Origin of the sequence: Zavarzinella formosa DSM 19928 (genome assembly GCF_000255705.1) — a bacterium.
In the GTDB taxonomy this organism is placed as follows: Bacteria; Planctomycetota; Planctomycetia; order Gemmatales; family Gemmataceae; genus Zavarzinella; species Zavarzinella formosa.
Map to the genome: position 1 here is coordinate 534,440 of NZ_JH636439.1, position 57,671 is coordinate 592,110.

The following is a 57,671-nucleotide window of genomic DNA, read 5'->3' on the forward strand; positions in this document are numbered from 1 at the left end:
GTCATTGCGTCATTGCGTCATTCCAGCAGGTGTGGCTCACATCGCCATCGTGACTGTTTTCACTTCGGTGTACATTTGCAGGGCATATTCGCCGAGTTCGCGGCCGATGCCGGACATCTTGAACCCGCCGAACGGGGCGCGGGCGTCGAACACATCATAGCAGTTCACCCATACCGTGCCGGCGCGAAGGGCATGGGCCATGCGGTGGGCTTTCTGCACATCTTGTGTCCACACGGCGGCTGCCAAGCCGTAACAGGTCTTGTTGCCGCGGGCCAGCACTTCGTCCAAGTCCTTGAATTTCAGGATGCTCATCACCGGCCCGAAGATTTCCTCTTGGGCAATCTTCATGTGGTCATGCACATCCGCGAAAACGGTTGGTTCCACAAAGTAACCCTTGTCGCCAAGCCGTTTGCCGCCGGTGAGCATCTTGGCCCCGTCGCTGTTGCCGGCTTCGATGTAGCCGAGGACTCGTTCCATCTGCTCCTGCGAAACCTGCGGGCCTTGTTCTGTGGTCATCTCGAACGGGTCGCCCAACCGGCGTTTTTTGGCCTTCTCAGTGATCTTGGCCACAAACTCATCGTACACCTTCTCTTCGACGAACAACCGGCTCCCGGCCACACAGCATTGGCCTTGGTTGAAGAACAGGCCGAAGTAGGCACCTTCAACGGCCGCATCCAGGTTCGCGTCGGCGAACACAATGTTCGGCGACTTGCCGCCGAGTTCCAGGCTCACCCGCTTCAGGTTGCTTTGGGCAGCGGCCGTCATCACCAGTTTGCCGGTGGATGTTTCGCCGGTGAAGGCGATCTTGTCCACGTCCATGTGACCGGACAGCGCGGCCCCGGCCGTGGGGCCGTAGCCGGGAACCACATTGATGACGCCGGGAGGAAAGCCAACCTCGGCCGCCAACTCGGCTACCCGCAGAGCGGTCAGCGGCGTTTGCTCGGCCGGTTTCAGCACCAGCGTGTTGCCGCAGGCGAGGGCCGGACCCCATTTCCAAGCCTGCATCAACAGGGGGAAGTTCCACGGGATGATCTGGCCGACGACCCCAATCGGCTCATGTCGGGTGTACGCAAAGTACGGCCCGTCCACCGGAAGTGTCTTCCCCTGATTCTTGTCGGCCCAACCGGCATAATAACGGTAACATTTGACGGTCAGCGGGATGTCCGCATTCAGCGAATCGACGATTGGCTTGCCGTTGTCCAGCGATTCCAGCATCGCCAGTTCGGTTTTGTTGGCTTCGATGGCGTCGGCCAGTTTGTTGAGTAACCGACCCCGTTCGCTGGGATTCATGCGGGACCACGGCCCGCTCTCGAACGCCTGCCGGGCGGCTTTCACGGCCAGATCGATGTCGGCCTTGTCCCCCTCGGCCACCTGACAGATCACATCGCCCGTCGTCGGGTTGATCGTGGAAAAGGTTTTGCCGCTGACCGACCGGACTGATTTGCCGCCGATCCAGAGTTGTTGATTCGACACCTTGGGATGTTTCACCGGCTTGCTCGCGGCCGGTTTGCCGTTCTTTGCCGGTTTGGCGGTTTTGGATGAGGACTTCGTTGATGCCATGAGAAAGGCGCTCCGATCAGGAGAGAAGGATGATGGAAAGCACGGATTGGCGTTGTCGCGCTCATTGTCCCCGCCCGACGGGCGTTTGTCAACTTCGTGAAAATTCCCCCAAACGGGCGTTGCTTGCAAGCGGGCCGTGAATGATTTGAAGCGTTACAAAACTGATCTCAAAATCGGCTCTTGGGCCATCATTGATCGTGTTTTTGAAAACGGGCCAACAATCAGCGGATTGTGTCAAACGTTCCCTGATTATGCCAAAATCATTTGGGCGCCCGGGTGTAATCACCGGGGAATTTGCATGGGTGGTGTTCAGTTTGGACCCCGAAAATGACCAGTTTTGATTGGAAATCAGTGCAGAAAGTGGCTTTTGAAGGCATTTTTGACTTGGTTTTGGTCAAATTGAACACCTGTTTTTGGGTTTTTGAGGCAAAAAAAGGTCAAAATTCGTGTGGGAAAACGCTGAGAAATCGACCCCAATTTGCGATGGGGTGAGAGGCCGGTTTGCCTGTTGTTGAGGTGTTTTTTACCGCAGAGGGCACGGGAGGGCACGAGAGAAAAGTGAGAGGCGGGTTTACTTGTCGTTCGAGTCGTCTTCGTCGTGTTCCGGGTCTGGATCGAATGCCTCAAGACGTGGGGCCTGCCAGACCAGCGGCCGGTTCATCGGCTCGATGTGCATCACCTCTTCGCCATTCTGATAGACGCGAACCGTCCCGGATGACTGGCTGACGCAGACGGCGATGGCCGAGGTCTTCCGGCTGATGGCGGCCGCCGCGAGGTGACGGGTGCCAAAGCCCTTGCTCATGGCCGTCCCCTTCTTCTCGGCATTCAAAGACATGCAGGCGGCGATGGCCACCGCGTCGCTGTCGATGATGATGGCCCCATCCAGTTGGGCGATATCTTTGATCGCCTCGCGCACCTTGCGGTCCTTGAGATCCCGCTCCTCCACTTTGTACCCTTTGAACGGGTTGAAGTTCAGCGAGGAGGACATGCTCAACACCTTCCGGTGATCCCCGACGACGAGGATGGTTCCCACGGCCTTGCCTTCGCGGCCCTCGCGGCCGATCTCCGTGGCCAGGTGAATCACGGTCCGCAGGGTGTCCACCGGGATGTTGGTGTTGAGCTGACGAAGATCCTGAAGGGTGAGTTGTTCCAGATGCTCGCTCAGGTGAATCAGACTGATGGAGTCGATTGGTTCCGGCAAATCCTCCGGAGCGGCGATCCCGTTGTACAGCACGACCACATGGGCGCCGGGCTTGAGATGGTTGGTGTTCACGGCCTTCAACAAGGCAAGGCTCAATCGTTCGCGGGCGGGGACCGGTTCCGGGTCGAGGTCGATCACATCAAGGTCGACGTTTTGATGCAGTTTCTCCGTGAGCTCCCGGCTCTCGGCGGCGATCAGCACCCGACAGCCTTTGAGGTGGGCATAAACGTCGTCCCAGTCCATGTCCGTTTCGGTGAGCAACAGCACGGCATCAGCCGGCAGACTGCGCACGATATCGCGGGCGGCGTCCAACAGGGCGGCGGTTTGCTTGGCAATCGGCATGAAATATCCGCGAACATTCGGTGAGACAGGACTGGAAGACGGTTGATTCTCGAAGTGTAGCCAATGTTTCGCGGAGAGCAACCGAAGACATGCCGGAGAATCAAGAAATCATCACCAATTTATTTGGAGTAGGTTTTTGCTGGCTCTCAAGTCATCATCAAAGCTGAAATTCGGCGAAGGCATGTTGGATGCCGAACATCGGGAGCGCATGTTCGGCCAACCCCAAGGAGGATTCACGGAATGTGGTTCGACAGATCGTTCGCTTATTTCTTGTCGGTCTGCCGCAACGCCAGGGCCGTCAGCACTCCGGTAACGTTTGCCGAGGGAAGGAAATGAGCGGAACACCGGCGAAAGTATTCGCTGGCCAGTTCCGTTTGACCGCGATTTTGCAGGAAGCGCCCGATAAAATAATCCGCTTCTGGCCTTGCCGAAACCGGCAGCGATTTCAGGCTCGCTTCGATCTCCTCGCGAGTGGGTGGTTTGCCTTGGCTGTTTGCCAGTCGATCTCGCACAAATGGAATGATGGAATAATAAGTGGAGTTGGTGGGAGCCTTTTTGAATGCCAGTTCCCGTTTTTCGGATTCGGCGGCGGCATCGTATTCCGCCGCCGCAATCATCAGGAAAATGTCGAGGTGGTTGCGATCAAATGCCATCGTGAAATATTCCGCCGCCCGTGCCGGCCGGCCGGCCGCCGATTGACGAACTCCGGCCAGCAGCATGTCTCCCTCGAATTTCGGAGCGCCCAGCGCTCGAAGATAAGCATCGGCTTGGCCTTCGGCTCCCTTCAAATCACCTTTGCCGGTTCGCAGGCACCAAAAGTACCAATGGTTCCGGAAGTTGGTGTAATTTGCGGTGCTCGAACGGATCAGGCGTTCGGCAAGTTCCCAGTCGCCGCGTCCTTCCGCGCAACGGCCTTCGCATTCCAATCCCCAAGCCGCTCCGGAGGCGCCTGCCGCCTCGGCATGAGGACGGGCTTCCTCAAATTTTTTGCGGGCCATATAGTGGTTGGCAATCTCCGACTGCGCCAACGCCCAAGACAATCCTTGGTCGGGAACTTTCAAAAACTCTTTCATGGTGGAAACGAATCGCTCGTCGTCACCACCCGCCCGTCGGGCTCTGGCCAATAGCCGATATGATTCCAAATTAGGGGACAATCGGACGGCTTCGGCCGCCTGGCGCTCGGCATCGGCGTGACGTTCGGAGTCCAGTGATTGCCGGGCAAGGGCTTGGAACACCTCGGGATCACGCGCCTCTGATTCCCACAACGCCGCGCGTGATTGGGCAAATTTCCAATCGTCCCGGATCAACGCCGCCCGAGCCATTGGGGAATACGGACTGACTTGCAACAGCCGATGAGCAAAAACGGAGAAGCTTCCCGGCCCCTTCAGCATGCCCATCAAAAGGTAAATATCGTAATAGGTGTTATCACCGTGAGTGATTGCCATGTTGTGATAAAGAATGCCGAAATTCTGGTTCATTTGATGCAATTTTTCCACAACACCACCATGTCGGCGGGTCAATTCCGGAATGGCGATTTTCACGACCCTCTGTTCGTATTGATTCCAGTCGTCAACAAGGTGGTTGTCGTGATGTTCCAAGAAAGGGAGCAACGGATGGTCCGCCAGCAACGGACGCAACTTATTCAGCGTGTTCGCCCCACTCATGCCTCGTTGCGTGACAAAATTCAGTTGGCGAAGCGATTGGTTTGCACGGGTTTCTCTGGCGAACCGGCCGAGGGTGGCCCACGTGGGTTCACCCTGCTCATTTCGTGAGCGGCCTGCCTCGGCCAGCGCCTTGAGAATCTCCGGTTCGGGGGTTCCGGGCGGTAATTTGTCAGCGATGGCGGCTGGCAAACCGGGCATTTCTCTGACCCGGTCCGGGAAGGTGAGGCTGAATTCCTCGAAGCCCCCGCGAGGGGCCGGATTTGGAACTCCGACGCCGAGGAGTTCTTCCACCGCATCATGAACTCGATAGCATTCGGGATTCTTCGCCAGCGTTTTTCCTCCGACAGCGAGCGTCCTGGCCGATGAAATCAGGTTTTCGACGGTCAAAAATTGGAAAACGCTTGCAGTCTCGGCCAGCGGCCCGTCGGCCATCAATGCCTCAAGACGTGAACTGTCGAAACGGCACAAGGCGTCCGCCAGAGTCACCCATGCGGGAATCGTCAAATTCCCTCGCAATTTTTCGGCGGCGGCCATGTCATCCAAGGCGATTTTATGCAGGCCGGTCATCGCGCACGCATAGCCTCTCGCCCAATGTCCCCATGGTGATTCTGGTTCACGTTGTCGAAGGCGCTCGGCATGCAGCAAAGCTCTTGCCTTGAATACCCAAGTCATCGCATCCCATTGACGCTCCGTGAGCATCGCCAGATTGGCGTAGACTCTGCTGAGGGCGACGAGGATGGCCGGGGACTCCCCTTTTTCACGCATGAGGGCATGCAATTCCCTCATGGCGGCGTATTGGGAGGTAAACGACATCTGGCCGAGTCGCTTTTCCGTCTGCGCCGGAACCTGCGCGTTCGGATCAATTCGCAAACTATCGCCTCGCATCCCTGAACGCTTGAGAGCGGTGACGTATTCTCCCCGTGACAAGGTCTCGGCGGCCGTCAGGGCAATGAGATGTGTTTCTTCCGGTTCGCCCAGATGATGGCCGGTCGCATGCCAGACGACGCGACTGGCGGCGACCGGACCACACTCGACCTTCACGTCAGCCACTTGGGTGAGAAAGAACTTTGGGTTTACCCGAAAGCGGTTTCCTTGGGGAAGGTCGTCTGGAGGTTCCTCACCAAGCAAGGCATCCCTGGGCATCAGGCCGAGTTCGTTCCGTGCCGCGAGCAAAAAAGCCTGGCGATATAATTCCCGTCGCAGCAGGCCTGTCACTTGAGCGAAAACATCAATGCGGTAAACATCCGGTGGTTCGACAAAGATCACCGGATCAACGGGTTTGGCCGGATCGGCCAAGTCCAAATCGATGGTTTTCTTGATTAATCTTGTGCCGGGCATGTATGCCGGGGGGGATTCGGTTTTTTGAGCGGGTCGATTTTCTGGGGTTTTGACGTCGGGTTTTGAGGGGTGCTGGAAGTCATCGATGATGACCACGCCCAAAACCGCAAGGGCCAGGCAAACAACAATAAGTAACGGCCATCGGAATCGGGCCAGGCGAGGCATGCGAGTGCTCCGGAGAAAAGAGCTGACCGCCGCATTAGAACAGGCCTTGTGTTGCCGGTCAAGAAACTTGGGCGGCTCGATTTTTGATTGTCATTCTGGAGATGAGGCGGTTGAGACGAGTTTGCGGGAAGAAAAGTGTGAATTGGCCTTTCAATAATCGCCGATTTTGTTGCGATTCGCTTTGAGATATTTCAAATCGGCCAACTCAAGCAAACAAACAATGTTGTTCAAGTGAAGTCAGTTTCAATCAACTCCTTGCAGATACTTTCTCGCGGCTGCGAACGAAGAAATGGTTTTGCGAAGCTCGCGATCCAGTTCGTTGAGTTCTTCCGTGGCCTGACGCACCTGTTCGCCGGCCCCGCCAAGAAGGTGTTGCCAGCGGGAGAGATTTCCCTCCAGTTGGTCGAGGCTTTCCTGCCAGATTCTCGCGACACTCGGTTCGGGCAATTGGGCGAAGAGGCGTTCTTGCCGTTCGACTTCCGAAAGGGCAAACGCCACGGCCGTTCCGGCTTCGTCCAGCAATTCCACAGATGTGCTCATCGTCCCCGTTCCGCTTGGGAAGTTCGCGTGTCGTGGCAATAGCCGAAAGCAGGCGAGGGAACAAGCGGGAGTTTTCAACGCAAAATGGCGAAGCAGGGCGATCAGGAGAAGAGACGGGCCACGGGCAGGGAAAACCCCGGCAATACCTCGGGGATGGTTAGGTCGCCTGTTTGCGGAATAGTCTCTTGAGAGCCATCCGGCCGGCAGACGGAGATGGTCCGGCTGTCCTCGTCGATGATAACGACCGCCAACACTCCCGCGTTCAGATACTCAACCACTTTGGCAAACACATCTGTCCAGAGATCCGAAGGCGAACGCACTTCGACGACCAGTTCGGGCGGCACATCCGAGATTCCGTCGGGAACCTGGCCTTTTGGCAATCGTTGATAACTGTAATAGGCGACATCTGGTCCGAGGACGGTGTCCGGGTTGCGACTGGTCCGCACGAACGAATCATTGGTCATGATTTCGCCGAGGGCGTGTTCGTCGGTGAAGTTGCCCAAGAGGCGGGAAATGCGACCGCAGATCATCCCGTGTTTCGTGCCAGGCATTGGCAACTCCCGCACAATCCCCCGAACGAGTTCCACGCGATGATCGGGGTATTGCTCCGCATATTCCTCCCCCGTCAACAAGGAAGGCGACGGAGTTGGAGCGGGAAACGGGACGGCAATGGCGCTCATGAGCGCATCCTCGGCTAGCCTTGGCTTCATCAATGGTAACCGAATGGAGATACGCTGACGAGGCCGGTTCCGCCGGGCTATTAGTCGGCGATCCATTTTCGGAAGGCGTCGTCGTCCACGTTGCGGCCGCTGAGCACTAGCACAATATCCCCGTCTCCGCTCAAGTCGGCCTGTCGGCTCAACAGGGCGGCGATGCCGATGGCTCCGGTTGGCTCGGCTCGCACGCCGTGCTTTTCGTAGAGGAAGCGCATCGCTTGTTGCGTGTCTTTGTCGGGCATGGTGATGACCTGCTTCACCAACCGTTGCAGAATCGGCCAGTTGTGTTCCCCGACGCTGTAGGACAACAAGCCGTCGCAAATGCTTGACGGCTTGGGAATCCGGGTTCGCACGCCGGAGGCGAGGGATTGGCTGAAATCATCCGCGCCCGCCGGTTCCACGCCGATGATTTTGGCTTGGGGAAATCCATCCGCGATGGCCAGTGCCTGGCCGGACATCAAGCCGCCGCCGCTGATTGGGCAGAAGAAATGCGAAATCACCCGGCCTTCGCGCTTTAAATCGCGGACGACTTCCAAGGCCCCGACACCGTTGCCGGCGATCACATGGGGGTCGTCGTATGGCGAAGCCTGGACGGCATTCTCCTCTTCGGCGATTCGCCGGGCCAGTCCTTCTCGTTCGCCGGTCTCGTGATCGCGGGCGGCGTTGTAGGTTTGAATTTCAGCGCCAAACGACCGGGTCCGCTCAAACTTGATCTTCGGGGCGGTGTCCGGCATCACCACAATCACCCGTTTCTTGAACCGCATCCCCGCATAGGCGATGCCCGAGGCAAAGTTTCCGGAGGAATGGGCGGCAATCGGCCGGTTTCCGATCAGTTCGAGATTGTTCGCCATCCAGTTCAAGGCGCCGAACAGCTTGAAGGAACCGGAGGCGGTCCAGCCGTAATCCTTGATCCAGACTCGCCGGCTTTCCGGAAGATTGAGTTCCCGTTCCAGCGCGTAAGAACGAATCAATGGCGGTGGGAAAACGTGTTCCCGAATCTTCGGTTCGGCGGCAAGGACATCGTCGATGGTGACATTGCGAACGGTCATGAAGAATTCCTCAGTCGCGGGGAAGGGTAATCTACCGTGAAGAGAGGGACAAGGCGAGCGGGGCGTTTGACCGGATGGCGGATGTTTATTTGATGCCAAGAATCGACAACGCTTCCCGAACTTGTTCATGGCCGCGTTTCAAGAGGAAGTTCGGATCGCGGCCGTGGCTCTTTTGGCCCAACACGAAATAGCCCGGCTCAGGGTGACGGATCATTCCACCGGTAAATTCGCCGACATGGAGTTCCCGAGTCAGCAGATGATCCGGGAGATGGCCGACGTTGCCGATTACCCGATCCACTTCCCACACCATCGGCTTGCCGTTGCATTTGGCCGTCACGCGGAAGCCTTTGTCGGGGCCGTGTGAAATCACTTCCTCCACCAAGGCCAAGGCTTGGTGTTCGAGGTTGCCGTCGCCGCGCGTGGCGAGGTTGTTGGCCCGTGCGGCAAGCCGTTCCCTCTCGCGGTAAGCGTCGGCCGCGTTGCGGGGCATCGGGGTCGATTTGGCGCTTCGCGTCAGCCAGATCACCCATGTCGCGGAATTCTGTTCCGCCAACTGGGCGAGATTGCAAACAGTTGTCGCCGCCGAATAACCCCCGCCGATGACGAGGACGCTTTTGCCTGAGTAATGAGCCTTCTTGCTGCCCAAGATATCGTCGAGGCCATACGCAATTTGCTTTTCGGCCGCGATCTCGCCGAGGGCCGGGATGCCGCCGTTGCCGATCCAGGCATGCCGGGAATAGGTGCCGGTGCAATCGAGAATGACATCCGCTTCTTCAATTCGCTCCGCGTTTTTGTCGTCGCGCAGCAACAGTCGAAACGGGGAGGCCGCCCGTTTCGGATCGGTCACGGAGTCGATTCTCCATTGCCCCGAACGGCCGATGCCGACCACATGTGTCTTTGTTTTGAGGCATTCGCCAAGAAGCGATGTCATGGCCAAAGGAAGCAGATATGCTTCGCGGAAATCGTTCCCGGTCAACAGATCGGCCGGCGCCGGGAGTTTGTGTTGGGGATGCTCCCGCTTGATTGTTTCCAATCCCAACGGGGTGACATTGTTGCCGAACGGGGAGAAGAGTCGAACGTGTCCCCAAGAGTGAATATGTTCGGCAATGTCCCCTTTTTCGTAGATCGCGGCGGGGTGTCCGGCTTGCCGGACGGCCAGAGCGGCCTCCAACCCGATGGGACCGGCCCCGAGAATGGCAATCCGTGCTTTTTCGGAGGATTTCGCCATCACCAAACCTGATCCCGAACAACGGAAATGACACCGCAACGCACGAAACAATCCATTTTCAGGCGTTCATGTGGCCGAGGGAATGAGTAATTCTCCCAATCCAAGGGCCACCAGATCCCCGCGATGCCGACGTAACAGGCGATGTTCCAATCCGGCTTCGACCCGGAAATTTCGGGAACGAAGATACCGAATGGTCATGGCCCAGATCGGCGGGCGGTATTCGCAATCATACCGGAAAGTGGCGGGGACTGTCACCTCACCGGAAAGTGACGCTAATGTTCCCCGCTTCATGCCCGCCCCCGGATGCGGGCCGCAGGTTCCGCCGATCACAATGGTCCCGGCGATCATTCCCGCCCCGATGAACGCGCCGCATGAGCCGCCAATGGCCATCAGACCCCGCCGCATGGCCGTGCCCGCTTCTGCGCCAACGTCCCGACTAATGAAGATCGTGCCGCCCCGCATGCCCTTCGTGCTGCCGCGATAAGCGGACCCGGCGTTGTCCCCTGCGTGACCGTCCACTTGAATCGTCCCGCCCCGCATCTCGGCCCCGAGCCAGTCCCCCGCATTGCCGCGAATGATTAATTCGCCGCCCCGCATCTCGGCCCCGGCATGCAAGCCGACATGGCCTTCAACCGTCAACCGGCCGGAAGTCATTCCCCGGCCGATCAGCTTGAAGCGGGAAACATCTCCGGTGATGGTGATTTCCGCATCGTCGGCATGACCGGTGATTTCAAAGAGATCACCCCATCGCACCGTCTCCCGGCCAACCAAGGCAGGACGAAGGCCAATCTCCGAAGCGGACAGTCCCCGGAGCAAATCGGGAGCAAGCCCGTCTACTTCGACGGGCAGCGCAGACGAGAACTTGGCGCGAAGACACAGCATCGCGGTTATTGAACCTCGACGATGGCCTTGATGACGCCCGTTTCCGGCTTGGTGTAGCAAGGGAACACGTCGATCAATCCTTGGAACGGTGTGCGATGGGTGATCCAAGGCCGCGTGTCGATCTTGCCGGTTTCGATGAGGTCGATGATCCGGGTGAAGTCTTCCGGCATGGCGTTGCGGGAGGCGAATAGCGTCATTTCCCGGCGATGGAACAGCGGGTCCGAGAAGGAGACATCGTCCGTCACGATGCCGACGAACACCATTCGGCCGGTGAAGCCGACATACTTGAACGCATCGCACATCGACCGGGTGTTGCCCGTCGCGTCGATCACCACCGGGAACAGCGTCCCGTTGGTGACGGCCGACATTTCTTCCAATGCCTGCTCGACGGATTGCAATTGAATCGTGTGTTGCACGCCCATCGTCTTCTTCGCAAACTCAAGTCGTTTGGCGTTGGTGTCCAAAACGGTGATCGGGGCGCCGGTGAGCTTGACGAATTCAATCACGGACAACCCGATGGGACCGGCCCCGACGACCAGCACCGGTTCGTCGGAAGTCGGCATCCCGCGATTGACGGCATGGCATCCAATGGCCAGCGTTTCCACCAACGCCAGTTGTTCCCACGCGAGCGACTTGGATGTGTGTAGTTTCCGGGCGGGCAAAACGAACTGCGGCCGAAGCCCGCCATCAACGTGTACGCCGAGAACCTGAAGGTTCTCGCAGCAATTCGGCCGGCCACGACCACAGGAAAAGCACTTGCCGCAATTCATGTACGGTTCGACGGAACACCGATCTCCGGCTTTCACGTTGGTCACGCCGGACCCGACAGCCAGCACTTCCACGCCGAGTTCGTGCCCCGGAATGCGCGGGTAGCTGTAGAAGGGCATCTTGCCGAGATAGCCGCTGATGTCCGTCCCGCAGATGCCAACCCGGTGAACCTTCACCAGAGCCTCGCCGGGACCGGGGTTCGCGGCCGGGGGGATCGTGGTCAGGCGAAACTCACGGGGCTTGTCAAGCAGGATGGCTTCCATCGGAAAACCTTGGGGGGAGAGTGACGGATCGTTGGATATGGTTTAGCGTGGATGAAGAAGAACGACGATCCGTCTTCAGTATTCGGCCTGACGGAATTCCCAAGCGGCGACGCCAAACATCCACCCCGAGAACAACAGGCAGGCCAGCACGGACAACGGAAGATTGATCCGGTTCTTCTTCCGAGCCGCTTCAAATTCGGGCACGCTTGCGGAGAAGGCTTGTGTGTCGAGTGCGTCGTCCAGGACGATGTTCAGGTCGCCGGGTTTGGGCAGCGCCCAATATCCGATGTCGAGCATCGCCAGCGAAGCCGGAGAAATTCCCTTTGGCTCGTTGGCGACCACCGCATGCCGGCCGAAGTTCATTCCCCAGCACAACACCCAGAACAACAGTGTTCCGAACACGCACACAACGGTGCTGCGGGTCCAGACCGCCAGCATCACGGAAAAGCTGTAAAACACGGAAAAATGCAGCAGCAAAACGGGGATCGCCAGCAGGTAGCGGATATCATAAACGCCCGTGGAAATGCCGAGGGCAAGCCAGGTGCCGACCACGAAAAAAGTAGTCTGAAACCCGACGAACACCAGCACGCCGATCACTTTGCCGAAAAGAAGGCTCCAGCGGGGCACCGGCTTGGCGATCAAGACGGTGACTTGTGTTGGATCAAGGAATGTGGGCAGAAATCCGGCTGTCCAGATGATCGTCAAGAAGATTCCGGCCGTCCCGGCGACCAGACCAGCCAGCCAAACTTGCAAGAACCGGACGGAGTCTTCCCGTCCCCGGTTGGTGGTGATGGTGAAGGCGCCGAAACCCAAGGAAAGCTCGTCCCCGCCCAACATGTCGAGACCCGCCGCCTTGAGACCCTCCTGGCCGAGTTTCTTCGCGATCGGGTCATTGGCTGGCAAGCCCTGTTTCACTTCATCGGGGGCCGTCGGAAGTCGTTCGCCATCTTTCACGCCGACGCCGAGGCAAAACAGCATGCACACCGTGCTGAGGGTGAGCATCACCCAGAACAGTTTGGAGGCAAACGATTGCCGGATGGTGATGCGGATGAGCCAGCCCGTGGCGAGCAGGGCATTCGAGAGATTCATGATCCCCTCCCTTCATAGAGAGGCCGGAGAACGGATTCGAGAGAACGGGGCTGCCGGGTTTTCGGATCGGTGAGCAAATCGCTGATGGCCGCCTCCCGGACAAGTTTCCCGCCGACGACGACACCCACATGGTCGCAGGTTTGCTCCACCTCAGTCAGCACATGGGAAACAAGAATCACTGACTTGCCGCGAGTTTTGCGTTCGGCGATGATTTCCCGCAACATGGCTCGGCCGATCAAATCCAGCCCTTCGGTGGGTTCGTCCAGAATGAGCAAATCGGGGTCGTTCAACAGGGCTTGGGCAAGGCCGAGCCGTTGCACCATCCCCTTGCTGAACCGGGAAATCGGTTCCTCGGCCCGGTCGGCCAACCCGACGTGATTGAGCAATTCATCAACCCGTTTCGGAATCACATCGGACTTCATCAGCGTGAGGGAGGCATAAAACCGAAGCAATTCACGGGCGGGCAAATAGCGGGGAAAATGTTGGTTTTCGTGCATGTAACCGACACGGGCCAGCGTGCGACGGTCGGAGGCCGGTTGCCCCAGTCGCTGAATGGCGCCGCCGGTCGGGCGACTCAGTCCCAAGAGCAGTTTGACAAGGGTGGTCTTGCCGGCCCGGTTTGGCCCCAGAAGAGCGTAGACGGACCCGGCGGGGATTTTAAGGCTGACGGATTCGAGTGCTTTGGTGCCCGAACGGCCGAACAAGCCGGATTTGTAAGTCTTCGAGACATTGTCGTAGGTCGCGACGAGGGACATGACGGACCCGGAATGCCTGGGATCGGAAAAGGCGATGTGGTCAAAATAGAGGCCGGCTTGGGAACCCGCAAGTTCACCAAGCCGGCCACGAGAATCAGATTGTCGGCCGGGATTGCCCGACCGGTACAGTCCGCACTACTGGACGAGGGCGACTTGGACGCCCCCTTGCATAATCCGTTCCAACGCCTGCCTCAGACTGCTGATCCGAGCGGTTGAAGTACCTGTGATGATCTTATAACTGTCGATGGATGTCGCCCCCGCCGGAGAAGTACCCCCGGCGATTTGAACGTTTCTCAGGAATTCCAACGCTCGCGTTTTCATGTTTGAAACAGTGCTGGCTTCAAAAAGCTGCCCGAAAGCGATCGTATGCACATAAGCCGGGCTACGTGTCGTGGAAAAACCCGGGCTTGTCTGTGAGTAATAGTTCGTTGGCGCATTGGCCGTTGGGAGACCGCTGAGGTTTGAATACGCCGGGAATGTCGGCCAAGGCTTCGAGCCCGCGCTGTCCTGTGTGATCAAATAAGCCAAGGTGATGGCCGCGTTCATCGCGCTCGGCGTGCCGTTTGAACTCCCCACGTCAGAAATGCTTGTCCACTGTTTTGTGCCCCCGCCACCACTGATGGTCGAGAGTGTGCCGGAGGCGTTTGCATTAGCCACGCCGTCTGTCTCGAGGATCACGATCTTTGAAGCACCCTTGCGGCCGGTGTAGCCACCGTTCCAATTAAATTGGTTGTAGGCAACCATCAAACCCATCGCTGTATCTGTGCCACCGTCGGCCAGAGGAATGTCGGCTTGATAGTTGAACGGACTAAATCCACTGGGAACGGATGCACTAATGGAAGCCGTGGTATAAGGCTTCTTTTCGCTGGTCACCGTTCCAAGCGAATTAATTAACGAATATGGGTAATAGAGACAGTTCTGCATCGTTGTGTAGTTTTTGCTCATGGAAACGCGGGCGGTGTTCCAAGCGTTAAAGTTTGAGAAGAACGTGAGGGCCGCCAAATCGTTGGGATGGTTGTTTTGAATGTCCGTCATGGCTGATCGAATACCAGCCTTCATTTGCCAGCAATGCGCCTCGGAAGTGGTTCCCGCGTTCCAGTTGTAAGACTGATTTTGGGAATCGAGACTGATGAACCCCAGCATGGTCAGCGGACCAAACCACAAGTGGGCGCACGGGTGAACAGGCACGTCTTGATAGTGCATGTAAGGCTTCGTGGTTCCGGTCAGAGAGGCCTTGGGCGTGATCTTGACCGTGCCGAACGTGTTGCCGCCATAAGAGTTATCGGTGTCGTTGCCATTGAGGGTTTGAGCACGGTTGTGCTGGCCGCAACCAATCACAAAGTCGATGTATTCTTTCCAAAAACGTTGCTCATCCGTCGCGGAACTGCCGACCAATCCTGTCTTCCAGTCCATCGGAATGGAATCCGGAATGGCGCTGTAGTACAGCACCCGACCGGCCCGAAGCGAGGGCGGGAGGGTTTGGGGGCCGTTTTTGAGCCACTTCAGGATCGCGTCGTAGTGAGGAATATATCGGATCGGCGAAGCACCAAGGTTCTGAGACTGAAACAATCCGGTGCTGGTGCTATACAAGACCGAATTGTCATCCATGACAGCGCCCTTGGTTCCCGAACTCGCGCTCGGGTATAGGAAAAACCGTTTGCGCCAGTCGCACATCCAACGACCCGAAGTGTCTTGGGCCGAATTGGTCGTGGAGATATTCGTCGGGTCGGCAGACGAATTATAGCGGGGGTCCGGCGGCCACATATAGAAGGTTTTGCCATAGTAACCCGGCCCCATCGAATAACCGGAGAATGCTCCGTTATCCCATGTAATAGAGGCCGAATCGTATCCATTGGTTTCCCAAGTGTTGTCTCGAGTCGACGTGTTGATCGACGTGCCGGAGGCGAACACCAAGTCAGCCGCAGTTTTGGCATATTGAGCGATTGTCGGGTTCGTTGTCGAAACACCGTAGTTTAACGGCCAGCGATCACCGACATATCCACTGGCGTACTGGCTGTTCCAAGTGGCCGGCGCGGGAGTGCATACCGGGGTGTTGGAGATATTGAAACTCGCGGCGGTCAAATCACCGCCATAAACAAAGGCATTCGGCCCGCCTACGGCGGCCGTAGTCTGGAAACAGTTGACAATGGGCGGCCCGCTGGCGGTCTCAATCGTCAGGTTGTTGGCGGCATGAGTTTCCCCGCCGCTGTCAACATAGTCATCGACCCGGTGCATGGGATTGGGGTTTCCGGCCGTGGCCAGCGGGTAAAGCTTCCACGGACCAAATTGCGGGAAGCGCGGGTCCGGGTTCAATGTTCCCGTGATTGGAGTGGTGCCGGTGATGTTTGACGGGTAGTTATACTCGCTCGAAAATTTCATCGATCCGGAGAAATCGAGCACAATACACAAATCACGAGGTCGGTGGACCGCCGTGGCTTGCGCATTGACCTGCATGGCGTTCACCCCCATCACCCGGCCAAAATAAGTTGGTTGCGAAGTTTGAATCTGCACCTGCATCACCCCATAAGCCTCGTTCGTGCCGGGAGGGGTGCTGAAGTCGGCCGTGAAGCGGGAGGCCGTGGTGTCGTAGCGGTACACACCCGACGTCACTGCGGAAATTTGCCCGGTGGTGAATTGTGAAGTCAGTATGTAGTTGTTGGTGATCGCCTGGCGTGCCTCGGCTTCCGCAGCGGTTCTGTTATTGCCGCTTTGGCCGTTGAGGGTTCTTGCCCCGGCGAGCGCGCCAATGTCGGCAGTGGATTGTGCCTGTGTTCTCGCCACGGCCATCATGCCGATGTCGATGGCCAAGGCCACAAATGACAGCAATGCGACGAGGCAAACCGTCACAAGTGGAAGCACGGCCGCTTCCCGGCGTCGAACGGATGACGATGTTCGCATGTTTCTCCCCGCTTCGGAAAATTTATCGGGAGGGTGATGAAGGAGTTAGTTTGCTTCGCTTCCCATCAACACATTCACCGTAAAGGGAACGGATGAGTTGAGACCGATCAAATTGGGAACCACCGGCCTGTAGGTGCCCGTGACTTGCACACAAATCTTCTGAGAAAACGCGGCCGTCGTCCAATCCGGTTTTCCAGCAGCCGTCAGATTCGGCGGAGAGGCGAAGAAATCCGTGTCCGAAACGGCGAACACATTGCATGTCCAACCGGTAATGTTGCCTTCCATTCCGCACATGCCTGTCCCGTATCGGTTTGAATTGAACATCCCCGTCCGCCAGACGGTTTGCACATCGGATGCGGAAATGGTTGTCGGTTCGCCGCTCATGGTCCCGCCACCGGTGTGGACGACGGCAAACCGGCACGCATCGCGGGCGGCGTTTGTGGTCAGGTGATAGACGAACAAAAACCGGCCATACTCAAAGATGCCAAACAGCATCATGAAGAGCATGATGGCGACGAGACTAAATTCGACAGTCGTCGCCCCTTCACGGCGGGCTTTCTTGGATTGAAGCAGCATGGAATCGCCTTCCTCAAACGTTGTTCAGGGGGACCATCCTGGAAGGGTCGTATTCAGCGTAAACGGGTCGTCCACCAAGCACTGCCAATAGGCTTCCGCCGTCAGGGTGGTTGGATTAATCAGTGTCAGGCTGGTCCAGCGCACATTGGCGTAGGGAATCTGAATCCGGATGCGGAACTGCTGGTTCTTGACCCCGGTGTAAGGGTCCGCCGAAGTGTTCCCCATGCCGGCGCCCTCCAAAAACTCCACTTGAGTCACCAAGCCTGTCAGATTGGTGATTCCGGCCGCCTGGAGGTATCCTCGAATCGAGGCGTCAATGTTGGGGGTTCCGGTGTTGTATTTGATTTGCGTATACGCGCCGGTGGTGTTGACGATGTTCGCCTGGGCCGCCAGACGGGCGGCATCACGCGCGGCGTTGTTCAGAATGATCTGAACATTGATGATTCGTCCAAGTTCCCAAATGCCGACCAGCAGCAGCAGCAGAAACGGCACGACGATGGCGAATTCAACGGCCGCCACGCCACGCCGCTCGGTTCTTGATCGTCCGCGGATGATTCGCATGGCCGCACGCTACCGGGTTTGAAACTGCCGTTTGAACGCTGGAACGGGTCGGCACGGGATGTGGACCGACTTCCAAACGTAGCGTAGAACAGATTTTTGCCACAATCGGGGACATTTGGCATTTCCGGGACAGTTCCTTTCCCGTGTGAGATTCTTATCCCCTTCCTGATCGAAGAATTCGGCAAAAGCGTGAGAATCCGTTTCCCCGATTCGATCAGATTAACCGGACAGGAACCATCGCGACGCCTCGGGCCCCGGAAGCCCTCCCCGATTGCTTGTGCGTTTTTGGATAACCGCCCTATATTGATGAGTACCCACCGGAGAGGTGGGATGACACCTTTTTTGCCTTCCTTTTCGAGGGTCTCCAGGAAATGATAGAAGAGCTTCAGCACGAATGCGGCATCGCGGCCCTCTATCACTTTCCGAACCAGCCAATCTCCAAATTGGTTCCCGGCGGCAAGATCGAGAACGTCACCGAGTTGATGCCCCGGATGCTGCTTGACCTTCAAAACCGGGGCCAACTGGCGGCCGGTTTCACGTCGCATAATCCAGATCGGGAAATTCTGCTGGAGACATACAAGGAAATCGGAACCGTGATCGAGGCCTTCCGCCTCAACCGGCAGGACAAATTCAAGAAGTTGATGGAGGAACATTCCGGCAGTTCCTGCATCGGCCATGTTCGTTATGCCACCTGCGGAGACAACACCCGCTCATATGCTCAGCCATTTGAGCGACGTCACGGCTGCAAATGGAAGTGGTTTGCCTTTGGATTCAACGGCCAGTTGGCGAATTTCCGCGATCTGCGGGCCGAATTGCTCTCGCTCTCCGATTATCACCTGACTCGGGACAACGACACCGAAGTCATCATGCACTTCATCGCCCACGAACATCGGGGCGACGACCGGCCGGACCTAGTCAAGGTTTTCCGGCATCTCAGCGAAAAATTCGACGGCGCTTACAACATCGTGTATCAGAACGCGATGGGGGACATGGTGATCCTGCGCGATCCCAAGGGAATCCGGCCCCTTTGCTTCGCCCGCGATGGCGGTCTCTTTGGCGCGGCCAGCGAGAGCGTGCCGCTGGCCAACATTGGCTTCAAGGAGATTGAATTCCTCGAACCGGGGGAGATGATCGTCATTCAAGACGGCGTTTTCCGGCGGGAACGCTACTCCCCGAAACAGCAATCAGCCCATTGTTTCTTCGAGTGGGTCTATTTTGCGAACGTGGCCAGTTCGCTTGACGACCGGAGCGTTTATCTTTCCCGATCCAAACTGGGGCGGGCGCTGGCGGCGCAGGAACTTCAAAAAAACAAGCTGGTCATCGACCAGGACACTATTGTCGTTCCCGTGCCGGACACGGCGAAAGCGGCGGCCGATGCGATGGCCCACGCTTTGGGCGTGCCTTCCGTGGAGGGATTGATGCGGAATCGAGCAGTTGGCCGCACTTTCATTGAGGGGGCCAATCGCGGTGATCGTGTGCGTTTGAAATACACGCCGCTTCGCGAAGTGCTTCAGGGGAAAAAGGTGTTGCTGGTGGAGGATTCCATCGTCCGCAGCACCACCATGCAGGCCTTGCTTTCGCACTTGCGGGAACGGGGCGGAGCAAAGGAAATCCATGTGCGGGTGGCCTGTCCGCCGATCATCGCGCCCTGTTTCTATGGCATCGACATGTCCACGGTGAAGGAACTGTTCGCCCCGAAGTACATGGCCGGCCGACGGCCGACGGACGAGGAACAAGACCGGATGGCCCGCGATCTCGGGGCGGACAGTCTCATGTACCTTCCGCAGGAGGCCATCGCGGTTTCGATCGGGCTGGAAGAGGAGAAACTGTGCCGGGCTTGCGTGACCGGGAACTATCCGACGCCGACCGGCGAGAAACTGTATCAACTGGCGTTGAAGGAAACCAACCCGATCACCGGCCGCACTTATGAAATGCAAACCGGGCCGGGTTGTGAAAGCGGAGCGGGGAAACATCGCGACACGACGGAACCGGCCGCGATCATCGACACTGTTCCCTGATTCATTCCAAGTTTAATGTCTCGCGGAAGCGGTAGCCCACGCCGCGAACCGTTTCGATGAGTTCCGTGTATTCTTCCCGCACATCACCCAATTTTTTTCGCAATGTCTTGATGTGAACGTCAATCGTCCGTTCGAGGACGATTGATCCTTCGCTAATGGCGGAATCCATCAATTGATGCCGGGTGAACGCCCGTCCCGGCTGGCGGATCAGACATTCCAACAACCGGAATTCGGTGGGCGTCAGGTCCAGGCGTTGTTCGCCCACCATCACCTGATGACGGACACGGTCCACCTTCACCCCCAGATGCTCGGAGGTGTCGCTCGTTTCTTGGGTTGTTTCCATCCGTCGCAGCACGGCCTTGACCCGTTCAAGCAGGATTTTGTTGCTGAACGGCTTCGTCACGTAGTCGTCGGCACCCATCGAGAACCCGACCACCTGATCCGTCTCTTCGGATTTCGCGGTGATCATGATGATCGGAATCTGTTTTGTCTTCTCACCCGAGCGCAACGCCCGGCAAACCTCCAGGCCGTTCATGCCCGGAAGCATCAAATCGAGCAGGATGACATCCGGCAACGCGGATTGGGCTTTGCGCAGCCCCTCGGCCCCGTCGTGGACGGCCGACACCTCGAAACCTTCCTTGTTGAAATACCACGTGAGGGATTGAACCAATCCTCGTTCGTCTTCGATAATCAACATCCGGGTCTGCGACATGGCGGCCCTTGGGGTCAGTGTGGCGGATCACTCGTTGCCGATGGCATCCGGTCGGTGCTTCACGATGTCACCCTCGACCAGATAAATCACGTCCTCGGCAATGTTCGTGGCGTGGTCGGCGATTCGTTCCAAATGCCGGGTGGCCGTGAAGAGCATCACGCCGGGTTCGATGTTCGCCGGGTTCAGTTTCATGTAGGCGATGGTTTCCGCGATGAGTTCGTCGTTGTAACGGTCCACCTCGTCATCCATTCGCACCACTCGCCGGGCCAGCTTGCTGTCCAGATTCACGAAGGCATCAAGGCTCTGGCGGACGAGCGATGTGGTCACGTCCGTCATTTTGGCCATTTTGTTGGGAATCGGAACCGGCGGCACGGAGAGGGCGAGGGCGGCCTCGGCGATGTGTTTCGCCAAGTCTCCCATACGTTCGAGGTCCGTGGTAATCATCAGTGTCGTGGCGATACGCCGAAGGTCCGTCGCCACGGGTTGGTGTAACGCGAGGAGTTTCAGGCATTCCTCGGTTACTTCGTTCTCAATCTCATCAATGCGGGCGTCGCCTTCAATGATCTCTTCGGCTAGCGGGTTGTTGTGTTCCTGAAGAGCCTGCACAGCCTTGTAGATCACTTCTTCCACCAATCCGGCGAAATTGATGATCCGCTTTTGCAGGTGTTCCAAATCGCGTTCGAGGTGCCTGGACATGAGCGTGTCTCCGTGGGGAATGTCAGCCGAATCGACCGGTGATGTAATCTTCGGTCTGCTTCTTTGTCGGTTTGGTGAAAATCTGCTGGGTAAGCCCTGATTCTACCAACCGGCCCTCGTAGAAGAACGCCGTAAAGTCCGAAACACGCGCCGCTTGCTGCATGTTGTGGGTCACGATCACGATCGTGTATTGTTTCTTCAATTCGTCGATGAGGTCTTCGATTTTGGCGGTGGATTTCGGGTCCAGCGCGCTCGCCGGTTCGTCCATCAACAAAACCTGCGGATCGGTGGCCAGCGAACGGGCGATGCAAAGCCGCTGTTGCTGGCCGCCAGAGAGTTCCAACGCGGAGGATTGAAGCCGGTCTTTCACCTCATCCCACAAGGCGGCTTGTTTCAGGCATTTTTCAACGGTGAAGTCCAGCCTCGCCCGGTCCCGCACGCCAGCGACCCGCGGCCCGTAAACCACGTTCTCGTAAACCGACTTCGGAAACGGGTTTGATTTTTGGAAGACCATCCCGACCCGGCGGCGAAGATCGACCATGTTTCTCGTGGGCGAATAGAGGTCGGTTCCGTCCAAGTGGATTTGCCCCTCCACCCGGCAGCCATCGATGAGGTCGTTCATCCGGTTGAGGAGTCGGAGAAAAGTCGATTTGCCGCAACCGGAGGGGCCGATGAGGGCCAAGACCGATTTTTCACTGATGGTCAGATCGATGTCCCAAAGGGCCTGTTTTCCGGGGTACCAAAAATTCACTTTCTCACAGTGGAACTTCGGTTTTGCCGTCGCAAGATTGGTGGAGGAACTCCGACCATCGACGGTGCGCTGCGAAAAGATGTCCGAAAACAATCGAGACACGCGAAACTCCCACGAATCACACGGCGTTGTTGTAACTATTGATTATGAAGAAACTGAGTGTTCCCGGTGAAGGTCGTTGGCAGATCGGGGAAGACAAATCATAAACGTGGTTCCGCGTCCGAGGTCGCTGGTGGCCTTCACGGTCCCCTTCATTGTCTGTGTCAGGTGCTTGACAATCGAAAGTCCCAAACCGGTTCCCCCGAGCTCGCGGGAACGGGCCTTGTCCACGCGGTAAAATCGCTCAAAGATCCTCGGCAGATCACGTTCGGGGATTCCCGGCCCGTTGTCCGCGACACTGAAACAGACATTCGGCCCGGCCTGCTGCCAGCGGACACGCACCGTTCCGCCTTCTTGGGTGTATTTCACGGCATTGTCGAGCAGGTTGTCCAAAATTTGAACCAGTGCCTCCTCGTCGGCCCAGACCGAGGACTCCGGGTCGGATGATTCAAGTTCCAGTGTCATCCGTTTGGCTTCCGCCCGCGGACGTTGACGGTTCATGCACCGGGCGACCATCTTGTTGAGCGAGATTTCTTCAAACTCCATGATCTCCGCGCCGGATTCAATGCGGGCCAGACTGAGCAAATCGAGGATCAGGGCGTGCAATCGATCCGCTTGTTCGGCGATGGAAGCAAGGAACATCACACGGGCATCGGGATCTTCGACCGCCCCGTCTTGAAGGGTTTCCACGCAAGCCTTCACCACCGCGAGCGGCGTTTTTAACTCGTGAGAAACATTCGCCACGAAATCTTGCCGGAGTCGTTCAAGGCGATGCAAGTCCGAGGTGTCGTGCAGCACCATGATGGCGTTGGGCGTGTGTTCATCCCGCAGGGGGGACACATACACCTTGAGATGTCGGGAACCAAAGCCCTTCAACTCAATCGGCTCCCGGCGGGGAAGATGGTCGGCGAGGGCCTGGTCGAGAATCTTCTGAACGGCCGGGAACCGGGAAACTTCCCAAAAGGGCCGGCCCATCGCCTCGTCCGGGTTGAATTCAAGCATTTGCCCGGCGGCTTCGTTGGCGAACAGGATGCGCTGACCTTCGCCGATGGCCACGACCCCCTCGATCATCCCGCCGAGGATGGTGCGCAATTGGCGGCGTTCGACTTGAAGTTCCGCAAACTGGCTGGCGAGCCGGAAACTCATTTCATTGAACGTCCGGGCGAGTTCCCGGCTTTCACGCCAGTTGCCGCCATGCACGCGCAACTGGTAATTCCCGGAGGCGATCCGCTCGGCCCCGAACCGGATTTCCTCGATGGGCCGGACGAAGGTGTTGGCAAAGTAATAGGCGGCCGGAACCGCCATCAAACCCACGATGCCGATGATCGGAAGCGCCTCGGTGAAGATGGCCGGAAACCATCCTCCATTGAGACGCTGAAGCAACACGGCCCCGACAACGGAAGATGTCAGGAGGCCGAAGCACAGGAACGCGATGAAGATCCTCGTGAACATGACGGCACGAACCCAAGGGGCGAGGATGTGAACGGTTTTTTAATCGGCCCGACTGGCCGCGACGACACGGCGACCGGCCGCGACTCGGATGAGAATGTTCAGCAGTAAAATGGCTGAGAGCAACACCAAAGCCGCCGCCCAAGCCTGCCGTTGCTGGTCGGCATCGGCACTCTTGGAGTACTCATAAATATATCCCGGCAGAAAAGGCGTGCGATCATACAGGGAGCGAGGCCAGAAATTAGAGCCGGCAGTCGTCAGGATCAGTGGAGCGGTTTCCCCGGCAATCCGGCCCATCGCCAGCAGAACCCCGGTGGTGATCGCCGGCAATGATGCCGGTAAAATAACCCGCATCACCGTTTGGCGTTGAGTGGCCCCCAAAGCATAACTGGCCTGTCGGAGACTGGCAGGCACGAGTTTCATCGATTCCTCGGCTGTGCGAACCACCACTGGCAGCATCATGATCCCGAGGGCAAAAACGCCAGCCCAAGCGGTGAATCCCGATGGCATCAGGTAAGACAAAATTGGCACGGATGCAATCAATGATGCAATAAATGCGGGTGGCTTTACCAGCAGCGCATAAGCGAAGATGCCGATGACGATGGATGGCACGCCGCCGAGTAATTCTGTGACAAACCGCACGGGTTTTGTCAGCGGATGCGTGTTGTATTCATGTAGATAAACGGCCGTTAACACGCCGATCGGAACGGCACAAACCGAGGCCAGCAGAACGATGATCCCGCTGCCGACGATGGCGTGAATCATCCCGCCGCCGAGTTGGCCCGGCGGTTTTGGAAGTTCGGTGAAAAAATTCCAGTCGAGCGACGAGGCTCCCCGCACGCCGATGTAGCCCAGAATCAGGAACAAGGGCACCACCGTGGCCAGTTGACAGAAACCCAACACCCAAGTCATAACGCGGTTTTCGCGGGCCGTCCTTTTCCATTGGGATTCAGAAACCACCAACGGGCCAAATTCGGCGGGGGCGTTCGCAGGACCGGTCAATGATTGGGGACCTCGGTTCACCCTGACTCTTGGTTTCGCCCCCTGGCGAATCAAAAACCGGGCGGCCAAGTTGGTCATGGCGGTGATCAGGAAAAGAACCAGTCCAAGAGCCACAAGGGCCGAACGGTGATCCCGGCTTCCGGCTTCGTTTAATTGATTGGCAATCACGCTGGCGATCGAATCCCCGGAGGCGAAGAGCGAGAAATCGATGTATCTCACGTTGCCGATGAGCATGGTGACGGCCATCGTCTCGCCCAACGCCCGGCCGAGGGCCAGGAAACAGGCGGCGATGATCCCCGGCCGGGCATACGGAAGCACGACGGTCCAGATCATCTGCCAGCGTGTCGCCCCGAGGGCCAGCGAGCCTTGTCGTTGGGAAGAGGGAACGGCCCGGCAAACATCAAAACTGATCGCGGTGACATACGGCACGATCATGATTGCCAAGATGAGACCGGCCGCGAGGATGCCCTGCCCGGAAGTGTTGGGGGGGCCTCCGAGAAGGAGAAAGAGCTTTTGCAGGCCGGGGGTGAGGAAAAACAAGCCCCAGAAACCGTACACGACGCTCGGAATGGCGGCCAGCAACTCAATCAAGAAGGAGCAAGTTTTGCGAATCCACGGCGGCGCGATTTCCGAGAGAAAGGCCGCCGATCCCACTCCAAGCGGGACGGCCACCAACATGGCGATCAAAGAAGTGGCCAGCGTGCCGTAAATGAACACCCAAGACCCGAACACTCGGGGGCGCTGATCCGGGTTCCAGTCTGTGCTGGTGAACATCTTGTATTCACCAATCCGGCTCAGGACATCCCACGATTGCCAGACGAGAATTCCCAAGAGGGCAGCCGCCACCAACAGGATGAACATCCCGCAGGCCTGACAGATCAATCGAAAGATCACGTCCCCGGCGGGGGAGGGTGGTTTCTGGGCGGCGACAGGTTCGCTCATCAAATGGCCGGGGGTGCGAGTGTTCGATCAGGGCGTGCGACGGATCAACCGGGAATCAATCCAGTTTCACTTCATCCAATCGGGCGGCAATCTTCGTTTGAAGTTCAGTCGGCAGGGGGGAGTATTCCAGTTCCTTGGCGAATTTTTGTCCGTCCGTGGTGGCCCATTTCAAGAAGTCCACCAGAGCCTTCCCCTTTCCAGCGGGTTGGTTCTTGAACAGCACGGCATAGCTCATCCCGCAAATCGGATAAGCGGTGTCTGCGTCAATGTCTGTCAGGGAGTATGTCAGGGAGTGAACCGTGTAAGGCTCTTTGGTCGGAGTTTCAGACATGGCTCCCTTGGCGGCGGCCGCGACATTTTCGGTGTCGGGAAGCACATCCTTGCCGCGACGGTTCTTCAGGATCGCATAGGGCATTTCGCTTTTCTTGGCGTAATACAATTCCACATAACCGATGCAGCCTTCGTTGCGTTGCACGTGCCCGGCGATGCCATCGTTGCCGTTCTGGCCGGTGCCGATCTTGGGCCATTTGGGGTTTTTGCTGATCCCGATCTTCGTTTTGAAGCTCACGGAAGACTTGGAGAGAAATTCGGTGAAGATGCTCGTTGTCCCGGAGCTTTCCGAGCGGTAAACGGGGGTCAGCCCGCTGGCCGGAAGTTTGACGCCCGGATTCAACGCGGCAATCGCCGGGTCGTTCCACAAGGTGATTTCGCCGAGGTAAATCTTGGCGATCACATCCCCGTTGAGTTTGAGTTGTTCCTTGACGCCGGGGACATTGTAAATGATCGCCACGGCTCCCATGATGACGGGAACGTGGACCACCTCGCCACCTTCGGTCTTGGCGTTTTCTGTTTCATCCTTGTTCATCGGAGCATCGGTGCAACCGAAGTCCAGCACTTTGCCGGACATTTGTTGGATGCCGTTGCCGGAGCCCGATTTCTTGTAGTCCACTTCAACGTTTTTGGCGGTCTTGTACTCGCTGCTCCAGCGTTGCATAATCGGGTCGACAAACGTGGCCCCGCCGCCGCTCAACCGATCCACACCCCCGTCCACGCTGCCTCGTTTGCACCCGGAGGTGAGGAGCAGGGCGGTTAGCGGAGCAAAAATGGCCAGAGAGAACGCGAGGGAGCGCATCGGAAATTTCTCGGGAAAACAAGGCGATTGGGCAATTGTGAAGATACTTTAGGCTCCACGTCGGTCGAAACAATGCGGAGCCTGTGAAGATTGCATGAAGTGAAAGGGCCGAAGATCAGACTTTGAGCGGGGCAATCAATTCCCGGACCAATTGGGCGACCGCCGGAATTCCCCCCTGTTCCATCTTCTTCACCAACGCACTGCCGACGATCACGCCATCGGCGATTTCCTTCAAATGGACGACATGATCCGGGCGGCTCACGCCAAAACCGACGCACAACGGCAGATCGGTCATCTTTCGCAATTGGGCCAGTTGGGTGGTCAACTGTTCCGGCAACTTGTCACGCTCTCCGGTGATGCCGACCACGCTCACACAGTACACGAAACCGGAGCAAAGAGAGACAATGTGTTTCGCCCGTTCCGGGGAGGTCGTCGGGGTGACCAGCAGAATGAGTTTCATGTCGGCGGCCCGGCATAGGTCCGCAAACGCATCTGCCTCATCGGCAACGAGATCAGGAACAATCAGCCCGCTCAGCCCCGCCAGTTTCGCGGCGTCCAGAAACTCTTTCGGTCCCCGGCGGTGGATGAGTGAGTAGGAAACCATTCCGACGACCGGCGGCTTGAAACCCGGCGTTTTGACGGCTTCCGAAATGGCATCGAACACCTGTTGAACCTTCAACCCTTGGTTCAACGCACGGGTATAAGAGGCTTGGATCACCGGGCCGTCCGCGATGGGATCGCTGAACGGGAAACCAATCTCGATCAGGTCGGCCCCGGCATCGGCAACGGAGCGGATGAGTTCCACCGTCGCCCGAATGTCCGGATCACCGGCGGTGAGGAAAGGAATGAACGCCCGACGACGTTCGGCCCGCAATTGTTTGAAGAGATTATCGACGGCATTCATCCGAATGGTTTATCGGAGTTTCCGTCAGCCGGACAGCGTGTCTTTCAACACGAAATGATGCTTGATCGCGCGACGTCAGGCTGTTTCAGCCATTCCATTGCGCATGCCGATGTAACTATGGAACCTTCTGACACTTATTTGACGACGGACGACCGCCCGTTTGATCGCACAACCGGCTTCGTGGGTGTGGGTGCAATCCGGGAACGAACAACCCGGAACAAACGCCCGAAACTCGGGGAAAAACCCTTCGATTTCCTCCGGCCGGATGTCCCACAGTTGTAATTGTCGCACGCCGGGAGTATCCACTACCCAACCGCCGGTTTCCAAACGGATTAGCTCGGCCGTCGTGGTGGTGTGGCGTCCCTTTTGGTTCACGTCGCTAACCGTGCTGACCCGCAGCGCGAGGCCAGGTTGAATCGCGTTCAGCAGAGAAGACTTGCCCACGCCGCTCTGGCCGGAAAACACCGTCGAACGGTCGGCCAGCAATTCCCGGAGTTGCGGGATGCCCTGACCCGTCCGCACAGAAGTGAGCAGGGTGGGAATCCCCAACTGGGCGTAAGAGCCGATCATCGATTGCAAATTGGCGTGTTCCACCAAATCGGCTTTGTTCAGGCAAAGGATGGGGGCGAGTTTGCCCGTCTGGGCGCTCGCCAGATAACGATCAATCAGGTGCGGTTTGAGGTCTGGTTCAACCAAAGACATGACGATCACCAACTGATCGACATTGGCCACCAACACATGCTCCCGGCGGCGTGATTCCCGCGTGAGGACGCCGAAACGAGGTTCCACCCGTTCGATGACGCCTTCGTCCCCGCCGGAAACGAGAAACCAAACCCGGTCCCCGGTTGTGACAACACTGCGCTCGTCCGTTTGCAGGTTTTTGAGCAATCCGCGGACGGAACATTTGAAAATCCGGCCGTCCTTCGCCTCAACGATGCTTTGCAAGCCGTGAATCCGAATCACCCGGCCCTGAAGGCAAACCGATTCGTCGATGGCGGGCATCAACGTCGTTTGAGTTTGCTCGCCGGGATTGTCCGGCACTTCTTCGATGATGGTTCGCTTGCGGGAAATGTCCCCTTTGGCTCGGACCCGTTCGTCGGCAACTGTGGCGTCTTCCTCGTAGCCATGCTCGCGGAACCCGCTGGTCCATGTGTTTTCACGCGGCGGCTTGGCGCGGTTCTTGCGAAGATCGACACGGGTTTTCTTTTTCGCCATGAGTTAAGGATAAACCCAAGGTCGAAAACACGCAACAGGACGGGGCGGGATTGCTAATTCCAAGATTCATCATTCCCGTTGCAGCATCAACTTGTCATCCATCAAACTGGCTTCCTGCCGGATCACCTTGCCGTCTTCGATCTGCACCCATGTTTTCACCAAGAATCCCTCGGCCTTGTAGACGATCACATGACACACATAACTCTTGTCACGGTGTGTGATCGTTTCCGGTTCCGCTTGGACTTCAGCCAGTAATTCTCTTGGGGTTTTGGCCGTTGGCAGTTTGAAGGGGAGCCTTCCGCCGAATTGCTCGGCGATTTTGCGGTTGACCACCCGTTCGATGGCCGTGTTCAGGGCCTCGTTAACCGGGTCGATATTGGCTTCCCGCCACGTCTGGCCCGGCCGAAGTTCCGGGAAACGATGTAATGGCTGGAGCGGCGACTCAGCCCGTTTGCTCGTCAGGGGGATCGGATCGAGCTTTTCGGTGGCTTTTCCCAAGTCCGAATCGAAATCGCAAGTGGCCTCCAGAGTGTTGCCGACTACCGTGCCGTTCAATTTGGTGTCTACCTTGAAGGTTGTGCCGAGGGCCTTGAAATCTACTTTGGCCACCGCGCTTAATCGAATTAATTCGCCGTCATGGTTGACGACCTTCGTTGTCACGAAGTTGTTGATTTTCACGGTCATCAGCGAAACTTTGATCTCTGTTTCCCGAAGTCGGTGGGTCATTTCAAACGTGCCGTCCTTCAACGGGGCAATGCGTGTCTCGGCGCCGCCGATCCTTTGGTCTTTGCGATAAAGCGTCCAAATCGCGTTTTGGGGAGCGACCTCGTCGGCCAAATCAAGGACGAAAGCCGGTTGCTCGGACGGGCGAAGCCAGGGGAGCCAGCGGTCATAAGCCACCCAACCGATGGTGGCCAGCCAGCCAAGAAGAATCAGTGCGATGATGGGGCGGGATGGCATGAGACACGGAGCTTTCGCGGGAGTTGATCTTGATTTGCTTGCCCAGTTCATTCAACAATACCCCAAAGTCCGGGGCAAGGGAACAGGTGAATCATGATTGTTGGCGTGCCGCGAGAAGTAAAGTCAGACGAATATCGGGTGTCGATGCTCCCCATCGGTGTCGAAGAATTGAGAAAAGCCGGGCACCGGGTGCTGATTCAAACCGGGGCGGGGCAGGGGAGTGGAATCGCTGATGAACGCTATGCCGCCTCCGGTGCAGAGATTGTCCCGGACAAAGCCACGATTTGGGAAGAGGCCGACCTCATCGTTAAGGTCAAGGAACCGTTGGCCGAGGAATGGCCGTTGATGCGGGCCGGTCAGACGATTTTCACCTATTTCCACTTCGCCGCCGACGAACAATTGACACGAACCGTGATGAATTCCGGCGTCACGGCGGTGGCCTACGAGACGATCAAAGATGCCCGCGGCAATCTGCCGTTGCTCACGCCGATGAGCGAAGTGGCCGGCCGGATGAGTATTCAAGAAGGGGCGAAATATCTGGAACGGCCACAACAGGGCCGGGGCATTTTGCTCTCCGGGGTGCCGGGTGTCGCCCCCGCGACGGTGGCCGTGCTGGGCGGCGGCATCGTCGGGGCCAATGCCGCCAAGATCGCCGCCGGGTTGGGGGCGAATGTCTTCATTCTGGATATTAACCTTGATCGCTTGCGATATCTCGACGACGTCATGCCGCCGAATGTGACCACGTTGTTCAGTGACCGCCACACGATCTTGGAATGTATCTCGCGGGCTGATTTGGTGATTGGGGCCGTGCTGATTCCGGGGGCGAAGACCCCCATGCTGGTGAAGCGGGAAGACCTCCATGTGATGCCGCCCCGCGCCGTCATCATCGACGTGGCCATCGATCAGGGAGGCTGCATCGAAACCTCCCGGCCGACGACTCACGCGAACCCCACCTATATCGTGGACGATATTCTCCACTATTGCGTGACCAACATGCCGGGAGCCGTTGGCCGGACAAGCACTTACGCTTTGACAAACGTGACCTTGCCTTATGTGTTGCAACTCGCCAACAAGGGACCGGACAAGGCTTGCAAGGACAATCCCGGCCTCGGTTTGGGCGTCAACATCAAGAATGGCAAGATAACCAATGTGGCGGTCGCCGAGACGTATGGTTTGGAAGTTCACGCTTTATGAGAGTGATCTGATCAGAGTCGCTCGTGGCTTGCAGGGAGGCAACCACATGGTTCGGGTTGGTGTGTTGTTTGTTTGGGGCGTCCTGCTGTTCGGCTATGGCCTGAGCGGGCCGCTTTACCGCACGGAAGCCCTCCGGGCCAAGATCGCCCAAGAAACGCTGGCCGGGCAATGGCTTGTGCCCACGCTTTACGGACAACCGTTCGTCACCAAACCGCCCGGCGCTTATGTCGCCATCGCCCTGTGTAGCATTCCCGCCGGGGAAGTCACCGAAGTGTCGGCCCGGCTCCCCTCGGCCATCGCGGCACTTCTCACGGTTTTATTTCTATTCTGGCACCTTCGCGGGTTGATCGGCGAACAACGGGCCTTTTGGATGGCCATATTCCTGCCCGTTTCGTTTCTGTGGCTGGACAAGGCCCCAAGCGCTGAAATCGACATGCTCCAACTCGGTTGGGTGACATGGTCGCTCATCGCCTTTCACCGGGCGTTTTTGCGGGAAGAACAGCGACGCCCGTCGTTTGGCTGGTGGGTCGCCGCCCTCTTCTGCGTCGCAGGAGGATTGCTCACCAAGTGGACCGCCCCGGCGTTCTTTTACCTGACGGTCATTCCGTTTCTGGTGATTCAACGTCGTTGGAATGTTCTGTTCTCCTGGCGGCATCTGACAGCCGCCCTGATCGCCACAGTTCTTGTGGCGGGTTGGGCGTTTCTGGCCACTCAAGAGATTGGCTGGCAGACTCTGCGGGAAACCATCGGCAACGAAGCCGCCCAGCGTTTCGCTCCGGGGCGTCGCGGGAAACCCTACCCGTGGCTGGAAGCGATTACCTTCCCGCTGTTGGTGTTGGCCTCAAACACACTGTCGGCGTTGGCGGTGATGCTCACTCTTCGCCGGAGTTTCCGGGATCGGCTTTCCGAATCAGAACATTCATTGGTGTTGCTCGGGCATTGTTGGATCTGGCCGAATCTGTTGTTCTGGTCCCTGCCCGCCCAACACAACGTGCGGTATCTTCTGCCGATGATCCCGGCGTTTGGACTTCTCGGCGGGCTTTGGTGGGTGAAGTGGTTTGAGAATCGCCCGACCGTCCGCTGGCGGCAAGCGGTGTTCATCGCTCCATTGATTGCCTGGCTGGCGGCGAAGGGAGTGTTCACCGAAGTGATTCAACCCGACCGCGTTGCCAACCGCAATGCCCACGAAACCGGCCGGGAACTTGCCGGATTGGTCCCGGCTGGTGAACATTTGACCATCGACAAGTTGAAGGACGAGGGTATCCTGTTCTACTACGGCCGTCCGGTGACGCAGAACCGGGGGGCGCAATCCCCGTGGGCGTTGCTCATGGAAGCCGAATGGCAGGCGGTGGCGGCGAAGCCTGACCGGCATTTGGTGGCCCGGCTCCTTGACCAGCAGGGGGCGGCGATCTATCTGGTTCGTGATGATTCCCCGGAGATGGCGGCATGTCCCTTTTTGATCCCCCCGCTAGCACAGAACTCCACACCGTCTCCTCGCTAACACGCGAAATCCGCAGCCGAATTGAAGAGGGCTTTTCCTCGGTGTGGGTGACCGGCGAACTTTCCAACGTCGCCCGCCCGGCCTCCGGGCACATTTATTTGACAATGAAGGACGACAAAGCCTCGCTCCGGGGAGTCATCTATCGTGGGGTCGCCCTGCGGTTGCGGTTCGACCCGAAAGACGGCATGGAAGTGCAGGCTCGCGGTCGCCTCACCGTGTACGAACCCCGTGGCGAGTACCAACTGGCCATCGAGGAACTTAGCCCCAAAGGCATTGGCACACTCGAACTGGCCCTGCAACAGCTCAAGGAAAAACTGGCGGCTAAAGGCTATTTTGACCCGGCCCGCAAAAAGCCACTGCCAGTGTTTCCCCGGTCGATTGCAATCATCACCAGTGCCACCGGGGCCGCCATCCGCGACATGCTGGAACTGCTTGCCCGACGCTGGCCGGTCGCCCGTGTGCTGGTGTTGCCGGTACGTGTTCAGGGGGAAGGATCGGCTGAGGAAATCGCCAAGGCCTTGCGGACAGTGAACCATCTTCACAGACGCGGCGATGTGGCTCTGGATGCGATCATCGTCGGTCGCGGTGGCGGCAGTCTCGAAGATCTCTGGAGCTTTAACGAAGAAATGGTGGCCGAGGCCATCGTGATGTCGGCTCTGCCCGTCATTAGTGCCGTGGGTCACGAAATCGATGTGACCATCGCCGATCTGGTGGCCGATCACCGGGCATTGACGCCGAGCCACGCCATCACAGATCTAACACCGGATCGAGACGAACTGCTCGCCGGGCTGCAAGACCGGGAAAATCGGCTGAAAGCCATGCTGGTTCGCCGGGTGGAATTGGCCCGCGAACGGCTGGCCTCCGCGCTTGATCGCCGGGTGCTACGGCTTCCGTTGGAACAAATCCGCGACTCCGAAAAACGACTCGATGACATCGGCAGCCGGCTTCATCGCGGCATCCGGCAACAACTTGACCGTGCCCGGCAACGCATGGAGGCGACAGCCGCCCAATTGGAATCTCTCAGCCCATTGCAAGTCTTGAAGCGGGGCTACTCCCTGACCTTGAACGAACGCGGTTTGCCGGTGCGGGCCGCCGGGGACGCGACGGTGGGAGAACGATTGCGAACCCGCGTCGCGGCCGGGGAGATCATCAGCCGGGTCGAAAGCATTCAACCCCAGGAGACCGACCGTCCATGAGCGATCAACCCAAGCCGCCGGCCTTCGAGGAATCCATCACCGAATTGGAGAAAATCCTGCGGGCCTTGGAAGACGGCACGACCACGTTGGAGGAAAGCCTGACGAAGTATGAACGGGGCGTTTTCCTCATCAAAACGTGCTACGGCCAACTCGCCTCGGCCGAAGACCGCATCACCCAACTCATGGGCCTCGACGACGCTGGCAAACCCCAATTCAAGCCGTTTGTGCACATCAGTTCCACGGAGGCGACAATGCCGGAACCAAAACGACGCACTCGGAAAACAGAATAAAATCAGAGAAGTTTCGGGATTGCCGGGCGGATTGCTTTGCGTTATAAAGTGATCGGTGAGTCGACTGAATCTCCCGAAAAGTGAGACAACCACCGGAGGGAAGACCTATCATGCATGGGAGTAATTGACCGCCCATACCATGCGGGGTTTCCGAATTGTCGCTCGCGATTGTTGATCGGCTGAAAACGATTCGCGACCAGTCGGACACTGTTCTGCGGCAGGCGATTGAGTTGATCGGGGCGGGGGCCTCTCCAATTCTCCTCGAAGCCATGTCGCACAGTTTGTTCGCCCCCGGCAAACGACTTCGCCCGATTCTCACCGTATTCGCCGCCGAAGCGTGCGGAGGCGATATTGAAAATGCCCTGACGGCCGGGTGTGCCGTCGAAATGATTCACACTTACTCGCTGATTCACGATGATTTGCCGGCCATGGACGATGACGACCTGCGGCGCGGGCTGCCGACATGTCATGTGAAATATGGCGAGCCGCTGGCCATTCTGGCGGGAGACGCCCTGTTGACCGGGGCATTTCAAGTGTTGGCCGAGGGTTATCCACCCCGGACGGCAGCGGTTAGTTGTGTGGAGTTGGCCCGAGGGGCCGGGGCCGCCGGAATGGTGGACGGCCAAGTGAGAGACTTGGCCGCCGAGGGCCGTGTCGGCGGTTTGGACATGCCCCGGACCCTTGCGGAACTGGAAGGCATCCACTTGCGAAAGACCGGAGCCTTGTTCCGCTCCTGTGTTCGGTTGGGAGCGTTTAGTGCCCTGACTGAGCGAGATTCGGGACGATTGGCCGAAGTATTGCCGATTTTGGATGAATATGCCCGCGCGTTCGGGCTGGCGTTCCAAGTGACGGATGATTTGCTGGATGTGGAAGGCAACGCCGAACACACGGGAAAACGCACGGGCAAGGACGCCGACCGGGGGAAAATGACGTTCCCCGGCTTGGTGGGGGTGGCCGAGAGCCGGCGACGGGCGAGGGAATTGCACGAGCAAGCCATCGCCGCTGTTCGGCCGCTTGGCGACGCGGCCCGCGCATTGATCGACTTGGCGAGATTGGTGACTGACCGCGACCGGTGATTGGTCTCGATGGATTGACCGTTTCCGAGGGAGTTTCATGAGCAAGCTGTTGTCCCGAATCGAATCCCCCGCGGATCTCCAATTACTTTCGGAGCCGGAACTTCTTGAGTTGGCCCAGGAAATTCGCGACGAGTTGGTTCGCGTCCTCAGCCTGCGACCCGCCCACTTTGCCAGCAATCTTGGCGTCGTTGAACTCACCCTCGCTCTGCACACCGTGTTCGATTTTCGCTCCGACCGGCTGATCTGGGACACCGGCCACCAGATTTATCCGCAAAAACTGATCACCGGGCGATATCGAGATTTCGACACGATCCGCACCAAGGGCGGGTTGATGGGCTATCCGAATCCCACGGAAAGCGAATACGACCTATTCATGACCGGTCACGCCGGGTCCAGTGTTTCCACCGTGTCCGGCCTCAAGGCGGGCGATGATCTTCAAGGAAACACAGGCAAGCATTCGGTCGCCGTCATCGGGGACGGGGCTTTTGTCTCCGGGATCGTTTTCGAGGCACTGAACAACATCGCCGGGATGAATCAGGATGTCTTGGTGATCCTGAACGACAACAAAATGTCGATCTGCCCGCGAACCGGCGGTGTCGCCCAATATCTCGACCAATGCCGGATGACCTCGCTTTATCAAGGTTCGAAGAAAAGCATCAACTATCTCCTCTCAAAGATCCCGCTGCTGGGAGATTTGGCTCATTCCGCGCTTGAACAAGTCCGGGATGGTCTCAAGGCTTCCCTGAAGGAGGGGATGCTTTTCGAGGAAATGGGCTTCCGCTACTTCGGGCCGGTAGACGGGCACGATTTGCCGAACTTGCTCCGAATCCTGCGGGATTTGAAGGGGCAAAAAGGGCCGCTGTTGCTGCATTTGTTCACTGAAAAGGGCCACGGCGTCCCACAGGCGAGCGCGGACCCGGTGATGTTTCACACGCCGCCGGTCTTTACCAAAGTGGGGCCGGAACGCACAAATATCGAAACCAAAAAGGGCGGGTCAAAGGCTTACACGGACGCCGTGAGCGCCGCCATCGCCGAGGCGATGCGGGCTGATCCCAAAGTGACCGTGTTGACGGCCGCGATGTGTCAGGGGAACAAACTCGAAGCGGTCCGCACCGAGTTTCCGGATCGTTTTTTCGACGTGGGCATTTGTGAAAGCCACGCGGTCGCCTTCGCGGCCGGAATGGCCAAAACCGGCATGAAGCCTATCGTGGACATTTATTCCACGTTCCTCCAACGTTCCTTCGATCAGATTTTTCAGGAAGTTTCTCTGCAAAATCTCCCGGTCGTCTTCACGCTCGACCGGGCCGGACTGACCGGTCCGGATGGTCCGACCCATCACGGTGTGTTTGACATCCCGTACATGCGGATTTTTCCGCACATGATCGTGATGGCACCCGGTGACGAGGCCGATGTCAAGCCGATGCTCGATTTCGCCTTGGCTCAAACGTCACCAACTTCCATCCGTTATCCGAAAGCCGTCTTGGAGGAGATCAAGCGGGAATTCGAGCCAATCCGGCTGGGCCAGTCTGAAGTGATCGAAGAAGGGGACGACGGGGCCATCATTGTCTTTGGCACGCAAGTCACCGTCGCTTTGCAAGCCGCCCACCTGTTGCGGGATGAGGGGATCAATCTCACCATCGTCAACGCCCGCTTCTGCAAGCCGCTGGACCGAAAGACCATCCTGCCGCTGGTGGAAAAGATGCCGTTTGTGCTGACGGTCGAGGAAGGGACGCTTGAAGGGGGCTTCGGCAGCGCCGTTTTGGAAGCCTGCAATGCGGAAGGCTTGGACACTCGCCATGTCACCCGGTTGGGGTTGCCGGACCAGTATGTTCAACATGCCGAGCGCGCGGAATTGTTCGCCGAAATCGGGTTGGACATGGAGGGTTTGTGCCGGGCGGTGCGGAAGGCCCTCGCCAAAGGCGAACCGGAAGGCGAATTCAGTGCCGTCGGTTGAGTCAGAGGCCATATCTTAGCCGCATGAGATTCCTCATCCTCGGGAATGGCACGAAGCCTCGCGTCGCCGAAACCGCCGAGCGTTTTTGTCAGGCTGTTGAATCCTTGGGATCGACCGTGGCCCTGTGTGACCTCACGCGAATCCGGGATCTCTCCGATGTGGAGGCTGATGTCGCCATTGTCCTCGGTGGCGACGGGGCGATTCTCCGGTCGGCCCGCCAAATGGGTTACCGTCAAATTCCCGTTTTGGCCGTCAATCTCGGCCGTCTTGGATTTCTGGCCGATCTTACACCCGATGAGGCCATTCAGGCATTGCCGGGAGTGCTGGACAATTCTTTCCGAATCACCAAACACCTGATGTTCGTGTGCCAGCGGACGGGCGGTTCGGTTTCCCAAGAATATCTGGGGCTGAACGAGGTGTTTATCCGGTCCGGTCCTCCGTTCAAAATGCTCGACTTGGAACTTTCAGTGAACGGGGAAACGGTCTCCCGGTTCATGGGAGACGGGTTGATTATCAGCACACCGGTGGGGTCCACGGCCCATTCCCTGTCCGCCGGCGGGCCGATCATGGAACAGGACATGCGGGCGTTTGTCATCACGCCGGTGTGCGGTCACACGCTGACCAACCGGCCGATCATGGATTCGGCCGAGAAAACCTACTCGATCAAACTACGGCAGCCCGTCGGATCGTGGCTCGTGGTGGACGGGCAGGATTGCGGCCCCCTGCAACCGGGCGAAGTAATCCATGTCCGACAGGCCCCGGTTTCCTTTCGACTCGTCAAAGTGCCGGGAAAAACTTATTATCAGACGCTACGCGGGAAACTTCGTTGGGGAACCACGCCAAACTACCGGCACGAACCCCCGCCGGTTTCATAACGTATCATGAGGAATATCCCGAACCAAGCGACGATCCGCCAGACATGACAACGCCGCTCTTGAATGTGATTCTCGCCTCGCTCATCCTGGTGGTTCTCCAGGTGATCGTGGCAATTCCCTGGCTCGTCGCCTTTGACGGCCGGCCGTTCAAAAAATGGGCCACGGACGCCACCGTCCTCTCCTATCTGGCCGGAGGAACCGTCGTCGGGGCCGTCGTCCTTGGCTGGTATCTCCGGCAAGTCGGCGAACTCACCGAACTAGAACGTTATGGTCGATACTTCGGTGCCCTCTTCCACCTACAGCTGATTCTCGATTTCATCATTCTCGCCCCCCGGGCGATTTTGCTGGTCTGGCCGAAAGGCGGGGCGGTTGCCATCTCGGCCCTGCGGGAATCGCTTCGCCAGCCGATGTTCTGGTTGATTTTCGCACTGGCCACCCTGCTCATCATTGTTTCCACGTTCATCCCCTATTTCACCTTGGGGGATGACTACAAATTGATGAAACAAGTCGGATTCGACGCCGTGATGCTTTTCTCCGCGTTGTTTGGTCTTTTGACGGCTAGTATCTCGGTGAACGAAGAAATCGAAGGCCGGACGGCCATCACCGTCATCAGCAAGCCAGTGAGTCGGCGTCAGTTTTTCATCGGAAAGTATCTTGGGATTTTGCTCGCCTGCTGGGCGATGACCATGCTGCTCGGTTGGGTGCTGACGTGGGCGTTGCACTTCAAACCCCGGTTCGACCCGCTTGATGATGCCATTGACCCGATGCCGATGGAAGTGGCCAAATGGATGGCTCCGAAGGTGGATTGGCTCGTTCCCACCACCGAAGGCTCGGCTTTTGCCCGTGGCATGGGAACGTGGCTCGGCGAGACGACAGCCCACCATATCGGCCTGTTCCGGGTGTTCGGCCAGGTGATGATTATGCTGGCGATCTGCACGGCTCTGGCGACGCGGGTTCAGTTCATCGTGAATCTGGTGATTTGCCTGGGGATTTTCCTCGTCGGGAATCTCTCGCCCATCATGGTCCACGTCACCCAGAAACCGGAAAACGAGGGGAACCCCGCATTGCAACTGGTGAGTTTCATCGCACAGTTGTTCAATGCGGTGTTTCCGGCCCTTGACTCATTCGACATGGGGCCGGCGATTATCCGGGACACCCCGCTGGCCACGAGCAGTTTTATTGGTTTCGTCACGATGGTGATGACCTACACCGTTCTCTACACGGCCGTCGCCATTCTCTCCGGCTTGTTGCTTTTTGAAGACCGCGACTTGGCGTAAGCATTAGGATTGAAAGAGTCGGTCAGCCGCGAGGCCTTGGGTGACACTTCCGATGGGAAAGAGTGTCGCCCAAGGCCTCATGGCATTCGGCACGCCACGAAAAGGCCGTTCCGATGGAAGTTTGGGTTGTTCGGATGGAGCCTGTCACCTCAAGACACATGAGATTGCAAGTAATCCGGCCGAACGCTCGACTCAGGCGATGATTCGTCGGCTAAACTGAAAATATCCGATTCTTGTCCGGCGGCGTCCGGGAGGTGGCTCGTGGATACCAATGCGTTCTCCCGTGCATGGGATCTGTTGCATTATGTTCGCTTTCACAAGTGGACCATCTATGTCTCCAGTCTCGTCAGCGGCCTGCTCTTCGTCCTGTTGGTGATTCTCCTTGGCTTGTTCGTTGACTTGATCGTCAACCGGGGACGAATTCCCAACTTTGCCCAATTGTCTCCGCGCGAACAATCGCACTTCATCGAGCATTGGCGGACGATCCCCGAAGAACAGCGGGAAAAGGCCGTCCGGGACATTGGTTTTCCGGAGTTTGAAACACCCCCGGCAAAGCCGGATAAACTCCCGCCCGACCAGCAGTTCCGCTGGCGGCAGTATCGCCAGATTGTGGAAGCCGCCGACGATGACATTCCTCCGTTGCCGGCCGAGGCCACGGCTGACACGCTAAAGGATTGGGCGGCCCGACGCAAAATCAGCGGGGATTTGGGTCGTCTTGCGGCCATTGAACATGAGGCCCGCTGGAAGGCGGGCGTCCGGAACGCTTTGGCGACTCGTGTTTCCAAGTCAGCCGCTGACAAATACATGCCCGCCTTGGAAAGCCCGAATGATCTCCAAATGCCGGGATTTGGTGAAGAGGATCGACGGCCGTTCGGCCTGTTGGGACTGGTCGTCGATCAGCAGGGCACCACGCTTGGCCGGATGTCCGCGCTTGTTGCCCGTTACATTCCGTGGACTTGGAGTGCCGAGCATCCCAATTCCGGGTATCTGATGACGCTCTTTTTCGCCGCCTCCAGCATCGTCATCCTGCGGGGGATTCTGCTGGTCTGGCTCAAGGATGCGGCGGCCGTGGCCTCTCTGGAAGTGGTCACGAGGTTGCGTCGGTCGATCTATCATCACACCGCCCGGCAAGGGGCCATGACGATCAGCGAGGATTCCGTTCGAGAGTCTGTGACCCTGTTCACCAAGCAGGTTGAGGATGTTCACGAGGCCGTGTATTACCGGCTTTCCCAGCAAATTCGCGCCGCCATTTTGATTATCGTCCTGCTGGCGCTGGCTTTTGTGGCCAATCTTTGGCTGGCGGTTGCCTCCGTTCTGTTCGCCGGGTTGATTTGGGTGTTCGCCGGCCAGATGACGGCGGCGTTCCGACGCCAGGGTTCCGGCGCCAACCGGGTGACCACGCACCGTCTCGCATTGTTGTTGGAAAGCCTTGGCCTCATCCGGTTGGTCAAGCTTTACCTGATGGAACTGTTCAACCAAGCCCGCATCGAACGTCAACTGACCGACTATGCAAGCGCGCACCTGAAGCGGTCCCGAGGAGAGGCTCTCGCCAAGCCATTGCTTTACACCCTCTCCGGCCTCGCCGGGATCACGTTCATCTATCTGGCCGGTCGGGTGGTGCTCAACGATGGATTGAGCCTGCCTCGGCTCGCGGTTTTGATTGTGTCGGTTGTCGGGATTTTCCAGCCAATGCGAAAACTCTTCGGCGGGCGAAAGATCATGAAGCACGGCCACTCTTCGGCCGCCGAGGTTTACGAATTTCTCGACCGAAAAGGAGACGTGGCTACTTATCCGGATGCGGAGTTCCTGCCGGGGGTGGCCAAGTCCATCGAGTTTGCCGATGTTTCCGTGAAACAACCGGGAACGAACGTCAAACTGCTCGATCAGGTGAGCATCAAAATCCGGGCCGGACAGCGGATTGGCATTGTGGGGTCGAATCCTGATGAACAGATTGCCCTTGTCTCATTGATTCCGAGGTTCCTCGATCCGGCCGAGGGGTCGGTCAAGATTGATGGGCGGGATGTGAAATGGGTCACGCAGGATTCCCTTCGCACGCAGATCGGTCTGGTGCTGCAACATAATCTGGTGTTCAACGATACCGTGGCGAACAACATCGGATGCGGGGATACCAGTTATCCGCTGCCCCAAATCATTGAGGCGGCGAAACTCGCCCACGCTCATCAATTCATCCAGAAACTGCCTTATGGTTATGAAACTCCCATTGGGGAGTTGGGGCACTCCCTGCGGCCCGGCGAACAGTTCCGTATTGCCCTCGCGCGGGCGATCCTGCGAGATCCGAGCCTGTATGTGATCGAAGAACCCACCGAACATTTCGATGAGGTCACCAAGGATTTGTTGGACGACACGCTGGCGCGTGTGCTGCCGGGAACCACGGTGATTTTCCTGCCTCACCGCATGTCCACTTTGCGGGATTGCGATCGGATTTTCATGATGCATCAAGGGAAGGTGATCGCCGAGGGGAACCACCGGGAACTCATCAACGAGAACGAACTCTACCGCCACCTATACTATCTGGAGTTCAATCCGTTCGCCGATCAAGCGGCGAGTTAGGCATGCGCGGGCGATGAAGCCGTATCTCGTTGAATTAGAAGCGGCCATGAAGGCCGCCCGGATGGCTTCCGAATACCTTCGGGGGGCTTATGAGGAATTCCAAGCCATCCCGGATGCCCCGGTGTCCATCAGCACCGAGGCCGACCGACAATCTCAGGAAATCATTCTCCAGTTCCTGTCGGGACAATTCCCCCTCGACCGCCTTTGTGCCGAGGAAAACACCCCCACGTTGCAACACACCCCGACGACCGGGGACCGGGTGTGGGTGGTTGATCCCATCGACGGCACCCGTGGCTTCGTCATGAAGAACGGCGAATTTTCCGTAATGATCGGGCTGATGGATTGCGGAAAGATTGTCGTCGGGGTGGTGGCCGAGTCGGCGTTGGATCGATTCACATTTGCGACAGCCGGCGGCGGATGCTGGGTGAAAACCGGCGACGGGGAACCGCAACCCTGCCGAGTGACCAGTGTGGCTGTTTTGGCCGACAGCACATTGATTCAAAGCCATGCGAAACCCGGACGGTCGAATCCTCCGGTGGAGGCCGTCCAACCCCGTCGGGTGATGGAAACCTATTCGGCCGGCGTCAAATTGGCGATGGTGGCGCGCGGCGATGGCGATCTGTATGTGAATACCTACGCCAAGTTCGCTGATTGGGACATTTGCGCCGGTCATTTGCTGGTGACCGAAGCGGGGGGGACCGTGACAGAATTCAACGGAACCCCGTTGAAATACGGCCAGCCGAAGTTCGCCCAAAACGGCGGCTTGCTCGCGGCCAATGCTGTTCTCCATCCGCTCGCCATCAAGGCTCTTCGTTCGGTTTCCCTTGGATGATGCACCCACATGCGATCCTCAATTTGCCTGTTGCTTCTTTGTTCGGGATCATTGATCCGGGCACAAGAACCTCTTCCGGTTGAACAAATTGATGCCCGTCTTCGGCAGGCAATGTCATTGGCCCGCGAGACGAACAAAACGTTTTTGGTAGAGGAATTGCTGAGCACTCGCGATGCCGTCACGCGGGCCATCGAACGCAAGGATGCCGCGCTGATCGAGCGTCTGTTGCGGGACATGGAAAAGGAAGTGGGGCTTGATTCGGGCGGCAAGACGATGGCCGGTTTGCCCGTGGCCCGGATGACCTATCAAGAATTGAAGCAGCTTGGCGAACTCGACAAAAAGCTGACGGAGGCAATGAGGACTGGCAAATCAGCGGAGATTCAGGCGGTTGTCGAGGAAACCAAGAAATTGCTCGGTGATCGGGTCGGTGTCCCCGATATCCGCCGCAAGGGGGAGAACCCGAAGATTATTCCCATCAAACCCGCCGACTTGGCCGATCTGTTTGGCCGAATCCTCGATGCGGAGCAGGCGAAACTCAAACACTTTCAAACCGGAAAACCACTGCCGGGAACGATGGCCCGTGATTACGCCAATATTGCGGAAGGTTGCGCGGCCTTTCGTCTGTTGATGGAGAAGCATCAACCCAAACGGGTGGAAACCATCGACAAAATCATCACCGGATGCTGCGAGAGCATGGTCGCCTTGCAAACCGAAGAGGGTTTTTTTAAATTCCCGGACCTTCGCGGCAAGCATATTCGCTTAGGCGAGATGATCGAACAAATGGTTGAACAAAGCATCGCCAATTTGGAAGAAGGTTGGGTAATCGTCCCCTTCCCGGACGGCGGCAGCCAGTTCGATGCCGGGGAATGCGGCGTTGCCCTGTTGCGGGCTGGAGCCATTTTAAAGAATCCTGCGTGGACCAAGGCTGGCCTGAAAGCCGCCGAGTGGGCGAAAGACTACCCGCCGGTGGCGAATTTCAACTACAACGCTTTTTCCGTCCGGTTGCTAGCCGAGGCGTATCGGCAAACCAAGGAGGCCAAGTATCTGGAGGCCGCTTGGGCCAGGTGGAAATTTGGTCTCGCTCCCGGTCAGTCAGAGCGGGGGCGATGGATTGATCCGCATAATGCCCGGACGGTTTATCACTTCATCATTTTGCGGGCCGCGAACGACCTCTTGGAAATCACCCCGCCCGGTGATGATCGCACGACGTTGAAGAAAGCCGTTCAACGGATGGTGACCAGCATTCTTGACGAAGCGGACAAATTGGGCGCGCCAATCACATCTTATACCGTGCAAGAACTTGGCCGTGTGGAATCGCTGGCTGATGTGAGTGATTCGCGACTACACGACCGTCTCGCCCAAGCCGCGACGGTCGCTCATTTAAAGTGCATCCAAAATGGCGTCAAGGCCGCCACCCCGTTTCCAGAGTTGGCGGCCCCGGCGAATATTTGGAAGTAACAGAAGGCAAGGTTACTTTTCAGGTTTCGCAAAGTTGACCGGGATCGCCGGGGGCTTGGTTTGCAATTGGGCCAGTTTCCCTTGGGAATCTCGGGCGATCAGCGATGCCGGGGCGGCTCGGACGGCTTTCTCATAACAGTTCGCCGCTAGTTCGCGTTCTCCCTTTTTCATCCATGTTTCGCCGAGGGTCGCGTACATCGTGGCCAGTCGTTCGTTGAGGTTTTCGCACGCCTTCGTCAGCTTCTCCGGGCTGGAACGGATTTCGGCGGCGAGTTCCTTTCCTTGCTTGCCTTCCTTCAAATCAACGTAGGTTGTCTCCAAAATCTCGCACAGGTCGAGCGATTCGTGGAACTTCTCGGCCTTGTATGCCTCGCGGGCTTGGGCCAGCAAATCTTGAGCGCGTCTGGCCCGGTGGTTGTTGCGGTTCTCCGGCCGTTCGGCGAGGGCCGTGAGCATCTTGGCCCCGTCGGCCGCGGATTGTGTCCCGGCGTATCGGCTCATCAGTTCGGTCAGGAGGTCAAGCGCTTCCGTGTGGCTTCCCTTGTCCTGAAGTTGTTTGACCCGCACCAGTCGGCCGGTTGCCTGTTGTTCGATTTCCTGAAGCACTTGGGCCGCCTTCGTCTGAACCGGCCGGTCCTTGCCATCTTCACCGATGTTCTTCAGCAGTGAAACGGCTTTGGCGTAGTCTCCATTGCCGATGGCCTTGGATGCTTCCTGAAAATCCCTTGCCATCCAATCGGGAGTCTGGATTGCCAGCGACCGTTTGAGGTTTTCCTCCAAGGGCTTCGCTTCCAAGAATCCTTCCAAAAAGCCCACAATCTTCCCGTCGGTGGCCGCGATAATCATCGTCGGGTACGCCTGAATCCGCAGGGCTTGCACCAGCTTCGGCGAGCGGGTCGCATCCACCCGCAGGGGGATAAACCGTTCGTTGAGCAGGGTGACGATTTCTTCATCCTTGAACGGTCCCGCCTCCAGCCGGCGACAGTGAAAACAATCCTCTGTCATGAATTCGAGGAAGAGAGGCTTCCCCTTCTCGGTCGATTCCTTTCGAGCCGCGTCGTAATCGACCCGCCACTCCACCTGATTCTTTTCGCCGCTCCGGGCGGAATTCCAGGTCAACAGAACAAGCATCCCTGCGATGGCGGTCGTCGTCTTCCAGTGTCGGCTCATCAGATGCCCTCGTGGGGTTGGGATTCCGCGCTCCATCGTCCTCGTTCGCGGGAAAGCAGGGGTTCACCGGGTTTGTGAAATCCCCGACTGTCGCCGCGTGATTCCTTCGTTCCTTTCAATGCTCGCATCCGATGCGATTACCTCGATGCCTCATGCTCTCGGGTGTGCCTTGCGGTAGCTTTCCTGCAACCGTTGGGTGGACACGTGTGTGTAAATCTGTGTCGTCGTCAGGTTCTTGTGGCCGAGCAATTCCTGCACGCCCCGGATGTCGGCCCCGGCATCCAGCATGTGCGTGGCGAAGGAATGCCGCAACGTGTGCGGAGTGGTGCGGGCATCCAGCCCGGTTTGTTGAAGGTATTTCAGGAGCAACCGGCCGACGCTCCGCGTGGAGAGTCGCGTGCCGTTTTTGTTCACGAACACCGCCTCCGTGCGGCGGCCGATGGTTTCCAACATGGCGGATCGTGATTCCAGCCAGGCGGCAATGGCCCGCAGGGCGTCCACCCCAAGCATGGCCAACCGCTCGCGTTTCCCTTTGCCGCGAACCGTGGTGATGCCCTCGGCCAGATCGAGATCTTCCAGTTGCAAACCCACCAATTCGCTCACCCGCAAACCGGCTGAGTAGAGTGTTTCCAAAATCGCCCGGTCCCGAAGGCCGAGGGCCGTGGAGCCATCCGGGGAAGACAGCAAACGGCCGATGTCTTCGCGGCCGAGAAAATGCGGCAACTGCCGGTCGAGCTTTGGACCGCGAAGCCCCTCGGCCGGATTCTTCTCCAAAATGCCTTGACGGCACAAAAACTTGGCCCAAGATCGCACGGCGGCGATTCGTCGGGAGATTGTCGCCCGTGAATATCCCTTGTCGTGCAGCCAGGCCAGAAAGGCGCGCACCAACCGGGTCGTGATCTGTTCGGGGCGAAGGGCAGGGCCTCCCTTGAGGGTGAAAAACTCGACCGCTTGCGTCAAATCTTCGCGGTATGATTTGACCGTGTGCGCGGACGCATTCTTCTCCAGCCCCAAATGTCGCAGAAAATCCGCGAGGGCTTGTTCCATGGTTGTCTCTTCGAGATGTCGCCAACACCAACCGGACTGGATTATTCGGCTCGATTCGGGGTCGCCGCTTGCTGCCGGACTCGTTCCGCCAGAACCGCGGCGTCGAACCACGAGAGACTGAGACGGGGATTGGCCGCTTGAGACCGAATGGCCTCGAGGAGTTCCTCTCCTGAATTGTCGTCAAAAATGTAGACGAAGCGTTCCTTGCCGCGGATCAAGGCCACCACACTCAGTTCGTGACTCACGTCTGGCCCCATCGTAGCGATGACAGTCACACATCGACAAGAATCCGCGACGCCGAGACGGCCGCGAACTCTCCCCCTAGTTTCGGATGCCGATGCGTTTCTCTTTGGGTTTCTTGACAAGAATCGGGGAAACGGGGGCAAACAAGTCGCAAGCCGTGCGGGTTGTCCCGGTTCCGCGAATCGACGGGTATCTTCGGGCGCTCCGGTCGATTACACTATTCCCCATCATCACTAACTTCGGAGCCTTTCCATGCGTCTTTCGCGGCGTGAACTATTTTCAACGACGGCCGCCCTGTCCCTTGGTCTCTCGGACGGCCGGGCCATTGAGCCGATTCCCCGGTCTCATCTTCCGAGGTTGAAACTCAGTCTGGCGGCCTACAGTTTCCGGCAGTGGCTGGACATCAAGAAGCCGAAAGAGCCGGCGATGACATTGACCGATTTCATCGATTATGCGGCCGCTCGCGATCTTGATGCCGTCGAGCTAACGGCCTACTACTTCCCGGAAACCACGCCCGAATATCTTGGCAAACTCAAACGGCAGGCGACGAAACTCGGCCTCGACGTGAGCGGCACCGCCGTCGGCAATGATTTTTGCGTGGCCGATCCGGAAAAGCTGAAGTCACAATTGGAGCACGTGAAGAGCTGGACCGAACACACGGCCCGATTGGGCGGCAAGACCATGCGCATCTTCGCCGGGACCGTACCCAAAGGGGACACCGAGGAAAACGCCGTCAAACGTTGCATTCCCGTGATCCAAGAAGCATGTGAATACGCCGCCAGGTGGGGCGTCATTCTTGCCTTGGAAAACCACGGCGGCATCACGGCGACGGCCGAGCAACTTCTTCATCTCGTGCAGTCTGTCAAGCACGAGAACTTCGGCGTCAATCTTGACACCGGCAACTTTCGCACGACCGACCCTTACGGAGACCTTGCGAAACTTGCCCCGTATGCGGTGACCGTTCAAGTAAAAACGGAAATCACGGCCAAGGGGGGCAAAACAGAGGAAGCCGATATTCCCCGGCTGATCAAAATGCTGCGGGACGTCAAGTACCGGGGATATGTGGCCTTGGAATACGAAGCGAAGGAAGATGCGAAGATTGCCGTGCCGAAGTATCTGACGGAGATGCGAAAGTTGATGAACGCCCAAGGGTGAGCATCACACAGGCTTTGTCCCTCGGCGAATGATACGCCGGACAACCCACTCGCGGAAGTTCCAATTTCCCGCGATGATCTCCGGCGGGCGCACTTCCGTGAGGTTGGGACGGAAGACCATTAGCAATAGCAGGGGGACATACCAAAGAACGTAAGTGCCCCCCTGATCGGCATACCAAAACTGCACGCCGATCACCACGGCCGCCGACTGGGCGATCACATGACCGAGATGCCGTGGTTTGGGCCAGAAGACGGTTAGGATGACGAAGGCCATATAAGCGATGAACACCGGCAACCGATAGGCCCAATGGCTGCCAGTCCAGATGCTTTCGGTTCGCGGGGCCTTCCAGGCTTGCCAGTCCGAAAGGCTCAGGGCCACGCGGAGATATTGCCGCAATTCTCCGCTGGAAAGCAAGATCGCGGCAGTGATTCCGAGGCTAAGCACAAGGGCTGCGACAAATCCAATCGTGAACCGGCCGGTGCCCCGGCCCCGGTAAAATCCGAACCACAGCGGAAATAACAACACCGGAAAGAACACCGATCCGGCCGCCACTCCCAACAGGGCGCCTGACACATAAGGGCGGCGGAACCAGAGAACCGCCCCAAGCAAAAATAATGCCGGCCAGATGTGATGAACCTGCGACACCTGATAGCCCGTGCAGGGGAGAAGCAGGTAAAGGCAGGCCATCGCAATGCCTGTCAACGGATCGCCGAATGTTTTGGAACCGATCATGAGAATCGCCGCCACCACCAACAGGTGGGCGATGATCGCCACCGCGCGTTCCACCCAAAAACGGGTGTCCGTGCCATTCCAATCCGTCGTCCCGCTTTGAAAGCTCACCACGGCCACGGCGCCGTCGCTTACCTTGGTGAGTGCGATCGGCCCCTTGCCCGTCGAATTCGGCGAATCGGGCAACCGGCGAATCGCCGAAGCCCCGAGGCACAGGAACAAACTCGCCGCGAGGCAGACCATTCCGGCGATATTCACATTTGGTGGCAACATCGGCCGCTTTTCCAATCCCAAATCGAACAGACATCGAAGGAACCAATACCCGGAGGCCGACATAAGCCAGATGTAACCGGCCAGCAGCAGGCTGTTGCTGCGGGAAAGAAACCGCTTTATTTCGCCAACGGCGGGGTTGTCCGAAAGGTTATTCAGGGCATGGGCTTCTTGAATGCAAAGAAGGCCGGGAATGATGAGGTAAAACGCCACCACATCCCAGTTTCGCAAGGAAAGCAGGCGATCAAAGCGGACAAAAAGTGTGACGGCGAGCAGAAATGAAAAATAAAACCAGGTGGTGGCGTTGGGCAGGGCAAGGTCGAGAAAAATGGACGAATTCACGACTCACCTGGTCGGGCGGGGGATTAATATGTCGAACGACCGCCGCTGATGTCGTAACACTGGCCGGTCGTGAAACTCGAATCGCCGCTGGCGAGGAAATGGACCAAGGCGGCCACTTCCTCCGGTTTGCCCGTGCGGCCCATCGGAATCTTGGAGACCATGTATTGAACGGTTGTCGCGGCCACACCATCGAGAATCGGCGTCTGGATCACCGCCGGGGAGATCGCGTTCACCGTGATGTCCCCCTGGCCGGCGACTTCCTTGGCCAGCGACTTGGTGAGGGCGATCACGGCCGCCTTGCTGGCGGAGTAGGGGGACATCGTGGGATTTCCCTCTTTGCCCGCCACCGAGGCGATGGAGACAATCCGGCCGTATTTCCGTTCCAACATCCCCGGCATCACGGCCTTGCAGAGCAGAAACGGCCCGATGACATTCACGTCCATGACCTTGGAAAACTCTTCTTTCTTGAGTTCCCAAAGTTTCACGGTCCGGCCGGTGATGCCCGCGTTGTTCACGATGATATCCACCGGGCCGAGTGCTTTTTCCGTCTCGGCCACAACGCGAAACACGTCAGCCTCGTTGGTCACGTCTCCGATGCCAGCGTACCCCTTCAATTCGGCGGCGACACGATTGGCTCCCTCGGGGGCCATGTCAAAGATGCTGACCTTTGCCCCGGCCGCGGCAAGTCGGCGGCAGATCGCTTCGCCGATGCCCTGGCCGCCGCCGGTCACGATCGCCACCTTGCCCGCCAGGGAGAAAAACGGTTCCGCCATGATTTGGATTCTCAACGTAAAATAGTGCTTGAAACGCGACGGGATGTCCCGGTCGGACCCCGAAATTGTCTTGACCGGCCCTGCCATCAGTTTAGGATGGTTAACATACACCCATGTTCTCGCTTGCCCAGAGTCCCCCGAATCGTGAAACACACGAAGGCATGAATCCATGAAGACGTTGCCGAGATTCGCAGTCGGCCTGATCCTTCTTTCAGCCTTTGGCCCGGCGTTCCCATCGACCGCCCGAGCCGAGGAGGACATCGAAGACTTGTACAAAAAAGTCGTTCGCTCCACCGTGTTCATCGTCTCGCCGCTCCGGGACGGCTATTCGATGGGATCTGGGTCGCTGGTTGATGCTGAAAAACGGATTGTCATCACGAACTATCACGTCGCCCGCCACGGCAAGTTTTGCTACTGTCAGTTCCCCGTCCACCTAAAGGACGGGTCCATCATGACCGACAAAACCAAATACATTGACCGGGTGAAGCAAGGCGACGCCATCAAGGCCGACGTGCTGTACATGGACTCCACGCGGGATTTGGCGATCCTGCGGCTGGCCCGTCTTCCCGCCGGCACGCCGGCCCTTCCCCTGGCTCCCAAGGGAACATCCGCCGCCGCCTCCGTTTGGAATATTGGCAGCCCTGGCGCCGTTGAACAGGTTTTCGGCATCACCGAGGGGAAGGTCCGGGCCATTGGTAATCAGGAATACATCACAGGCAGCAACAGCGGCGACACGTTTTCGGTGAAGGCCAAAATCATCACGACCACCAACCCGACCAACCCCGGTGATTCCGGCGGGCCGCTCTTCAACAAGAAGGGGGAAATTGTCGGGGTGACTCAAGGGATGGACCGGTCGGCCAATCTGGTCAGCCTTTTCATTGATGTTTCTGAAGTGAAGAATTTCATGGATGAGAAAAAGATCATCATCAAGGCAAAAGATCCTGTCGATCCAAAACTGGTCACCGTGCCCAAAAAAGAATCGGTGGTCGTTGTGCCAACGGAAGATCCGAAAGCGGACCCGAAGGTTGATCCCAAGGTTGACCCGAAAACCGTCACAAATCCTCCTCCCAAGGACGTTTCCAAGGACGAAAAAACGGCGAGTGCTTTGCTTTCCGCCGCGAAGGCGTATGCCAAGGATGAGGATCTGCGGCAAAAATACGTGGCGAAGCTGAACGATATCATCACCAAGTATCCAATGACGGCAGCCGCCAAGGATGCCAAGCGCTTGTTGGACGCTCTCAAGTGATGCTCTCCACGCCGCCCAAGACGAGACCGGAATGAAACTGACACGACATCACATTGACGGCGAGCGAACGCTCGCCGTCTTTATTGACTTTGAGAACATCGGGATCGGCCTCAATCTTCGCCGGGACCGGTTCGAGATCGGCCGCGTGTTGGAACGACTGGTCGAAAAGGGCAAGATTGTCGCCAAGAAGGCCTATGCGGACTGGAGCCGGTTCTCTAACTACACGTCGATGCTGCACGAATCGGCCATCGAACTGATTGAAATTCCCAAGCGGGCCATGACCGGGAAAAACTCGGCCGACATCCGCCTCTGTGTGGATGCGATGGACTTGGCCTATTCCAAGGATCACATCGACACCTTCGTGATCGTCTCCGGGGACAGCGATTTTTCCCCGCTCGTCTCCAAGTTGAAGGAACTCGGCAAGCACGTCATCGGACTGGGGCTGGCCGAGGCCACCTCCGATTTGCTGCGGGATAACTGCGACGAATTCATCTACTACGATGATCTTGATCGCGTCTCGGCCGCTTTGCCGCGGATGAATTCCCAAGTTTCCGAAGTGAAACAGAAGGTTTTCGGCCTGCTGATCGATTCCTTGCTCGCTTTGCGGCGAGAGAACAAAGAAGTGTTGTTTTCCAGCATGGTGAAGGACACCATGAAGCGGAAAAAGCCCTCCTTCAACGAGGAGTATCATGGCTACCGCACCTTTAGCGAACTGCTGGAGGAGGCCGCTTCGCTTGGGTTGATTGAAATCGAAAAGCACAAGACCAGCGGAACCTATGTGGTCACGCGGTTCGGCTCCGAGCCGCGTGCCAATCAGCAATCCGAACAGCCGACCCGCCCGCAGGCGTTAACGGGTCGGTTGAATCAACCGGCCATCGCGGCCCCGCGACCCGCCCAGCAACCGGCTCCCCCGCCGGGATCGCACGCTCAGGCACCGACAGGTCATCACAACCCGTCCCCAGTGGCTCCGAAACCGGTGCCGCAACAGCCCCCCCGATCCACGCAACCACCCGCCCCGCGACGTGGTCCCGCCACCCCGCCCCTGCCGAACAATGATCGTCGACCGCCTGTCGCTCCCAAACCGGCGCCCAAGCCGGTCGAACCGGAACCGGTTGACGACCACGTGCTTGACAGCATCGAAGGTCGATATCTCGATGATTAAGCCCGTCGGGCGTCGTTCGCTCGTTGGGTTGGTTTCTCCCTCCTTTCATCAATTCCCGGAGTTGCAGCCGTGCCGACCCTTTTCGGCGTGACCATGTTCATCAGTGCCACGCTGTTGTTCCTTGTCCAGCCGATGGTCGGCAAAATGCTTCTTCCCCTCCTCGGGGGGACTCCGGCGGTCTGGAACACCTGCATGGTGTTCTTTCAGGCCTTGCTGTTGGCGGGGTATTATTATGCCCACAAAATCACGGCCGGGTTCTCGCCCGCCAAACAAGTCACCGTGCATTTGCTGGTGATCGGTCTGGCGATTGCAGTGCTGATGATCGGAGCGGCGATGAGCGACAATGCTTCGCCGGTTCCCATTGCGAAAAGTCTTGCTCCGCAAGGAAGTGAGATTCCTTTCTTCGGCGTCATCGCCGTGTTAGGACTGGCCATCGGCCTGCCGTTCTTTGTGGTTTCCACCACCGCCCCGCTGTTGCAAAAATGGTTCTCCGAAACCGGGCACCCCTCCGCGAAAGACCCGTACTTCTTGTATGCCGCCAGCAACGCTGGAAGTTTGTTGGCACTGGTGGCTTATCCGTTTGTCGTCGAGCCGAATCTGAAGCTGGTTCAGCAGGCATGGTTGTGGGCCGTCGGATTCATCCTGTTGGGGGGGATGATCTTCAAATGCGGAACGGTGTTAAAACAAACGGCGGCTCCTGTCGAATCCGAGGCCACCGGCCAGAAAATGGACGATAACGATCCGGCTCCCTCGTGGGCGACTTGGCTCCGATGGCTGATTCTCGCCGCCGTGCCGTCGAGTCTGATGCTGAGTCTGACCACTGAAGTGACAACGGACATCGTGAGCATCCCGATGATCTGGATTGTGCCGCTCGGTCTGTATCTCATCACCTTCATCATCGTGTTTTCCAAGCAATACACGCCGTCAGTGCATCTGGCGGTTTCACTCATCACCCCCGTGTTGATTCTGCTGGTGGTCTTCATGCGGACGGCCCAGCATATTCCCAACACCTATGCCGGGCCGTCGTTTCGCACGACACTGGCCATTCAAGCGTTCATGTTTTTCATGATTACGATGACCTGTCACGGGGAATTGGCCCGCATCCGGCCTTCGACGAAGTACCTGACGAATTTTTATCTCACGATGTCCTTCGGGGGAATGATCGGCGGGTTGTTCAACGCGCTGGTCGCCCCGATCGCGTTCACGTTTATCAGTGAATATCCGCTGACGTTGATTGCCGCCTGCATGGTTCTCCCCCGGCTTTCCGAATTGACCGGGGACAAGAAGAAAATTGACGAAGACAAGGACGAAAATTATGGATTGGCCCCTAGGACTGCCCTTGCCAAAAGCGACATCGTGGCGTTGATTGTCCTGCCGTTGATTTTCTTCGCCATCGCCCGGTTGATGTCCGGCTTTTACCCGGAAGTGGTCGATCTGTGCCATTGGGTGATTAAGCAGACTGGAATTGTGTTGAACGCCTACACGGCAGCCACAATCCTGGCTTTTGGAGTTCCGACGCTGGCGACTTACTTCCTCGTGGAAAGGCCCCTACGGTTCGGTCTTTGCGTGGCGGCATTGTTCTTGGGGGTGTTTGTCACCTTTTTGAAAAACGAACGTGATGATGACGATTTTAAGACGGTGTATACCCGGAGCTTTTTCGGTTCCCTCAAGGTGGAGGGAAGCCACACTTATGTGCGAATGGAACTCGATACGCCGCAGTTGGAGCGCAAACAACTTTCGTTTATCAGACTGGTGCACGGGACAACGCTGCATGGCAAACAGCGAATGTTGCAAGTCAGCCTGGCCGAGGGGTTGCTGCCGCTTGCTTCAGACGATCCTTGGGCGATCCTCGCGGCGTCGGCCGTGGCCGAAAAACAATGGCGAAAGCCGGGACGGGAACCGCTGACGTACTACCATCAGACCGGCCCGGTCGGGGTGATGTTCGACGAGTTTTATGAAAAGATCAAACAGCCGAATGCGAACTCCGATGTGGCTTGCATCGGCCTCGGATCAGGCTCGCTTTCCTCCTACGGATTGCCCGGCCAGAAGATGACGTTCTTCGAGATCGACAACCATGTCCGTCGTCTGGTGGAACCGCCGAAATACTTCACCTATCTCGATCAGGCGAAGAAGCAAAAGGTGGATATCGATTTCCTGATGGGGGACGCCCGCCTGACCCTCGAAAAGCAACCGGCCGACCGCAAGTGGGGCTTCATGCTGGTTGATGCCTTCAGTTCCGATTCCATTCCGGCTCACTTGCTCACCAAGGAATCGGTGGCGTTGTATTTCAGCCATTTGGAGCCGAATGGTATTTGCGCGTTGCACATTTCCAATCGATATCTGAACCTTGAGCCAGTCGTGGACAAGATCGTTCGGGATGGCAATTATGCGGCCCGTGTGATGCACGACAGCGTACACCGAGACGAGGAATATTTGACCGGGAAAACCTCTTCGACGTGGATCGCCGTGGCGAGAAACGAAGAATCACTCGGCCGCTTGATGGACGATCCACGATGGAAACTTTTGGAAGTGGATCCGAAGGTCAGTATCTGGACGGATGACTTCACGCCGATTAAGAACATCCTGCAAGGGGATTGGGATATCTTTGGGAATTTGTTCGGGAAATAATGGCAATTCGTGGATTTGCACATTCTGAAGGCAGGCTGAATTGAAAAATACGGCCTGCCTTCGGATGACTCAAATGACCACACATCTTTGCACATGGCTGATGTCATTCTGATTGGGGCAAGCGTTCGGGCGCTGGCCGACTCGGCCCGGCGGGCGGGGATGTCTCCGCTGTGCGTGGACTTGTTCCGCGATGCGGACCTTCTCGCTCAACATCCCGATGCCATTCTCTGTCCCATCAATCAATATCCTTGGGGCTTTGTCCCCATTTTGGAAACGCTTCCCCCGTTGCCGGTGATTTACACGGGGGGACTTGAAAACTATCCGGACGTGATTGAAAAGATTGTCGAACGTCATCAAATTTGGGGGAATTTGCCGGAGGTTCTTCGCCGGGTTCGTGATCCGTTTCTCGTTTGCGAATATATCAGCGAGAGAGGGGGGCATTTTCCGGAAATCTCCCGTCAGCGTCCGAAGGGGCATGTCGGCGACTGGCTGAAAAAGCGCTTCGGTAGTTCCGCCGGCCGGGGGGTCCGTCATGCGGTTGATTCCGATACGGTTGATCCGGATTGTTATTTCCAAAAATGGATGCCGGGCCGTTCGTATTCGGCCGCTTTGGTCGGAGTCGGCCGTTTCGGATATCCAACGAACCATTCCCGGCATCAAACCCATTACGCGAATCTCATCGGGGTTTCGGAACAACTGGTTGGTTGCGACTGGCTCAACGCAAAACCATTCTGGTATTGCGGCAATATTGGCCCGATTGCTGTGTCTCCGGCCATAAGTGAGCAGATTGAAATCTTTGCCCAGGCGGCGGCACATTTTGACATGCTCGGCTGTTTCGGAATGGATTTCATCATGGAGGATGATGTGGCGCAGCTCCTTGAGATCAATCCTCGCTACACAGCCTCGAACGAACTTTATGAACGGTATTGGCCGGATCAATCTTCGCTCAAATTGCACTGTGACCCCGCGACGGAAAGCATTCGTCAATACGGCCAGTCGGCGATGAGGAATGAATGCTTGGGAAAAGCAATCTGGCACACGCCTTATCCCTGCCGGGCGATGTATCACCCCGAAGAGTTGCCGCCGGACACGTATGCCGACCTCCCACAACACGGTCAGGAGTTTGATGCCCACGAACCATTCGTGACCATTTTCGCCAAGGCTCTTGATCGCGATGCGGTCATTGCGAAATTGCGTTTCCTCGCGGCCGGGATTCCGAAACGATTCAAACTGGGACCACGATGAACGAATGATTTTGCCAAAAGGTTTTGATGTGAGTCAAAATGGCCGGCGAACTGTTTCTCATGATTTTATTCTGATAGTCATCTGAATTGTGATTGTTTGTTCACTACTTTTGCGATAGGATTTCTCTCCAGCGATCGTTTCCATTGACTCCATGGAAAATCCCCATGCGCGACCGGATTAGATTGTTGATGGTGGCGGCAGGCGTTTGCATGTCCGGCACACTTGGCCGTGCAGATTCACCCGCAATTGTCATCACTCCACGAATCGAAACAACCGAAGAAGAACTCCGCAAAGAATTATTGAATGTCCCCGATGTCGGGCTGAGCCAAAAAACGGCCGCCGAATTGTACATTGCCATCGGCATCCAGAGGGTAAAGAACCAGAGCGTCCGCCCTGATTGTGGCGGCGCGTTCTACGGGGAAACAATCAGCAAAACGGGAGCGTCCGCCCTGCCTTGGCTGAAAGGGGCCGAGGCGACCAAAGGGCGCGAAGAAGCGAAAACGCTCAACACGTTGTCAGTCAAATTGCGGACCAGAATGATGGAAGCTTCTCAGAGAGGGGCTACCCAAGTGAATCCGACCGCTTTGAGGCGTTTGGTGGCCATCGAAGACAAAGAAGATCTTCAGGGTGATGATTGGCAAAAGCCGGAAGCCATCCCCACTCTTGTCCAATTATTGCAAGCCGAGGATAAGGCAATTCGTGAGTTCCTTGTGGACAAACTTGCGGGAATCAAGAACAAAGCCGCCAGTGTTGCCTTGGCGCAACGTGCGTTGTTCGATTTGTCTCCGGAAGTCCGTGAGCAGGCGGTGCAAGCGTTGGCTGACAGGCCGGATCAAGACTATATGGAGGTTTTGCTGGCCGGGTTTCGTTATCCCTGGCCGGCGGTTCCCGATCATGCCGCCGAGGCTATTGTCGCATTGAATCGCAAGGAATATGCCGGAAGGCTTGTCAATCTTTTGAAGGAACCCGATCCAAGGCGTCTTATCAACGATGAGAGTGGCAAACCTCTTGTTCGAGAATTGGTTCGGGTTGGCCACATGAGCAATTGCTTGTTGTGTCACCCGCCTTCTTTCTCCGATCAAGATTACGCGCGTGGCCTCGTCCCCGCTCCCTACCAGTCTCCTCTGCCAACTTACCACACAGCCACCAAAGGCGCGTTCGTTCGGGCCGATGTCACTTACATTCGGCAGGATTTTTCGGTGGTCCAACCGGTGCCTGATCCGGTTAAATGGCCCGGACAACAACGCTTCGATTACTTTATTCGCACTCGTCCGTGGACGAAAAACGAAGTGCTTCGCTCGGCGACGCCTCGGGAAGACATTGATGCGAAAAGAGAGCCGGTTGATTCCGAGAAGAAAATTGGCTTAGGCAAGAATACCGAGGCGGAACGCTATCCGGAGCGGGGAGCCCTTCTGTTCGCCCTTCGCAAGCTCACGAAGCAAGATTTGGGAAAAACATACGAGGCTTGGGCTGCTGTTGTGAAACCAGAGAGACGGCCCGGTGAGGACTCCGGGGATGCCGACCTCAAATCTCGAACCGCACAACTTCTTGCCGCATTGATTACTTCAACCGATGAGAAGCGGCCGGAGTTGATTGCCTTGTATCGCGATTCAAAGGGGATTGAATATACCGACGCCTTGGCCGGCTCGCTGTCCAAATTGAAGGGGCAGGAACAAGTGTCGGCTCGGGAGGCTCTTGCCGACCGGATGACGCGGATGAAATCGGCGACGTTGCTTGACTATATGCGGCAAAGAGATCCCGAACTTCGCCGGGCGGCCGTCTTGGCGTGCGGCGGCAAAGACAAAGAACAATTGCCGGTGTACGCGGATGCGTTGATCCGGTTACTCTCCGATGAGGTTCCGATGGTGGCGCAGGCCTCGCATAAAGCGCTCAAGGCGCTATCCGGTCAGGATTTTGGCCCGGAAGACAGCGCCAATGCCGGAGAACGTCTCAAAGCCGTCA

General features: G+C 57.6%; 47 protein-coding genes (1 of these 47 cut by a window edge). 18 read left to right on the forward strand and 29 right to left on the reverse strand.

Going from position 1 to position 57,671, the window contains the following annotated elements:
• Positions 1-36: 36 nt before the first annotated feature.
• The 14 genes from BGIM_RS0103140 to BGIM_RS56870 all read right to left on the reverse strand — a co-directional run bounded on the left by BGIM_RS0103140 (position 37) and on the right by BGIM_RS56870 (position 17,553).
• Complete coding sequence (locus BGIM_RS0103140) at positions 37-1,560, reverse strand: aldehyde dehydrogenase family protein (RefSeq protein ID WP_020468342.1); 1,524 nt, start codon at positions 1,558-1,560, stop codon at positions 37-39.
• Positions 1,561-2,131: 571 nt separating this feature from the next.
• Positions 2,132-3,103, reverse strand: coding sequence for a DNA integrity scanning protein DisA nucleotide-binding domain protein (locus BGIM_RS0103155; RefSeq protein WP_020468345.1), 972 nt, complete (start codon positions 3,101-3,103; stop codon positions 2,132-2,134).
• 263 nt (positions 3,104-3,366) lie between these two features.
• Positions 3,367-6,270 (reverse strand): tetratricopeptide repeat protein, encoded by a 2,904-nt coding sequence (locus tag BGIM_RS0103160; protein ID WP_020468346.1) that lies wholly within the window; start codon positions 6,268-6,270, stop codon positions 3,367-3,369.
• Positions 6,271-6,513: 243 nt separating this feature from the next.
• On the reverse strand, positions 6,514-6,810 hold the full coding sequence (locus BGIM_RS0103170) for a hypothetical protein (protein ID WP_020468347.1): 297 nt from the start codon (positions 6,808-6,810) through the stop codon (positions 6,514-6,516).
• A gap of 101 nt (positions 6,811-6,911) precedes the next feature.
• Positions 6,912-7,490, reverse strand: coding sequence for a Uma2 family endonuclease (locus BGIM_RS0103175; RefSeq protein ID WP_020468348.1), 579 nt, complete (start codon positions 7,488-7,490; stop codon positions 6,912-6,914).
• Positions 7,491-7,570: 80 nt separating this feature from the next.
• Positions 7,571-8,575, reverse strand: a complete 1,005-nt coding sequence (locus tag BGIM_RS0103180; RefSeq protein WP_020468349.1) for a threonine ammonia-lyase — start codon at positions 8,573-8,575, stop codon at positions 7,571-7,573.
• A gap of 85 nt (positions 8,576-8,660) precedes the next feature.
• On the reverse strand, positions 8,661-9,803 hold the full coding sequence (locus BGIM_RS0103185) for an FAD-dependent oxidoreductase (protein ID WP_020468350.1): 1,143 nt from the start codon (positions 9,801-9,803) through the stop codon (positions 8,661-8,663).
• Positions 9,804-9,869: 66 nt separating this feature from the next.
• A complete protein-coding gene (locus BGIM_RS0103190) occupies positions 9,870-10,685 on the reverse strand; it encodes a formylmethanofuran dehydrogenase subunit C (protein WP_020468351.1) in 816 nt (271 codons plus the stop codon).
• A 5-nt stretch (positions 10,686-10,690) separates the two neighbouring features.
• Positions 10,691-11,716 (reverse strand): zinc-binding alcohol dehydrogenase family protein, encoded by a 1,026-nt coding sequence (locus BGIM_RS0103195; protein ID WP_020468352.1) that lies wholly within the window; start codon positions 11,714-11,716, stop codon positions 10,691-10,693.
• Between the two features lie 75 nt (positions 11,717-11,791).
• On the reverse strand, positions 11,792-12,805 hold the full coding sequence (locus tag BGIM_RS48465; RefSeq protein WP_020468353.1) for an ABC transporter permease: 1,014 nt from the start codon (positions 12,803-12,805) through the stop codon (positions 11,792-11,794).
• Entirely contained in the window at positions 12,802-13,560 is a 759-nt protein-coding gene (locus BGIM_RS0103205; RefSeq protein WP_020468354.1) for an ABC transporter ATP-binding protein, read from the reverse strand. Before BGIM_RS0103205 ends, BGIM_RS48465 begins: the two co-directional genes overlap by 4 nt.
• Before the next feature lie 135 nt (positions 13,561-13,695).
• Positions 13,696-16,458 (reverse strand): pilus assembly protein TadG-related protein, encoded by a 2,763-nt coding sequence (locus BGIM_RS0103210; protein ID WP_020468355.1) that lies wholly within the window; start codon positions 16,456-16,458, stop codon positions 13,696-13,698.
• 45 nt (positions 16,459-16,503) lie between these two features.
• Positions 16,504-17,034 carry a TadE/TadG family type IV pilus assembly protein gene (locus BGIM_RS48470; RefSeq protein ID WP_020468356.1) on the reverse strand — a complete coding sequence of 177 codons (531 nt, stop codon included), beginning with the start codon at positions 17,032-17,034 and terminating at the stop codon, positions 16,504-16,506.
• 24 nt (positions 17,035-17,058) lie between these two features.
• On the reverse strand, positions 17,059-17,553 hold the full coding sequence (locus tag BGIM_RS56870; RefSeq protein WP_020468357.1) for a TadE family protein: 495 nt from the start codon (positions 17,551-17,553) through the stop codon (positions 17,059-17,061).
• 413 nt (positions 17,554-17,966) lie between these two features.
• Between BGIM_RS56870 and BGIM_RS0103225 the strand changes: the two genes are divergently transcribed.
• Positions 17,967-19,613 carry an amidophosphoribosyltransferase gene (locus tag BGIM_RS0103225; RefSeq protein ID WP_020468358.1) on the forward strand — a complete coding sequence of 549 codons (1,647 nt, stop codon included), beginning with the start codon at positions 17,967-17,969 and terminating at the stop codon, positions 19,611-19,613.
• Position 19,614: 1 nt separating this feature from the next.
• Here the strand turns inward: BGIM_RS0103225 and BGIM_RS0103230 are convergent, their stop codons facing one another.
• The 9 genes from BGIM_RS0103230 to BGIM_RS0103270 form a co-directional block, all read right to left on the reverse strand.
• A complete protein-coding gene (locus BGIM_RS0103230; RefSeq protein ID WP_020468359.1) occupies positions 19,615-20,325 on the reverse strand; it encodes a response regulator in 711 nt (236 codons plus the stop codon).
• Positions 20,326-20,352: 27 nt separating this feature from the next.
• Positions 20,353-21,021, reverse strand: a complete 669-nt coding sequence (gene phoU / locus BGIM_RS0103235; RefSeq protein ID WP_020468360.1) for a phosphate signaling complex protein PhoU — start codon at positions 21,019-21,021, stop codon at positions 20,353-20,355.
• 22 nt (positions 21,022-21,043) lie between these two features.
• Positions 21,044-21,853 (reverse strand): phosphate ABC transporter ATP-binding protein PstB, encoded by an 810-nt coding sequence (pstB, locus tag BGIM_RS0103240; RefSeq protein ID WP_029629699.1) that lies wholly within the window; start codon positions 21,851-21,853, stop codon positions 21,044-21,046.
• 63 nt (positions 21,854-21,916) lie between these two features.
• Positions 21,917-23,323 (reverse strand): HAMP domain-containing sensor histidine kinase, encoded by a 1,407-nt coding sequence (locus tag BGIM_RS48480; protein ID WP_020468362.1) that lies wholly within the window; start codon positions 23,321-23,323, stop codon positions 21,917-21,919.
• 39 nt (positions 23,324-23,362) lie between these two features.
• Positions 23,363-25,264: a phosphate ABC transporter permease subunit PstC gene (gene pstC / locus BGIM_RS0103250; protein WP_020468363.1), complete on the reverse strand. Its 1,902-nt coding sequence runs from the start codon at positions 25,262-25,264 to the stop codon at positions 23,363-23,365.
• Between the two features lie 55 nt (positions 25,265-25,319).
• Entirely contained in the window at positions 25,320-26,396 is a 1,077-nt protein-coding gene (gene pstS / locus BGIM_RS0103255; protein ID WP_020468364.1) for a phosphate ABC transporter substrate-binding protein PstS, read from the reverse strand.
• A 115-nt stretch (positions 26,397-26,511) separates the two neighbouring features.
• Positions 26,512-27,300 (reverse strand): tryptophan synthase subunit alpha, encoded by a 789-nt coding sequence (gene trpA / locus BGIM_RS0103260; RefSeq protein WP_020468365.1) that lies wholly within the window; start codon positions 27,298-27,300, stop codon positions 26,512-26,514.
• A 75-nt stretch (positions 27,301-27,375) separates the two neighbouring features.
• Complete coding sequence (gene rsgA / locus BGIM_RS0103265) at positions 27,376-28,515, reverse strand: ribosome small subunit-dependent GTPase A (RefSeq protein ID WP_020468366.1); 1,140 nt, start codon at positions 28,513-28,515, stop codon at positions 27,376-27,378.
• 69 nt (positions 28,516-28,584) lie between these two features.
• A complete protein-coding gene (locus BGIM_RS0103270) occupies positions 28,585-29,475 on the reverse strand; it encodes a hypothetical protein (protein WP_020468367.1) in 891 nt (296 codons plus the stop codon).
• Between the two features lie 93 nt (positions 29,476-29,568).
• On the opposite strand from BGIM_RS0103270, the gene ald reads away from it, so the two are divergent.
• From ald to BGIM_RS0103325, 11 genes are all read left to right on the forward strand, one after another.
• Entirely contained in the window at positions 29,569-30,669 is a 1,101-nt protein-coding gene (ald, locus tag BGIM_RS0103275) for an alanine dehydrogenase (protein WP_020468368.1), read from the forward strand.
• A 46-nt stretch (positions 30,670-30,715) separates the two neighbouring features.
• The gene (locus BGIM_RS0103280) at positions 30,716-32,170 is read left to right on the forward strand and encodes an ArnT family glycosyltransferase (RefSeq protein ID WP_020468369.1); all 1,455 of its coding nucleotides are present in this window, start codon (positions 30,716-30,718) and stop codon (positions 32,168-32,170) included.
• Complete coding sequence (gene xseA / locus BGIM_RS0103285) at positions 32,116-33,366, forward strand: exodeoxyribonuclease VII large subunit (RefSeq protein WP_020468370.1); 1,251 nt, start codon at positions 32,116-32,118, stop codon at positions 33,364-33,366. The genes BGIM_RS0103280 and xseA overlap by 55 nt, the downstream gene beginning before the upstream one ends.
• Positions 33,363-33,656: an exodeoxyribonuclease VII small subunit gene (gene xseB / locus BGIM_RS59725; protein WP_020468371.1), complete on the forward strand. Its 294-nt coding sequence runs from the start codon at positions 33,363-33,365 to the stop codon at positions 33,654-33,656. The genes xseA and xseB overlap by 4 nt, the downstream gene beginning before the upstream one ends.
• 155 nt (positions 33,657-33,811) lie before the next feature.
• A complete protein-coding gene (locus tag BGIM_RS0103295; RefSeq protein WP_020468372.1) occupies positions 33,812-34,732 on the forward strand; it encodes a polyprenyl synthetase family protein in 921 nt (306 codons plus the stop codon).
• A 37-nt stretch (positions 34,733-34,769) separates the two neighbouring features.
• On the forward strand, positions 34,770-36,686 hold the full coding sequence (gene dxs, locus BGIM_RS0103300) for a 1-deoxy-D-xylulose-5-phosphate synthase (protein ID WP_020468373.1): 1,917 nt from the start codon (positions 34,770-34,772) through the stop codon (positions 36,684-36,686).
• A 23-nt stretch (positions 36,687-36,709) separates the two neighbouring features.
• A complete protein-coding gene (locus BGIM_RS0103305) occupies positions 36,710-37,561 on the forward strand; it encodes an NAD(+)/NADH kinase (protein ID WP_020468374.1) in 852 nt (283 codons plus the stop codon).
• A gap of 44 nt (positions 37,562-37,605) precedes the next feature.
• Positions 37,606-38,838: an ABC transporter permease gene (locus BGIM_RS0103310; protein WP_020468375.1), complete on the forward strand. Its 1,233-nt coding sequence runs from the start codon at positions 37,606-37,608 to the stop codon at positions 38,836-38,838.
• A gap of 261 nt (positions 38,839-39,099) precedes the next feature.
• Positions 39,100-41,409, forward strand: a complete 2,310-nt coding sequence (locus BGIM_RS0103315; RefSeq protein WP_020468376.1) for an ABC transporter ATP-binding protein — start codon at positions 39,100-39,102, stop codon at positions 41,407-41,409.
• Positions 41,410-41,422: 13 nt separating this feature from the next.
• Positions 41,423-42,241: a 3'(2'),5'-bisphosphate nucleotidase CysQ family protein gene (locus BGIM_RS0103320; protein WP_020468377.1), complete on the forward strand. Its 819-nt coding sequence runs from the start codon at positions 41,423-41,425 to the stop codon at positions 42,239-42,241.
• Between the two features lie 9 nt (positions 42,242-42,250).
• Positions 42,251-43,699: a hypothetical protein gene (locus tag BGIM_RS0103325; protein WP_020468378.1), complete on the forward strand. Its 1,449-nt coding sequence runs from the start codon at positions 42,251-42,253 to the stop codon at positions 43,697-43,699.
• Positions 43,700-43,711: 12 nt separating this feature from the next.
• Here the strand turns inward: BGIM_RS0103325 and BGIM_RS0103330 are convergent, their stop codons facing one another.
• The 4 genes from BGIM_RS0103330 to BGIM_RS64640 all read right to left on the reverse strand — a co-directional run bounded on the left by BGIM_RS0103330 (position 43,712) and on the right by BGIM_RS64640 (position 46,390).
• Entirely contained in the window at positions 43,712-44,869 is a 1,158-nt protein-coding gene (locus tag BGIM_RS0103330) for a thioredoxin family protein (RefSeq protein ID WP_020468379.1), read from the reverse strand.
• Positions 44,870-45,019: 150 nt separating this feature from the next.
• Positions 45,020-45,916, reverse strand: a complete 897-nt coding sequence (gene xerC / locus BGIM_RS0103335; protein WP_020468380.1) for a tyrosine recombinase XerC — start codon at positions 45,914-45,916, stop codon at positions 45,020-45,022.
• 41 nt (positions 45,917-45,957) lie between these two features.
• Entirely contained in the window at positions 45,958-46,161 is a 204-nt protein-coding gene (locus BGIM_RS0103340) for a hypothetical protein (protein WP_157368582.1), read from the reverse strand.
• A 76-nt stretch (positions 46,162-46,237) separates the two neighbouring features.
• Positions 46,238-46,390 carry a hypothetical protein gene (locus BGIM_RS64640; RefSeq protein ID WP_020468382.1) on the reverse strand — a complete coding sequence of 51 codons (153 nt, stop codon included), beginning with the start codon at positions 46,388-46,390 and terminating at the stop codon, positions 46,238-46,240.
• A 21-nt stretch (positions 46,391-46,411) separates the two neighbouring features.
• Between BGIM_RS64640 and BGIM_RS0103350 the strand changes: the two genes are divergently transcribed.
• Positions 46,412-47,314: a sugar phosphate isomerase/epimerase family protein gene (locus BGIM_RS0103350; RefSeq protein ID WP_020468383.1), complete on the forward strand. Its 903-nt coding sequence runs from the start codon at positions 46,412-46,414 to the stop codon at positions 47,312-47,314.
• Positions 47,315-47,317: 3 nt separating this feature from the next.
• Here the strand turns inward: BGIM_RS0103350 and BGIM_RS0103355 are convergent, their stop codons facing one another.
• Both BGIM_RS0103355 and BGIM_RS0103360 read right to left on the reverse strand, forming a co-directional pair.
• Positions 47,318-48,655 (reverse strand): hypothetical protein, encoded by a 1,338-nt coding sequence (locus tag BGIM_RS0103355; RefSeq protein WP_020468384.1) that lies wholly within the window; start codon positions 48,653-48,655, stop codon positions 47,318-47,320.
• Positions 48,656-48,678: 23 nt separating this feature from the next.
• Entirely contained in the window at positions 48,679-49,428 is a 750-nt protein-coding gene (locus BGIM_RS0103360) for an SDR family NAD(P)-dependent oxidoreductase (protein WP_029629701.1), read from the reverse strand.
• 169 nt (positions 49,429-49,597) lie between these two features.
• Between BGIM_RS0103360 and BGIM_RS0103365 the strand changes: the two genes are divergently transcribed.
• The 5 genes from BGIM_RS0103365 to BGIM_RS0103385 all read left to right on the forward strand — a co-directional run.
• The gene (locus BGIM_RS0103365; RefSeq protein WP_020468386.1) at positions 49,598-50,674 is read left to right on the forward strand and encodes a S1 family peptidase; all 1,077 of its coding nucleotides are present in this window, start codon (positions 49,598-49,600) and stop codon (positions 50,672-50,674) included.
• Positions 50,675-50,705: 31 nt separating this feature from the next.
• Entirely contained in the window at positions 50,706-51,836 is a 1,131-nt protein-coding gene (locus BGIM_RS67750) for an NYN domain-containing protein (protein ID WP_020468387.1), read from the forward strand.
• Positions 51,837-51,905: 69 nt separating this feature from the next.
• Entirely contained in the window at positions 51,906-54,464 is a 2,559-nt protein-coding gene (locus BGIM_RS0103375; protein ID WP_020468388.1) for a fused MFS transporter/spermidine synthase family protein, read from the forward strand.
• Between the two features lie 93 nt (positions 54,465-54,557).
• The gene (locus tag BGIM_RS0103380; RefSeq protein ID WP_020468389.1) at positions 54,558-55,709 is read left to right on the forward strand and encodes an ATP-grasp domain-containing protein; all 1,152 of its coding nucleotides are present in this window, start codon (positions 54,558-54,560) and stop codon (positions 55,707-55,709) included.
• A gap of 164 nt (positions 55,710-55,873) precedes the next feature.
• Positions 55,874-57,671, forward strand: partial view of a HEAT repeat domain-containing protein gene (locus BGIM_RS0103385; RefSeq protein ID WP_020468390.1) — the 5' portion only. The gene runs 38 nt beyond the window's last position; 1,798 of the gene's 1,836 nt are visible here — the first part of the coding sequence; the start codon lies at positions 55,874-55,876; its stop codon lies beyond the right edge, outside the window.

What these genes read in the sequence shown, in the direction of transcription:
- BGIM_RS0103140 (WP_020468342.1), bottom strand. Translation starts at nt 1,560, where the DNA reads ATGGCATCAACGAAGTCCTCATCCAAAACCGCCAAACCGGCAAAGAAC.
- BGIM_RS0103155 (WP_020468345.1), bottom strand. Translation starts at nt 3,103, where the DNA reads ATGCCGATTGCCAAGCAAACCGCCGCCCTGTTGGACGCCGCCCGCGAT.
- BGIM_RS0103160 (WP_020468346.1), bottom strand. Translation starts at nt 6,270, where the DNA reads ATGCCTCGCCTGGCCCGATTCCGATGGCCGTTACTTATTGTTGTTTGC.
- BGIM_RS0103170 (WP_020468347.1), bottom strand. Translation starts at nt 6,810, where the DNA reads ATGAGCACATCTGTGGAATTGCTGGACGAAGCCGGAACGGCCGTGGCG.
- BGIM_RS0103175 (WP_020468348.1), bottom strand. Translation starts at nt 7,490, where the DNA reads ATGAGCGCCATTGCCGTCCCGTTTCCCGCTCCAACTCCGTCGCCTTCC.
- BGIM_RS0103180 (WP_020468349.1), bottom strand. Translation starts at nt 8,575, where the DNA reads ATGACCGTTCGCAATGTCACCATCGACGATGTCCTTGCCGCCGAACCG.
- BGIM_RS0103185 (WP_020468350.1), bottom strand. Translation starts at nt 9,803, where the DNA reads ATGGCGAAATCCTCCGAAAAAGCACGGATTGCCATTCTCGGGGCCGGT.
- BGIM_RS0103190 (WP_020468351.1), bottom strand. Translation starts at nt 10,685, where the DNA reads ATGCTGTGTCTTCGCGCCAAGTTCTCGTCTGCGCTGCCCGTCGAAGTA.
- BGIM_RS0103195 (WP_020468352.1), bottom strand. Translation starts at nt 11,716, where the DNA reads ATGGAAGCCATCCTGCTTGACAAGCCCCGTGAGTTTCGCCTGACCACG.
- BGIM_RS48465 (WP_020468353.1), bottom strand. Translation starts at nt 12,805, where the DNA reads ATGAATCTCTCGAATGCCCTGCTCGCCACGGGCTGGCTCATCCGCATC.
- BGIM_RS0103205 (WP_020468354.1), bottom strand. Translation starts at nt 13,560, where the DNA reads ATGTCCCTCGTCGCGACCTACGACAATGTCTCGAAGACTTACAAATCC.
- BGIM_RS0103210 (WP_020468355.1), bottom strand. Translation starts at nt 16,458, where the DNA reads ATGCGAACATCGTCATCCGTTCGACGCCGGGAAGCGGCCGTGCTTCCA.
- BGIM_RS48470 (WP_020468356.1), bottom strand. Translation starts at nt 17,034, where the DNA reads ATGCTGCTTCAATCCAAGAAAGCCCGCCGTGAAGGGGCGACGACTGTC.
- BGIM_RS0103225 (WP_020468358.1), top strand. Translation starts at nt 17,967, where the DNA reads ATGATAGAAGAGCTTCAGCACGAATGCGGCATCGCGGCCCTCTATCAC.
- BGIM_RS0103230 (WP_020468359.1), bottom strand. Translation starts at nt 20,325, where the DNA reads ATGTCGCAGACCCGGATGTTGATTATCGAAGACGAACGAGGATTGGTT.
- phoU (WP_020468360.1), bottom strand. Translation starts at nt 21,021, where the DNA reads ATGTCCAGGCACCTCGAACGCGATTTGGAACACCTGCAAAAGCGGATC.
- BGIM_RS48480 (WP_020468362.1), bottom strand. Translation starts at nt 23,323, where the DNA reads ATGTTCACGAGGATCTTCATCGCGTTCCTGTGCTTCGGCCTCCTGACA.
- pstC (WP_020468363.1), bottom strand. Translation starts at nt 25,264, where the DNA reads ATGAGCGAACCTGTCGCCGCCCAGAAACCACCCTCCCCCGCCGGGGAC.
- pstS (WP_020468364.1), bottom strand. Translation starts at nt 26,396, where the DNA reads ATGCGCTCCCTCGCGTTCTCTCTGGCCATTTTTGCTCCGCTAACCGCC.
- trpA (WP_020468365.1), bottom strand. Translation starts at nt 27,300, where the DNA reads ATGAATGCCGTCGATAATCTCTTCAAACAATTGCGGGCCGAACGTCGT.
- rsgA (WP_020468366.1), bottom strand. Translation starts at nt 28,515, where the DNA reads ATGGCGAAAAAGAAAACCCGTGTCGATCTTCGCAAGAACCGCGCCAAG.
- BGIM_RS0103270 (WP_020468367.1), bottom strand. Translation starts at nt 29,475, where the DNA reads ATGCCATCCCGCCCCATCATCGCACTGATTCTTCTTGGCTGGCTGGCC.
- ald (WP_020468368.1), top strand. Translation starts at nt 29,569, where the DNA reads ATGATTGTTGGCGTGCCGCGAGAAGTAAAGTCAGACGAATATCGGGTG.
- BGIM_RS0103280 (WP_020468369.1), top strand. Translation starts at nt 30,716, where the DNA reads ATGGTTCGGGTTGGTGTGTTGTTTGTTTGGGGCGTCCTGCTGTTCGGC.
- xseA (WP_020468370.1), top strand. Translation starts at nt 32,116, where the DNA reads ATGTCCCTTTTTGATCCCCCCGCTAGCACAGAACTCCACACCGTCTCC.
- xseB (WP_020468371.1), top strand. Translation starts at nt 33,363, where the DNA reads ATGAGCGATCAACCCAAGCCGCCGGCCTTCGAGGAATCCATCACCGAA.
- dxs (WP_020468373.1), top strand. Translation starts at nt 34,770, where the DNA reads ATGAGCAAGCTGTTGTCCCGAATCGAATCCCCCGCGGATCTCCAATTA.
- BGIM_RS0103305 (WP_020468374.1), top strand. Translation starts at nt 36,710, where the DNA reads ATGAGATTCCTCATCCTCGGGAATGGCACGAAGCCTCGCGTCGCCGAA.
- BGIM_RS0103310 (WP_020468375.1), top strand. Translation starts at nt 37,606, where the DNA reads ATGACAACGCCGCTCTTGAATGTGATTCTCGCCTCGCTCATCCTGGTG.
- BGIM_RS0103320 (WP_020468377.1), top strand. Translation starts at nt 41,423, where the DNA reads ATGAAGCCGTATCTCGTTGAATTAGAAGCGGCCATGAAGGCCGCCCGG.
- BGIM_RS0103325 (WP_020468378.1), top strand. Translation starts at nt 42,251, where the DNA reads ATGCGATCCTCAATTTGCCTGTTGCTTCTTTGTTCGGGATCATTGATC.
- BGIM_RS0103330 (WP_020468379.1), bottom strand. Translation starts at nt 44,869, where the DNA reads ATGAGCCGACACTGGAAGACGACGACCGCCATCGCAGGGATGCTTGTT.
- xerC (WP_020468380.1), bottom strand. Translation starts at nt 45,916, where the DNA reads ATGGAACAAGCCCTCGCGGATTTTCTGCGACATTTGGGGCTGGAGAAG.
- BGIM_RS64640 (WP_020468382.1), bottom strand. Translation starts at nt 46,390, where the DNA reads ATGATGGGGAATAGTGTAATCGACCGGAGCGCCCGAAGATACCCGTCG.
- BGIM_RS0103350 (WP_020468383.1), top strand. Translation starts at nt 46,412, where the DNA reads ATGCGTCTTTCGCGGCGTGAACTATTTTCAACGACGGCCGCCCTGTCC.
- BGIM_RS0103360 (WP_029629701.1), bottom strand. Translation starts at nt 49,428, where the DNA reads ATGGCGGAACCGTTTTTCTCCCTGGCGGGCAAGGTGGCGATCGTGACC.
- BGIM_RS0103365 (WP_020468386.1), top strand. Translation starts at nt 49,598, where the DNA reads ATGAAGACGTTGCCGAGATTCGCAGTCGGCCTGATCCTTCTTTCAGCC.
- BGIM_RS67750 (WP_020468387.1), top strand. Translation starts at nt 50,706, where the DNA reads ATGAAACTGACACGACATCACATTGACGGCGAGCGAACGCTCGCCGTC.
- BGIM_RS0103380 (WP_020468389.1), top strand. Translation starts at nt 54,558, where the DNA reads ATGGCTGATGTCATTCTGATTGGGGCAAGCGTTCGGGCGCTGGCCGAC.